The sequence below is a fragment of the Planococcus sp. VCh962 genome (assembly GCF_057748275.1).
This window is the reverse complement of sequence record NZ_JBYLHS010000002.1, coordinates 730,513-787,864: the sequence shown is the minus strand read 5'-3', so window position 1 is coordinate 787,864 and position 57,352 is coordinate 730,513. Positions and strand designations below refer to the sequence as shown.

General features: G+C 47.2%; 54 protein-coding genes (2 of these 54 running past the window's edge). 31 read left to right on the top strand and 23 right to left on the bottom strand.

The window, feature by feature from the left end; all coding sequences use genetic code 11:
- Both AC3AQ9_RS11175 and fba read left to right on the top strand, forming a co-directional pair.
- Nucleotides 1-388 carry the 3' portion of a type 1 glutamine amidotransferase domain-containing protein gene (locus tag AC3AQ9_RS11175; RefSeq protein ID WP_488307545.1) on the top strand. 122 nt of this gene lie to the left of the window's left edge, so only the last 388 of its 510 coding nucleotides appear in the window; its start codon lies off the left edge, out of view; its stop codon occupies nt 386-388.
- 44 nt (nt 389-432) lie between these two features.
- Nucleotides 433-1,317, top strand: coding sequence for a class II fructose-1,6-bisphosphate aldolase (gene fba, locus AC3AQ9_RS11170; protein WP_488307544.1), 885 nt, complete (start codon nt 433-435; stop codon nt 1,315-1,317).
- 234 nt (nt 1,318-1,551) lie between these two features.
- On the opposite strand, the gene AC3AQ9_RS11165 is transcribed toward fba, so the two are convergent.
- The gene (locus AC3AQ9_RS11165) at nt 1,552-1,713 is read right to left on the bottom strand and encodes a hypothetical protein (protein ID WP_488307543.1); all 162 of its coding nucleotides are present in this window, start codon (nt 1,711-1,713) and stop codon (nt 1,552-1,554) included.
- The gene (locus AC3AQ9_RS11160) at nt 1,710-2,459 is read right to left on the bottom strand and encodes a hypothetical protein (RefSeq protein WP_488307542.1); all 750 of its coding nucleotides are present in this window, start codon (nt 2,457-2,459) and stop codon (nt 1,710-1,712) included. Before AC3AQ9_RS11160 ends, AC3AQ9_RS11165 begins: the two co-directional genes overlap by 4 nt.
- Before the next feature lie 288 nt (nt 2,460-2,747).
- Here AC3AQ9_RS11160 and AC3AQ9_RS11155 point away from each other — a divergent pair, with 288 nt between their 5' ends.
- A complete protein-coding gene (locus AC3AQ9_RS11155; protein ID WP_488307541.1) occupies nt 2,748-3,230 on the top strand; it encodes a DUF2975 domain-containing protein in 483 nt (160 codons plus the stop codon).
- 15 nt (nt 3,231-3,245) lie between these two features.
- The gene (locus AC3AQ9_RS11150) at nt 3,246-3,470 is read left to right on the top strand and encodes a helix-turn-helix domain-containing protein (protein WP_488307540.1); all 225 of its coding nucleotides are present in this window, start codon (nt 3,246-3,248) and stop codon (nt 3,468-3,470) included.
- Between the two features lie 264 nt (nt 3,471-3,734).
- Here the strand turns inward: AC3AQ9_RS11150 and AC3AQ9_RS11145 are convergent, their stop codons facing one another.
- The 4 genes from AC3AQ9_RS11145 to AC3AQ9_RS11130 form a co-directional block, all read right to left on the bottom strand.
- Nucleotides 3,735-5,006, bottom strand: a complete 1,272-nt coding sequence (locus AC3AQ9_RS11145) for a diguanylate cyclase domain-containing protein (protein ID WP_488307539.1) — start codon at nt 5,004-5,006, stop codon at nt 3,735-3,737.
- A gap of 425 nt (nt 5,007-5,431) precedes the next feature.
- Nucleotides 5,432-6,400, bottom strand: a complete 969-nt coding sequence (locus AC3AQ9_RS11140; RefSeq protein WP_488307538.1) for a class F sortase — start codon at nt 6,398-6,400, stop codon at nt 5,432-5,434.
- Nucleotides 6,401-6,453: 53 nt separating this feature from the next.
- Nucleotides 6,454-7,785 carry a hypothetical protein gene (locus AC3AQ9_RS11135; RefSeq protein WP_488307537.1) on the bottom strand — a complete coding sequence of 444 codons (1,332 nt, stop codon included), beginning with the start codon at nt 7,783-7,785 and terminating at the stop codon, nt 6,454-6,456.
- Nucleotides 7,786-7,945: 160 nt separating this feature from the next.
- Nucleotides 7,946-8,773 (bottom strand): alpha/beta fold hydrolase, encoded by an 828-nt coding sequence (locus AC3AQ9_RS11130; protein ID WP_488307536.1) that lies wholly within the window; start codon nt 8,771-8,773, stop codon nt 7,946-7,948.
- Nucleotides 8,774-9,084: 311 nt separating this feature from the next.
- On the opposite strand from AC3AQ9_RS11130, the gene AC3AQ9_RS11125 reads away from it, so the two are divergent.
- The 3 genes from AC3AQ9_RS11125 to AC3AQ9_RS11115 all read left to right on the top strand — a co-directional run bounded on the left by AC3AQ9_RS11125 (nt 9,085) and on the right by AC3AQ9_RS11115 (nt 11,773).
- The gene (locus AC3AQ9_RS11125) at nt 9,085-9,663 is read left to right on the top strand and encodes an RNA polymerase sigma factor (RefSeq protein WP_488307535.1); all 579 of its coding nucleotides are present in this window, start codon (nt 9,085-9,087) and stop codon (nt 9,661-9,663) included.
- Nucleotides 9,644-10,345, top strand: a complete 702-nt coding sequence (locus tag AC3AQ9_RS11120) for an anti-sigma factor (protein ID WP_488307534.1) — start codon at nt 9,644-9,646, stop codon at nt 10,343-10,345. Before AC3AQ9_RS11125 ends, AC3AQ9_RS11120 begins: the two co-directional genes overlap by 20 nt.
- 174 nt (nt 10,346-10,519) lie before the next feature.
- A complete protein-coding gene (locus AC3AQ9_RS11115; RefSeq protein ID WP_488307533.1) occupies nt 10,520-11,773 on the top strand; it encodes an MFS transporter in 1,254 nt (417 codons plus the stop codon).
- Nucleotides 11,774-11,863: 90 nt separating this feature from the next.
- Here AC3AQ9_RS11115 and AC3AQ9_RS11110 read toward each other — a convergent pair whose 3' ends face one another.
- Nucleotides 11,864-12,625, bottom strand: coding sequence for an IclR family transcriptional regulator (locus AC3AQ9_RS11110; RefSeq protein WP_488307532.1), 762 nt, complete (start codon nt 12,623-12,625; stop codon nt 11,864-11,866).
- 145 nt (nt 12,626-12,770) lie between these two features.
- Between AC3AQ9_RS11110 and AC3AQ9_RS11105 the strand changes: the two genes are divergently transcribed.
- The 6 genes from AC3AQ9_RS11105 to AC3AQ9_RS11080 are packed head-to-tail and all read left to right on the top strand — an operon-like array spanning nt 12,771 to nt 20,232.
- Complete coding sequence (locus tag AC3AQ9_RS11105) at nt 12,771-13,676, top strand: dimethylarginine dimethylaminohydrolase family protein (RefSeq protein WP_488307531.1); 906 nt, start codon at nt 12,771-12,773, stop codon at nt 13,674-13,676.
- Nucleotides 13,669-14,430: a dimethylarginine dimethylaminohydrolase family protein gene (locus tag AC3AQ9_RS11100; protein ID WP_488307530.1), complete on the top strand. Its 762-nt coding sequence runs from the start codon at nt 13,669-13,671 to the stop codon at nt 14,428-14,430. The genes AC3AQ9_RS11105 and AC3AQ9_RS11100 overlap by 8 nt, the downstream gene beginning before the upstream one ends.
- A 48-nt stretch (nt 14,431-14,478) precedes the next feature.
- Complete coding sequence (locus AC3AQ9_RS11095) at nt 14,479-15,897, top strand: amino acid permease (RefSeq protein WP_437148891.1); 1,419 nt, start codon at nt 14,479-14,481, stop codon at nt 15,895-15,897.
- A 13-nt stretch (nt 15,898-15,910) separates the two neighbouring features.
- A complete protein-coding gene (locus AC3AQ9_RS11090) occupies nt 15,911-17,530 on the top strand; it encodes a M20/M25/M40 family metallo-hydrolase (RefSeq protein WP_488307529.1) in 1,620 nt (539 codons plus the stop codon).
- Between the two features lie 54 nt (nt 17,531-17,584).
- Nucleotides 17,585-19,012, top strand: a complete 1,428-nt coding sequence (locus tag AC3AQ9_RS11085; RefSeq protein WP_488307528.1) for a YfcC family protein — start codon at nt 17,585-17,587, stop codon at nt 19,010-19,012.
- 26 nt (nt 19,013-19,038) lie between these two features.
- Entirely contained in the window at nt 19,039-20,232 is a 1,194-nt protein-coding gene (locus AC3AQ9_RS11080; protein WP_488307527.1) for an amidohydrolase, read from the top strand.
- A gap of 19 nt (nt 20,233-20,251) precedes the next feature.
- On the opposite strand, the gene AC3AQ9_RS11075 is transcribed toward AC3AQ9_RS11080, so the two are convergent.
- The 4 genes from AC3AQ9_RS11075 to AC3AQ9_RS11060 form a co-directional block, all read right to left on the bottom strand.
- Nucleotides 20,252-20,470 carry a hypothetical protein gene (locus tag AC3AQ9_RS11075; RefSeq protein WP_488307526.1) on the bottom strand — a complete coding sequence of 73 codons (219 nt, stop codon included), beginning with the start codon at nt 20,468-20,470 and terminating at the stop codon, nt 20,252-20,254.
- A gap of 209 nt (nt 20,471-20,679) precedes the next feature.
- On the bottom strand, nt 20,680-21,423 hold the full coding sequence (locus tag AC3AQ9_RS11070) for an ABC transporter ATP-binding protein (protein WP_488307525.1): 744 nt from the start codon (nt 21,421-21,423) through the stop codon (nt 20,680-20,682).
- A 1-nt stretch (nt 21,424) separates the two neighbouring features.
- A complete protein-coding gene (locus tag AC3AQ9_RS11065) occupies nt 21,425-23,056 on the bottom strand; it encodes an ABC transporter permease (protein WP_488307524.1) in 1,632 nt (543 codons plus the stop codon).
- A 73-nt stretch (nt 23,057-23,129) separates the two neighbouring features.
- On the bottom strand, nt 23,130-24,197 hold the full coding sequence (locus AC3AQ9_RS11060) for a Fe(3+) ABC transporter substrate-binding protein (protein ID WP_488307523.1): 1,068 nt from the start codon (nt 24,195-24,197) through the stop codon (nt 23,130-23,132).
- A gap of 755 nt (nt 24,198-24,952) precedes the next feature.
- On the opposite strand from AC3AQ9_RS11060, the gene AC3AQ9_RS11055 reads away from it, so the two are divergent.
- The 5 genes from AC3AQ9_RS11055 (at nt 24,953) to AC3AQ9_RS11035 (ending at nt 29,019) form a co-directional block, all read left to right on the top strand.
- Nucleotides 24,953-26,155 (top strand): CaiB/BaiF CoA transferase family protein, encoded by a 1,203-nt coding sequence (locus AC3AQ9_RS11055; protein ID WP_488307522.1) that lies wholly within the window; start codon nt 24,953-24,955, stop codon nt 26,153-26,155.
- A 16-nt stretch (nt 26,156-26,171) separates the two neighbouring features.
- A complete protein-coding gene (locus tag AC3AQ9_RS11050; protein WP_488307521.1) occupies nt 26,172-27,020 on the top strand; it encodes an HpcH/HpaI aldolase/citrate lyase family protein in 849 nt (282 codons plus the stop codon).
- 28 nt (nt 27,021-27,048) lie between these two features.
- On the top strand, nt 27,049-28,098 hold the full coding sequence (locus AC3AQ9_RS11045; protein ID WP_488307520.1) for a LacI family DNA-binding transcriptional regulator: 1,050 nt from the start codon (nt 27,049-27,051) through the stop codon (nt 28,096-28,098).
- Between the two features lie 218 nt (nt 28,099-28,316).
- Nucleotides 28,317-28,796 carry a DUF2975 domain-containing protein gene (locus AC3AQ9_RS11040; protein WP_488307519.1) on the top strand — a complete coding sequence of 160 codons (480 nt, stop codon included), beginning with the start codon at nt 28,317-28,319 and terminating at the stop codon, nt 28,794-28,796.
- Between the two features lie 10 nt (nt 28,797-28,806).
- Nucleotides 28,807-29,019: a helix-turn-helix domain-containing protein gene (locus AC3AQ9_RS11035; protein ID WP_300990585.1), complete on the top strand. Its 213-nt coding sequence runs from the start codon at nt 28,807-28,809 to the stop codon at nt 29,017-29,019.
- A gap of 119 nt (nt 29,020-29,138) precedes the next feature.
- On the opposite strand, the gene helD is transcribed toward AC3AQ9_RS11035, so the two are convergent.
- Nucleotides 29,139-31,475 (bottom strand): RNA polymerase recycling motor HelD, encoded by a 2,337-nt coding sequence (gene helD / locus AC3AQ9_RS11030; protein ID WP_488307518.1) that lies wholly within the window; start codon nt 31,473-31,475, stop codon nt 29,139-29,141.
- A gap of 402 nt (nt 31,476-31,877) precedes the next feature.
- Here helD and AC3AQ9_RS11025 point away from each other — a divergent pair, with 402 nt between their 5' ends.
- Nucleotides 31,878-32,174: an antibiotic biosynthesis monooxygenase family protein gene (locus AC3AQ9_RS11025; RefSeq protein ID WP_488307517.1), complete on the top strand. Its 297-nt coding sequence runs from the start codon at nt 31,878-31,880 to the stop codon at nt 32,172-32,174.
- Between the two features lie 198 nt (nt 32,175-32,372).
- Nucleotides 32,373-32,828 (top strand): YndM family protein, encoded by a 456-nt coding sequence (locus AC3AQ9_RS11020; protein ID WP_488307516.1) that lies wholly within the window; start codon nt 32,373-32,375, stop codon nt 32,826-32,828.
- A 270-nt stretch (nt 32,829-33,098) separates the two neighbouring features.
- On the opposite strand, the gene AC3AQ9_RS11015 is transcribed toward AC3AQ9_RS11020, so the two are convergent.
- The 3 genes from AC3AQ9_RS11015 to AC3AQ9_RS11005 all read right to left on the bottom strand — a co-directional run bounded on the left by AC3AQ9_RS11015 (nt 33,099) and on the right by AC3AQ9_RS11005 (nt 36,580).
- Nucleotides 33,099-33,899 (bottom strand): alpha/beta fold hydrolase, encoded by an 801-nt coding sequence (locus AC3AQ9_RS11015; RefSeq protein WP_488307515.1) that lies wholly within the window; start codon nt 33,897-33,899, stop codon nt 33,099-33,101.
- A gap of 106 nt (nt 33,900-34,005) precedes the next feature.
- On the bottom strand, nt 34,006-34,422 hold the full coding sequence (locus AC3AQ9_RS11010; RefSeq protein WP_488307514.1) for a hypothetical protein: 417 nt from the start codon (nt 34,420-34,422) through the stop codon (nt 34,006-34,008).
- A 112-nt stretch (nt 34,423-34,534) separates the two neighbouring features.
- Nucleotides 34,535-36,580, bottom strand: coding sequence for an EAL domain-containing protein (locus tag AC3AQ9_RS11005; RefSeq protein ID WP_488307513.1), 2,046 nt, complete (start codon nt 36,578-36,580; stop codon nt 34,535-34,537).
- 367 nt (nt 36,581-36,947) lie between these two features.
- Here AC3AQ9_RS11005 and ggt point away from each other — a divergent pair, with 367 nt between their 5' ends.
- Both ggt and AC3AQ9_RS10995 read left to right on the top strand, forming a co-directional pair.
- Nucleotides 36,948-38,606, top strand: a complete 1,659-nt coding sequence (gene ggt / locus AC3AQ9_RS11000) for a gamma-glutamyltransferase (protein ID WP_488307512.1) — start codon at nt 36,948-36,950, stop codon at nt 38,604-38,606.
- 23 nt (nt 38,607-38,629) lie between these two features.
- Complete coding sequence (locus tag AC3AQ9_RS10995) at nt 38,630-40,243, top strand: L-lactate permease (RefSeq protein ID WP_488307511.1); 1,614 nt, start codon at nt 38,630-38,632, stop codon at nt 40,241-40,243.
- Between the two features lie 214 nt (nt 40,244-40,457).
- Here the strand turns inward: AC3AQ9_RS10995 and AC3AQ9_RS10990 are convergent, their stop codons facing one another.
- From AC3AQ9_RS10990 to AC3AQ9_RS10970, 5 genes are read right to left on the bottom strand one after another with little or no spacing between them, the layout of a single operon-like run.
- Nucleotides 40,458-41,240 carry an adenylyltransferase/cytidyltransferase family protein gene (locus AC3AQ9_RS10990; RefSeq protein ID WP_488307510.1) on the bottom strand — a complete coding sequence of 261 codons (783 nt, stop codon included), beginning with the start codon at nt 41,238-41,240 and terminating at the stop codon, nt 40,458-40,460.
- Nucleotides 41,241-41,261: 21 nt separating this feature from the next.
- Entirely contained in the window at nt 41,262-42,269 is a 1,008-nt protein-coding gene (gene dmpG, locus AC3AQ9_RS10985; protein WP_488307509.1) for a 4-hydroxy-2-oxovalerate aldolase, read from the bottom strand.
- A 12-nt stretch (nt 42,270-42,281) separates the two neighbouring features.
- The gene (locus AC3AQ9_RS10980; RefSeq protein WP_488307508.1) at nt 42,282-43,163 is read right to left on the bottom strand and encodes an acetaldehyde dehydrogenase (acetylating); all 882 of its coding nucleotides are present in this window, start codon (nt 43,161-43,163) and stop codon (nt 42,282-42,284) included.
- Complete coding sequence (locus AC3AQ9_RS10975; RefSeq protein ID WP_488307507.1) at nt 43,160-43,951, bottom strand: 2-keto-4-pentenoate hydratase; 792 nt, start codon at nt 43,949-43,951, stop codon at nt 43,160-43,162. Before AC3AQ9_RS10975 ends, AC3AQ9_RS10980 begins: the two co-directional genes overlap by 4 nt.
- 12 nt (nt 43,952-43,963) lie before the next feature.
- Nucleotides 43,964-44,437 (bottom strand): flavin reductase family protein, encoded by a 474-nt coding sequence (locus AC3AQ9_RS10970; RefSeq protein WP_488307506.1) that lies wholly within the window; start codon nt 44,435-44,437, stop codon nt 43,964-43,966.
- A 398-nt stretch (nt 44,438-44,835) separates the two neighbouring features.
- Here AC3AQ9_RS10970 and AC3AQ9_RS10965 point away from each other — a divergent pair, with 398 nt between their 5' ends.
- From AC3AQ9_RS10965 to AC3AQ9_RS10945, 5 genes are all read left to right on the top strand, one after another.
- Nucleotides 44,836-46,662 carry a helix-turn-helix domain-containing protein gene (locus tag AC3AQ9_RS10965; protein WP_488307505.1) on the top strand — a complete coding sequence of 609 codons (1,827 nt, stop codon included), beginning with the start codon at nt 44,836-44,838 and terminating at the stop codon, nt 46,660-46,662.
- A 329-nt stretch (nt 46,663-46,991) separates the two neighbouring features.
- The gene (locus AC3AQ9_RS10960; protein ID WP_488307504.1) at nt 46,992-48,197 is read left to right on the top strand and encodes an acyl-CoA dehydrogenase family protein; all 1,206 of its coding nucleotides are present in this window, start codon (nt 46,992-46,994) and stop codon (nt 48,195-48,197) included.
- 23 nt (nt 48,198-48,220) lie between these two features.
- Nucleotides 48,221-49,201, top strand: a complete 981-nt coding sequence (locus AC3AQ9_RS10955) for a catechol 2,3-dioxygenase (RefSeq protein WP_488307503.1) — start codon at nt 48,221-48,223, stop codon at nt 49,199-49,201.
- A gap of 95 nt (nt 49,202-49,296) precedes the next feature.
- Nucleotides 49,297-50,127: an alpha/beta fold hydrolase gene (locus tag AC3AQ9_RS10950; protein WP_488307502.1), complete on the top strand. Its 831-nt coding sequence runs from the start codon at nt 49,297-49,299 to the stop codon at nt 50,125-50,127.
- 216 nt (nt 50,128-50,343) lie between these two features.
- A complete protein-coding gene (locus AC3AQ9_RS10945) occupies nt 50,344-51,843 on the top strand; it encodes a BCCT family transporter (protein ID WP_488307501.1) in 1,500 nt (499 codons plus the stop codon).
- Between the two features lie 124 nt (nt 51,844-51,967).
- On the opposite strand, the gene AC3AQ9_RS10940 is transcribed toward AC3AQ9_RS10945, so the two are convergent.
- The 3 genes from AC3AQ9_RS10940 to AC3AQ9_RS10930 all read right to left on the bottom strand — a co-directional run bounded on the left by AC3AQ9_RS10940 (nt 51,968) and on the right by AC3AQ9_RS10930 (nt 53,238).
- Entirely contained in the window at nt 51,968-52,354 is a 387-nt protein-coding gene (locus tag AC3AQ9_RS10940; protein ID WP_488307500.1) for a hypothetical protein, read from the bottom strand.
- Between the two features lie 67 nt (nt 52,355-52,421).
- A complete protein-coding gene (locus AC3AQ9_RS10935) occupies nt 52,422-52,928 on the bottom strand; it encodes a DUF6241 domain-containing protein (RefSeq protein WP_488307499.1) in 507 nt (168 codons plus the stop codon).
- An 85-nt stretch (nt 52,929-53,013) separates the two neighbouring features.
- Entirely contained in the window at nt 53,014-53,238 is a 225-nt protein-coding gene (locus AC3AQ9_RS10930; RefSeq protein ID WP_488307498.1) for a hypothetical protein, read from the bottom strand.
- A gap of 86 nt (nt 53,239-53,324) precedes the next feature.
- On the opposite strand from AC3AQ9_RS10930, the gene AC3AQ9_RS10925 reads away from it, so the two are divergent.
- From AC3AQ9_RS10925 to AC3AQ9_RS10910, 4 genes are all read left to right on the top strand, one after another.
- Nucleotides 53,325-54,011 (top strand): FusB/FusC family EF-G-binding protein, encoded by a 687-nt coding sequence (locus AC3AQ9_RS10925; RefSeq protein WP_488307497.1) that lies wholly within the window; start codon nt 53,325-53,327, stop codon nt 54,009-54,011.
- Between the two features lie 243 nt (nt 54,012-54,254).
- Nucleotides 54,255-55,445, top strand: a complete 1,191-nt coding sequence (locus AC3AQ9_RS10920) for a CaiB/BaiF CoA transferase family protein (protein WP_488307496.1) — start codon at nt 54,255-54,257, stop codon at nt 55,443-55,445.
- Nucleotides 55,446-55,807: 362 nt separating this feature from the next.
- Nucleotides 55,808-56,584, top strand: a complete 777-nt coding sequence (locus tag AC3AQ9_RS10915) for a putative protein N(5)-glutamine methyltransferase (protein WP_488307585.1) — start codon at nt 55,808-55,810, stop codon at nt 56,582-56,584.
- A gap of 208 nt (nt 56,585-56,792) precedes the next feature.
- A protein-coding gene (locus AC3AQ9_RS10910) for an HU family DNA-binding protein (RefSeq protein ID WP_488307495.1) crosses the window boundary here: on the top strand, nt 56,793-57,352 show its 5' portion. Its footprint extends 1 nt past the window's final position; the window shows 560 of its 561 coding nt (coding positions 1-560); it begins with the start codon at nt 56,793-56,795; its stop codon straddles the right edge of the window (only 2 of its three bases are visible, at nt 57,351-57,352).

Sequence of the window (57,352 nt, the reverse complement as noted above, 5' to 3'; positions counted from 1 at the left end):
ATGTAAAGGCAAAAAAAATATCGTGTCATACCATACAGATATATCAAGCTCCGAAGCAATAGGAGAGGACTTTGATGCGGTAATTATCCCAGGTGGCAGCGCTCCTGAGGCTTTGCGCATTAATGAAGATACGCTAAATTTCATCAAAGAGTTAGACAGTAAATCAAAACTGATAGCAGGGATTTGCCATGGGCCTCAAGTGATGATAAGTGCAAATATTATTCAAGACAAAACATTAACTTGTTATAAAGGTATTCGTGATGATGTTATTAACGGAGGCGCAAAGTACGTTGACGAAGAAGTCGTTGTTAGCAGAAATATTATAACTTCGAGAACTCCGGATGATGAACCTGCTTTTATTAAAGAAATCTTGTCTTATATTAAATAAAAATGAAATCAGATTTGTCATTGAGTTAATATGAGGAGGATTTTATGGGATTAACTCCAGTAAAAGATATGTTAGACAAGGCTTTAAAGGGAAACTACGCTGTAGGCCATTTTGATGTTCATAATTTAGAGTGGATACAGGCTGTTTTATCAGCTGCTCAAGAGACGTTTTCCCCCGTTATTTTAGGAGTCACTGAAGAAGCTGTCGATTATTTTGGCGGTTTCAAAGTAGTAAAAGATCTTACACTTTCACTTATTCAAGAAATGAATATAACTGTTCCGGTCGCCTTACACCTAGATCACGGTTCTAATGTAGAAAACTGTATCTTTGCTATTGATGCTGGATTTACCTCTGTGATGATTGATGGTTCAAGCTTTTCATTTGAACAGAATGTCAGGATGACAAAGGAAGTCATTGACTATGCACATCCAAGAGGAGTTACAGTCGAAGCGGAATTAGGAAGTATTGGCGGTGAAAAAGGGAAGGTAATATCAAATAATCCAATTTATGCGGATTTAGCTGAATGTGAAAAATTAGTGGAACTAAGCAGTTTAGATAGTTTGGCTCCATCACTTGGATCTGCCCATGGCCCATATAAAGGCGACCCTAAAATAGATTTTGAGAAGATGGGGCAAATTAGCAGATCCATCAAGATACCATTAGTATTACATGGAGCCTCTGGCCTTCATCCTGCGCAAATTAAAAAAGCAATTTCATTAGGAACAGCAAAAATTAATGTAAACGCAGACAATCACCTTGCCTTTACCAAAACAATACGTCAGATTTTGAATCAAGATGAAAAAATTTATGATGCAGCTGATTACATTGGAGAAGGGCGTAAAGCGGTAAAAGCGATGGTGATTGAAAAAATTAACTTATTCGGATCATCTGGAAAAGCGGAAAATTTTGAAACCATTAAAGTTATATAAGCAAGAAAGTCTAGAGGAAGTTAAGGCCGGCACTTCAATAAACTGTACTTTACAATGTTGGCTTATTTTATAATATTTCAATGCTACAAAAATAATCCCTACTAAAATTTTAGTAAATCAAAAGGGCAGACAGCTTTTTAAGCTGTTTGTCCTTTTACATATCTAAAATTATTTTTCAATTTCGCAGCTTTGATCGATTTCTTCTTTACGAAATAATTTTACATTATTGCCTTCTCACCCTTCGACATAATATTCAACACCATTTTCGGTATAGGATTCCAATATCAAATGAGCTGGTACAGCGTTCTCCATCACCTGCATCTTGTATTGAAACATACCAAAAGCACTTGCGGCAACGATCAATAATGTAATCAAGAAAACGCCTGCTTTTTTCATTTCTTAATTCCTCCGGCATGTTGTACCGTGGAGCGGCGGACCTTGATAAATGAAACCAGCTGATAAAAAAGAATTGCCAGGCCTAATAGGAATGTAAAGAAAGGAAAGAGGAACGGAAAAAAGAATATCGGATACGAATGCCAGGCGTCTGTGTAATAGCCGATTTCTAGCGGATACATCGAGCTGTAGTTGATCAGCTCTGTCTGATAGCTATCACGTTCTGTAAACAGGAAATCTTCTTTTTCGATGGAGCCATCCTTGGTCACCGTATAGCTGCGAAACGCCAATTCGTCATCGGCTGCGTAGCCGATGTGGTCTCCGTGTTTATTTCCAGTGATATGCTGCTTTGACATATTCACGAGAATGACCAGTTTTTCATCATCCTTTTCCTTAACGATCAAAGGCAAAATGTGGCTGCTGTACTGCTCCATTCCTGCTGCACCTTCTTTAACGGCATAGCCGGCCAGCTCTACAGCAATTTCCTCGTTTATTTTCAGCTGGATATCCGCAACCACAAATGGCTGTTCCCAAGGATCCTCGTATGCATCGGTAACATTTACATGGGATACGGAGACATCTGTACCGTACCAGGAATAACTGCTTGGCATAGAACCTGCGCTCTCGATTTGAATTTGTTTGCTCATGGAAGTTTCATGCATTTTTTCGAGTATCATTTTAACGGTAAGCGGAGCAGAAAGAATCAGCAAGATAATGGCAAGAAGCATCAATAGATATTTTTTTCTCAATAGAATTCTCTCCAGTCAGGAAATGCATATTTGCATATTAACATAAATTCCCTGCTAGCTGAGCATCGCTGAAACGAAATAATACAGTGAAAAACTTCGTAAGGTGAACGTTTTTATTGAAGTTAAGATGGCGTTTTCCGCAGTCAGAAGGGCTTTAGTTGTCATTCAGTGCAAACAGGCAATAGAGAATCAACAATAACAATATAGCAATAAGCAATAAAAGTTTATTGTAAAACGATAAAAATGATGGTAGAATCAAAGTGACAATAAATAAGTGAGGTGCTTTTTATGAAACGCGGTTCAACCATCTTTTTAAAAATAGCCATTTTTCTTCTCGGACTGCCCATTCTTGCCATCTGCATATACGGATTATCCAGATTTGATCCCAATTCCCCGTATTGGCAAGGGCCGGAACTGGCTAGTTTGCAATATCCTTTATTGATCGGCATGTATGCTGCCATGATTCCATTTTTCTTTGCTTTGTATCAAACACTGAAACTTTTGAGTTATATTGATAAGAACGAGGCATTCTCGGAAGCTTCGGTAAAGGCTTTGAAGAGGATCAAATACAGTGCCATTGCCATCGTTGTGATCTTTGTATTGGAGCTGCCTTTCTTGTATATCCTTACAAAAGTGGACGATGCGCCGGGTGTGCTGATGGGATTATTCGTTATCTTTGCTTCAACGGTGATTGCGGTTTTTGCCGCTGTTCTCCAGAGACTTTTACAGGATGCCATCGATATAAAAGCGGAAAATGATTTAATAGTCTGAGCTGAGGTGAATGATATGGCAATAATCATCAATATAGACGTGATGCTGGCTAAACGGAAGATGAGCGTCACCGAACTTTCGGAGCGGGTGGGCATCACGATGGCGAACCTTTCCATATTGAAGAATGGAAAAGCAAAAGCGGTTCGATTGACCACGTTAGAGGCGATCTGCAAAGCGCTGGAATGCCAGCCTGGAGATATCCTGGAGTACAAAAGAGAAGAAGAAATCCAGGGACAATAAGAAAAAGAATTAATTTAAAGAAGACCATCAAAGTTGATGGTCTTCTTTATGTTTCTGCACATAAATATGGCGGCCAGCCTTTCGCGGCCGAACTGGAAGATTGCTGTACTTTTTCAGAACAAAAGCCCGTTATTAACTTATTGGTCAACGGGCTTGTTGAATAGCGGTAAAGAAGATGCCTTTCAACACTCCATGCTGGCCAGTGGCTTTTCTTTTTTGTCGGATATAAAAGGAAGCTGGAAAAGCCGTGTAGATCGGCAATCATCAGATGTAAGAAATTCTATAGCGGTTTTTTCCAGATTTTTTTGCAGTATACATGGCATGATCAGCGGTTTTTAAAATATCCGAAACCTGGAGACCAGCGGATTCCTGAATATAGGCAATCCCGATGCTCGTCGTTACTTCCAATTGCGAGCCTTCGATTTTCCAGGGCTTTTTTATTGCCTGCTGAATGTTCTCGATGATATGGATAAAGTGTTCTTCGGTCTCTGCATTGGTGAGCAAAAGAACGAATTCGTCGCCTCCCAGCCGAGCCGCCAGGCCATCTGTCCCGACACTCATTTTTAGCCGCTTGCTGAATTCTTCAATAACCGCATCGCCCGTCTCATGTCCGAATTGGTCATTGATATCTTTAAAATAATCGATATCCAGCAAAGCTACTGCAAACCGGGCTTTTTCATCAGTTGTATTATTCAGTTTTTTAGATAGCGCTTTCTTGAAAAAACGCCGGTTCGGCAGCCCCGATAAAGAGTCGTGAAATGCAAAATGCTCAAGTTTTGCTTCATATTCTTTATGGAGGGTAATATCTCTGGAAATGGTCATGATGGCAGTAATATGATTTTTTTCCCCGAAAACAGGCGTGCCATTCAATGCAATCCAGATCCAGCGATTTTCCTTATGCCGAAGCCGGAACTGAAGCGTGATTTCTGATTTGTTTGCAATCGATTCTGTAAATACGCTTACTATATTTGGAATGTCTTCTGGATGGAGATGGCTGAAAAGAGGCTTCTCCAAATATTCTTCTGGTGTATATCCATAGACGCTTTTAATGGAAGGCGATATATAGGAAACGGATCCATCTACACTTACAAAAGCAATCACTTCATGGGCATTTTCCGTTATAATACGGAATTTTTCCTCGCTTTCAAGTTGAGAGGCCATTTGTTTGGAAAAGTCTTTTGTGATTCCGACAATGTATGTGCAACTGTCGGAAGAATCGAACAAGGGAATCAGTTTCGTTTCTGTGTAAACCCGTTTTCCCTCTGGGTTGATATGATTGTCTTCAAAAAAGGCCGGTTTCCCAGTCAGCAGCACCTTGCTGTACTGCTCGTTCAGTAAAGCAGCGGCTTTGTCATCGTGTACTTCACTGAACGTTCGGCCTATTGCCTCACGTGTGACACCGCTATTTTTCTGGACAGCCTGATTGATGAATGCATAAACAAATGAGTTATCTTCTGTTACCCGCACCAGAAATACCATGTCTTCAATTGCTTCCATCAAAACCTGATCAAATGGCAGCGTTGATAAATTAATCATTTCGCGTTCTTCCTTCCACTTGCAACTTCATTGGGCTATAAGCGAGCCGTAATAAAATCAAAAATCAAAATGGTATTTTAGACCTACTATAATATACCCTGTTTTGCAGTGGAAAATACATGAAATTTTCGTTTTTATTTATTTATTTTTCAAAGCTGCAATTAAGTGATGGCCGCTTAAAGATTTTCCCAGAAAAACCGCAGACGTCCAATAAATGGAATCCAGCCTTCATCTCCTTCAGCCAACAAGCTGCATGCGAATTCCTGCCTATATAGCTTCTAGCCGTCTGTCAAATTCACCAAGATGCCTAAGGGCTGTAATCCGCTTCATCAATTGCTTTAGGTTCCTTTATTCTTCTGAAAAAAGCTGGACGGGATCTATCTATTTGCAAAGTATGGATGCTGCCATTTTTCCCTTTTCAAATTTTACTGCACCGCTTCCGCTTTCTCCGACTCTTTGAGGTCGACATCTACTGAAGTGACGAAATAGCGCTTGCCGCTGTTGTTTTGGATCTTCACTTTTTTACGGTCAAACAGGGAAACCGTCTCGATTTTCTTTATTTCCCCAGTTTCAGGATTTTCTTCGTATACCCGGTAGCCGATAATCGCATCATCACGGACGGCGTGCCAGGACAAGCTGGACGGAGCAGCAGTGACATGAGTGGGCGGGGCGGGAAGTTTCTCGATTATGGCGGAATCGGAAATCAATTCCGCTGAAACGACCAGGCGTTCTTCATGTGAACCGATTGACCGGTTAAAATCACCGGTGCACGTAATCAGGTTGATCATGCGTTTATCGGACTTTCCGAAAATCTGGTCAATCGGGGCTTTATCGGTTGAATAATTGGCAATGGCAGACACTTTAAAAACCATTTTCCGGCCACTGGCATCTGTTAACTTCACTTGTTCGCCAGCCTTCATTTTCTTCAGCTCATAGAAAACGGCAGGTCCAGTCATGCTGTCGACATGCCCGGCCAGTACCGCATGCCCTTTGGAGCCAGCTTTATAGCCAGGTTCAAACCAGCCGACTTGGCCGACGTCCTCAGGAACTCCCATCTCACCATTCTCCAAAATGCCAGTCGGTTCTATTGCAGCCTGCACGCCGATGGACGGAATCTCAATCTTCGCCGGTTCCATCCCTTTTATGCTTTCCTGCCGTTTCCGCTGAAGCGTTTCAAGTTTTTCCCGCTGTTCAGGAAAGATAGGGAACTCAGCAATTTTGTCGGCATGCGTCCCGAGCGCGTTGGCTGCTTGCTGCGCATTGACGGCATGCGTCTGGTGCTGCAGCTGCCCATCCTTTTCTTCAGGCGGTGAATCAGCCGCTAATGGCTTTAAGATAAAAAACAATGCTCCGCACAGGAAAAGTGCGATTGCCATCGTCAGGAATTGCTTCATTTTCATCCCTCCTTTCACAACGGAATAGAAAGAGCGGGGACTCTTTCTTCGCATTATGAATTTTTGCTTTGACGATACGTGATAGTTCCGGCTGCTGCTAAAATCAGTGTACTCACTGCAATCCACAGCCATAAAGTATCCGGCTGTTCCGCCATACCGCCAAAACCGGTTTTCGGCATTTTTTCAGGTGCTGCCTGCTGAAAATTTCCCGGGAAATGATCAGTGATTGCTGCGCTCAGGCCTTTGCCGATATTGAACATAATGGCATACCCACTGCGATAGGAATCATAAGATGCCGTGTAGTCACCTGAAACGTATTGGGTAAAAGCATCAATTACTGAAGCCTCGTGAGCGGTGATTTCGGCAATGGTTTCAGCTTTCGGCAGTCGGTTTTCCGTAGCGGTGCTTAAAAAAGTTCCAAAAGTTTCTGGGAAACGGCCGGTCAATGCCGCCGCCGCTTCTTCAACGGCTGGCTGGTCTTCAGAAGCCGCAGCTCCAGCTAATTCGCTTTGCCATGAAATATGTTCATTGTTCCAGAGCTGAACGAATTGCTCACCTGCATCTTCTCCGTAAAGAGAAGCGATAACAGCGCGGAATTCTTCAGTGTTCTGATCTTGTGCCCAATCCGCAAAATCAAAGTCTTCTGAACCGTTAAAGCCTTTTGCCATGCTAAGTTCTGCCAGGGCAAAATGTTCTGCAGCGATGCGGTTGATGGTTGCCCGGAAATCGCCGGCTGGTGTATTCGGGTCGGTGAATTTATCCGGATACTGTTCAGCAATGGCGGCGCTGATGGCGCTTCCGGCTCCGAATATTTGCTTAAATCCTGCTAAGTAGGATGTATAAGCCGCTTCATATTCCCCGGAAACGTAAAGGTCGAAAGTGTCCTGGACAAAGTTTTCGTGTTCCTGGAGAGCATCCTTGGCTGCTTGTTCCGACAGCTTGCCTTCAGTGGCTGTTGCCAGGAAGGCTGCCATATCTTCAGTAAAGGCCTGGATTTCTTCAAGGGACTGCTGCTTGGCTTTTTCGTCGCTGCCTTTAACTGCTGCGGCGTAGTCACCGGTTCCGAGATTGTGGCGGCTGAAAATCTCTTCGAATGCGGCTCCGCCTTTTTCGCCGTATACAGAAGCAATCACCGGTTCCATATCTTTGGCGTTGGCTTCAAGTGCTGCGGAGGCGGCGTCTGCCGCTGGGTCGCCGTCGTAGATCTTCATCATCGAATCAATTGCCAGCGCATAATGTTCGGATAATAACGAATCGAGCGCCGTGCGAAGTTCCACGCCTGTTGTATCGGTCTTCGGCAGCTCATCCGCAAAAGCGGCTGTTGCCATAGCGGGAATCAGCAATGCTGTACCAAGAACGGATGCTAAGATCTTTTTCCACTCCATTTAGAACCACTCCTCATTTTTCTTATTCTTGATGACCTAACGCAAAGGGCTTCCGTTTGGATCACTATTGGAGGAGGAAAGTAAAAAAAAAAAAGAACAGCTTAATTGCGCTGTCCTTTTTTTATGGAACTGAATTGACTATGTTTTGTCGTCGCTGCTCTTATTCCGCTTTTTTAACACCGCTGCTCTTCAAAAAATTAATCATTTCTTCGTTGAATCTGTCGGGTTCGTCGCCATTGATGCCATGTCCGCTGTATTTGAACGGCACAAGGACAGAATTCGGGATTTGCTTTTCCAATTCTTCCCCGAGTTCATAAGGGCAGATCTGGTCTTTTTGGCCATGGAAGATCGCTGTCGGAAGAGAGATGCCTGCCAGTTCATCCCGCAGATCTTCATCGCGTAGAGCGATAGCGGAATTGATGGTCGAATGCGCAGCCGCTTCAAGCCCGAGTGACTGGAACCAGTCCAAAAATTCATCCGATTTTTTCTGCTCGAAGAACATATTGGCGAATTGGTCCAAAAAGGCAGGACGGTCTTTTTTAATCTGTGTGATAATATCATCCACTTCTGCCGCTTTCATACCGATCTTGAAGTCATCCCGCTGTGTAAACAGAGGAGCAGCAGCGCCCATTAGCAGCAGTTTATCTACGCCTTGTTCGCCATACTTGGTCAAATACCGGATGGCAATCGGACCGCCCATCGAAAAGCCGGCGAGCACGATGTTTTGGAGCCCGAGATGATCGATCACTGCCTTGACATCGCTTGCTTGTGTATTATAGTCATAGCCCGACCACGGTTTATCCGATTTTCCGTAACCCCGCAGATCGATGCCGATAAACCGGAATCCCTGCTGCGCCAGTTCGCTGATCTGCATTTCAAACGCTTTGCTGTTCAATGGCCAGCCGTGGATAAAAACAATCGGCTGTCCGATGCCCACATCTTCCACGTATACTTTGACGCCAGCTTCCACTTCCACATAATGTCCCAAACCTTTTCCTCCTTTGATTTAATACTGATTAGTTCTAATCATTAAGATTCCCTCCCTTTTGTTTGTTAAACAATTCTAAAAATAATAGCAGATATTTTTCAGAGGACAACGAGCAGACACATAAAGGCGGTTTAATTCTCCGGAGAGTGAACTAAAAACGGCGAGGCTGCGTTTTGTCAGTAGATCCAGCAATAAAGAAAGTCCCGATGCAAATCTTTCAATCGTGCAGAATTTTTAGGCCCGCAGGCATTCTCCTGTGGTTTCCTTTGTAGTAAGCTTGAGGGACGACAGCGGAAAAAAGGAGAACCTCCATGGAGAAAAGTTCCGACTTTATGCTTTACACGCGCATTCGGCAAAAAGATAAAGCAGCACTTGAACAATTGTATGACCGCTATGAAAAAATCCTGTTTTCATTCCTCTATAAAATGACGGAAGACAGGGATCTGGCAGAAGAGGCTCTGCAGGAAGTGTTCATCAAATTGTGGCGGGGCATAGGGGAGTATGATGACAGCAAAGGCAAATTCACTTCCTGGCTGTTCACAATGTCCCGCAACTCCGCCATCGATTTGATCCGCAAACGGAAACAGCCTGCTGTGCCGCTTGAGGAAATCGGCGAACTGGTCAGCAAAGAATCGACCGTCGAAGAGTCGGCGGAATGGCAGGAACAGAAAGAGCAGATCGAAGCAGCCGTATCGGAACTTTCCGATGAACAGCAAAAAATGATCCAGTTGTTTTATTTCAAAGGCTTGACCCATGAAACAATTTCTTCTCTATGTGATATTCCGCTCGGTACGGTCAAAAGCCGGATCAGGCTGGCATTGAACAAAATGAAAAAAACACTGCACGGCGTGCAAGAAAGGGGGGCTATCGATGACGAATACAAATTGTGATCATCTAGTGGATTACCTGAACGGTTCACTGACTGCAAAAGAGCAGCGGGAGTTTGAAGAACATTTGAAAACATGTGCGGACTGCCGCGAGATCGTGGAAGCAACAGGCGAGCTCCCTTATCTTGCTGAACCGGTAGAGCCTCCTGCAGCGATGAAATCACGGATTCTCGCGAACGTTTTTGCAGAAGAGACAGCAGAAGCCGTACCGGACAAGCCGGTGCCGATGATCAAACCGGCAGCGAAACGCAGCTGGTGGACTCCGCTGATCGCTGCTGTATTGTTATTGTCATTGCTCGGCAATGCCTATGCATTCTTTAAATTATCCGGTGAACCGGAACCGGCGGCTGAAACGGCGTTCCAGTCAGTGGAGCTTCAGCCGGGCGGCGCATTCGAAGGTTCGGCGAAAGCCGCCATCATCAAAGAAGGCGATTCGCTTGATGTGGTGGTGCAGGCGGAACAGCTCGAACAGCTCCAAGGCAGTGAAGTATACCAGGTCTGGCTTTTGAAAGAAGGGCAGCCGGTTCCGGCGGGGGCATTCAGGCCTGCTGAAGACAGGTCCGGTTCCGCCTATTACAGCCTGAAAGAAGATACGGAAGGCTGGGACACGATTGCCATCACGCGGGAACCGGAAGCGGGCAATGAAACCCCGGAAGGCGAGATTGTCCTGAGTTCAGAAATTTGATGAAAAGCAAAACCCGAAACAAGCTGACTGCAAAAACAAGGAACTTCATGGCCTGTATAGAATTCATTCTATACAGGCTTTTTGTATTGTCCGGTTTGCCCGGTGGAAAAGAAAAATCACTTTGCTTAAATGGAAGGCAGCTTGCCGCTTAAGCTTGAAAAAGAGATGAATCAGATGAATAAAACAATCATTCATAATGGTGCAGTAATGTCGATCAACCCTTGGCACATGCTGGTATGGCTGCTCATCGCCCAGATCATGGTGGCTTTTGTCGGCAGAAGTTTGGCACCTCTTGGCGTGCTGATCGGAGATGACTTGTCTTTGACGAAAGCGCAGATCGGTATGCTGCCGGCGGCGCTTTTCCTCGGGCAGTCGCTCGTGGCGATTCCAGCGGGTTTTCTCGTTGACCGGGTCGGATCGAAAAAACTGCTTTTCCTGCTGTCGCTGTGTCTCGGCCTGTCTTTTATCTTGATGGCCGTAACTTCTTTTTATTGGCTCATCTTGCTCATGGTGGTGCTAGGCGGTGCCGGTTACGGTGCGATGCACCCGACTTCCAATAAAGGCATCATCTACTGGTTTTCCGAAAAGCGCGGGACCGCTATGGGAATCAAGCAGATGGGTGTCACGCTCGGTTCGGCATTGGCAGCGCTGCTGTTGCTGCCGGCCGCTGCTGCCTGGGGATGGCGGCCGGTAATGATTGGTGCCTGTCTGCTTTTGATCCTGACCGGCATCTTTGCCTATAAATTCTATTTCGACCCGCCGGATGAAGCTGAAAGAGGCCTGGGTGATGAGAAACCGGCCCGCTTGGTCGCTTCGATTTTGCAGCTATTCAAGGAAAAGCCTCTCGTTCTGGTCAGTTTCGGCGCAATGGGCTTGAGCGGCAGCCAGCTGATTTTGAATACCTATATTGTGTTATACGCCTACGAATATCTCGGCATCAGCCTCGTGCTGGCCGGAATGCTGCTCGTCATTTCCGAAGTCAGCGGCTCGTTCGGCCGGGTGGCATGGGGAATGATCAGTGACAATATATTTCAAGGGAAACGGATCATTGTACTCGTGATAGTCGCGGCTTTTTCCATCGCGGCGTCAATCACCATTGCGCTGCTGCCTCCGGGCACTCCATTTTGGGTGCTCGTCCCGATTACGGTGCTGTTCGGCTTCTGCATTTCCGGCTATAACGGAATCTGGATGAACGCCGCGACTGAACTGGTGCCGATTGAACAGGCAGGGATTGCCAGCGGCTTCAGTTTGATGCTTGGTTCATGGGGTGTCATCATCGGTCCGCCGCTGTTTGGCTATATCGTCGATTCGACGGGCGCTTTTACATATGGCTGGCTGTTCATGGCTGGAATATTGATTGCCGTCATCTTCCTGCTGCTCGTTGCCATGGGCATTGTGAAGAAAGAATCCCAGGAAGCTGGAGAATAAATTGCAAGAAACATCGAGGCAGCCCATATACTGGCTAATGAAAAGACTGGAGAGTTCTAGGTTAATAGAACTCTCCAGTCTTCTTTGTATTCAGTTTCTGTAACGCCGTTCCTGGTTCTCGCTGTATCCCAGTTTCGAGGAGATCCGCGTACCGGTTTCACGGACATGGCCGATCAGGAAGTTGAGCCGCTCTTCTGTCAGGTTATAGCTGACAACCCCCACACTGACAGCCCCTTGCACCTGGCCGAAATGGTTCAGGATGGGGGCGCCGACGCCGATGGTGCCTTCAGTCCGTTCTCCGTGGCTGATGGCGTAGCCTTGTTTTTTGATGTTTTCGAGCAACTCCCAGAACGCCGGCTGCTGTTCTTTAGGCACGTATTGATTGAGGATTTTTTTCACTTCTGCGGTGGGCATATGGGCAAGCATCGATTTATTGGCTGCACCGATATGCATGGGAATGCGGGAGCCAAGCTTGTCGTAGACGCGGATGGCATGTTTTTCATTGTCGATGCGCTCGATGATCAAAGCTTCAAGGCCCATCGGCTGGCTCAAGTAAACGCTTTCTTCTGTTTCGTCGGTCAAGCGCACGAGTTCCGGCCGGATCTTGCTGGTGTAATCCATCGTGTCGTACATATGCAGGCCATATTCAAGCCAAATATTCCCGAGATTATAGCGCTTCGTCTTCGGGTCCTGCTGGATCATGCCGTGCTGCGACATGGATTTCAATACGCGGTGCATCGAACTCACTGGCAGGCCGCATTCATTGGACAGTTCGGTAATGGACATGCCCTCTTCGGCTGCCTTATCAACCAGAATCTTTATAACTCCCATCGCACGGTCGATTGATTGCATAAACTCTCCACCTATCTGCATAAAAATTTATATTGTCAAAAGACTTTAAAGATATTGACATTATAACATGATTATCTTATATTACTAAAAATAACTTTTCACATAACGGAAATGATTTCCGTAATGCGGAAAAAGGAGGATGGCAATGAAGTACAGTTCCTCGATGTATCAGCCGCTGGAGCGGGTGATCGTCAAGCATCCGGCTGACGCTTTTATCAGCCAGGAGCATATTGAAAAAGAGTGGCGGAAAGTCAATTATCTGTCAGAACCTGATTTTGAAGAAGCCCAAAAAGAATACGCAGAATTTATTGCGCTGCTGGAGCAGCATGTGCCGGTTATCGACTACCTGCCGAAGTCCGATGAGGTCAGCATGGATTCGATTTACGCGCACGATCCGGTGAAATTCACGCCGGAAGGAGCGATCATCTTGAAATCCGGGAAAACGCTGCGGCAGCCGGAAGCGGAAGTATATAAAAAGTTTCTTGCGGAAAAAGGGATCCCGGTCATCGGGGAACTGACGGGAGAAGCGACTTCGGACGGCGGCGATATCGTCTGGCTCGACGACCGGGTGCTGGCAGTTGGAAACGGTTACAGAACCAATGCGGAAGCCATCCGCCAGATAAAGGAAATGACAGCGCATATGGTCGATGAATTTATTGAAGTCCAGCTGCCGCACGCCGACGGGGAAGAGGAATGCCTCCATTTGATGTCGTTCATCAGCATGGTCGATCAGGACCTTGCCGTCGTTTACTCGCCGCTGATGCCGGTCGCTTTCCGGAAACTGCTGCTTTCCCGCGGCATCCAGCTTATTGAAGTACCGAAAGCGGAATACGATCTGCTCGGCTGCAATGTGCTGGCGGTTGCGCCGCGCGTCTGCATCATGGTGGCCGGCAATGAGTCGACCAAGCAGCAGTTGGAGCAGGCAGGGGCAACGGTATACGAATACAAAGGTGAAGAAATCAGCGTTAAAGGAACAGGAGGGCCAACGTGCCTGACAAGCCCGGCAGTACGGGTACCAATTTCAGAAAAGAGGAGCTTATCACATGTTTAAAAATGTCATCGTAAAAACACCTGGAAAAAGCTATGTTAACGGATTAACCACTTCAGATCTTGGCACACCGGATTATGAGCGCCTGCTTGAGCAGCATGCCGCTTATGTTGAAGCATTGAAAGCGTGCGGCGTTGAAGTGACGCATTTGCCGGAAAGCGAGGAATACCCCGATTCGACATTCGTCGAAGACGCGGCAGTCTTAACGCCGGAATTTGCTATTATCGCCAATCCGGGCGCAGACAGCCGGAACGGCGAAAAAGAAGAAATCGAAGCGGTCCTGAAAAAGTTCTATTCGAAATTCCACTACATTACCTCACCCGGCACGCTTGACGGAGGAGATGTTCTGCAAGTGGACAAGCATTTTTATGTCGGCATTTCAGAACGCACCAACCGTGAAGGGGCAGAGCAATTCAAGAACATTGTCGAAACGGAAGGGTACACGGCAACGATTGTGGAATTGCAGGAGTTTTTCCATCTGAAAACAGGAATCGCTTATCTTGGAGACAACACGATTGCAGCAGCCGGAGAATTTTTAGGGCATCCGGATTTTGAGCAGTATGAAAAAGTGGAAATTCCCGCTGCAGACGAGTATTCGGCGAACTGCATCAAAGTCAACGACTACGTCATCATTCCAAAAGGCTTTGATGACACGAAACGCAAACTCGCAGAACGCGGGCTGGAAACCATTGAACTTGAAATGTCGGAATTCCAGAAACATGACGGAGGACTCAGCTGCCTGTCGCTGCGCTTTTAAAAGGAATATGGGGTGTTCAAAAAATAACAACGGGGAAGGGGAACTTTTATGATTAAAACACCGGAAGTGCCAGCTGCGAACCAGTTGAACCGTTCCATGAAAAGCCGCCATCTGTTTATGCTTTCGCTTGGAGGCGTCATCGGCACCGGCCTGTTTCTAAATGTAGGGTATACGATTAACCAATCCGGTGCGGGAGGGGCATTGATCGGTTACCTGATCGGCGGCCTCATTTTATACATGGTCATGGTCTGTCTGGGTGAACTTGCCGTCCATATGCCGGTCACCGGTTCTTTCCAGACATATGCATCGAAATACATCAGCCCGTCAGCCGGCTTTTCGCTGGGATGGATGTATTTTGTAGGATCAGCTGCCACAGCGGGAGTCGAATTCACCGCTGCCGGCATTCTGATGAAGTACTGGTTCCCGGAAACACCGGTCTGGATCTGGTGTGCTATCTTCGTGGTTCTCTTGTTCGCGCTGAACGCATTGACGACAAGAGGTTTCGCGGAAGCGGAGTTCTGGTTTGCGGGCATTAAAGTGGTGGCACTTCTGCTGTTTATCGTCATTGGAGCCGCTGCTATTTTCGGCCTGATTCCGCTTGCGGACCGTCCGGCGCCGTTTATGGAAAACCTGGCCCCAGCAGGTTTGTTCCCGGCAGGCATCGCCATTATATTCGTCACGATGATGAACGTCATTTTCTCGTATCAGGGATCTGAGTTGGTGGGGATTGCCGCCGGAGAAACAGAAAATCCGGAAAAGAATATCCCGAAAGCCATCCGCAATATTTTGTTCCGCATTATTGTCTTTTATATCGCATCCATCATTATCCTGTCGGCCATTTTCCCTGCTTCTGAACTTGGGCTATTGGCCAGCCCGTTCGTAACCCTGATGGATGTAGCCGGGATTCCTTACGCAGCAGGCATCATGAACTTTGTCATTCTGACGGCCATCCTGTCAGTGGGCAACTCGTGCCTGTACGCTTCAACCCGGCTTCTATGGGCGATGGCCAATGAGGGCATGGCACCACGGGTGTTCAGTACACTGACGAAACGTAAGGTGCCGCTCGCGGCATTGATCTTTACCATGATGTTTTCATTGCTGTCGCTGTTGACCAGCGTCATGGAAGCGGACACGGTCTTCATCTTGCTGATGTCAATCGCCGGCATTTCAGTGACAATTTCGTGGATGGGAATTGCGGCTTCCCAATTGATGTTCCGCTACCGCTATGTAAAAGCGGGAGGAAATACAGCGGATCTGAAATTCAAAGTGCCTTTCTATCCATTCGTCCCGATCTTCTGCATCGCATTTTGCCTGCTCATTCTCGGGTTCTTGGCATTTGACCCGACACAGAGAATCGGGCTGTTATACGGCATTGGATTTTTCATCGCCTGCATGGTCTTCTATAAAGTAAAACTTGAAAAAAGAAACTCTGCCCCGGCAGAAGTGGAAGTGGAACCGGTCAAATAAGGAGGAATATTAAGTGGAAAAATTGTTATGGGGAACGCCTGCCAGTCTTCGGTCGCTGTTATGTGAATTGGTCAGCTGGGAAAGTCGGACGTTGACTGAAGGAGAAAAGGACTTTCCTTTCAAAGTAAGGGAAAAACTGCGGAAACTGGATTATTTTCAGCAGCATCCCGACTTTTTGGCCCTTCACGAAGCGGATCCCGGACGGAATCTGCTGATGGCGCTTTATGAACATCCCGAAGCGATGGACACCGTTGTGCTCATCAGCCATTTCGACACCGTCCAGACGGAGGAATACGGCGATTTGGAAGTGCTCGCATGCCGTCCGGAAGAACTGACGCAAAAGCTTGCCGAACGGAAACACGAGCTGCCTGAAGAAGCGCGCCTTGATCTCGAATCAGGCAAGTATTTGTTCGGCCGCGGCACGATGGACATGAAAATGGGTCTGGCTCTCCATATGGCGCTTATTGAAAAAGCAAGCACCGAACAATGGCCGCTCAATCTGGTGCTTTTGACGGTGCCGGATGAAGAAGTCAATTCGACTGGCATGCGGGCAGCAGTGGAGGAACTGGTGAAACTGCGTGACCGGCGCGGCTTGTCCTACAAAATGTTCTTTAACAGCGAACCGGCGTTTTCTCAAAAGCCGGGTGATGAGAAGCATTACATCTATTCCGGAACGCTCGGGAAAATCATGCCGGCTGCTTTGTTTTACGGCAAGGAAACACATGTCGGCGAACCGCTGAAAGGCATGACCGCCAACTTCATCGCTTCATTTTTGACACAGGCGATGGAGTGGAACTCCTTATTCCATGAAAATGACTTGGGGGAAAGTACGCCGCTGCCGGTGTCGCTCCAGCAGAAAGACCTGAAAATGCAATACTCGACCCAAACACCTTACCGGGCAACTGCCTTGTACAATATCTTCCTGATGAAACGCAATGCGGCGGAAGTGATGGAGCTGTTTGAGCAAACAGCGAAGCAGGCGGCTGCGATGTGCAACACAGCGTATGCGGAACTCTGCAAACGCGAAGAGATTGAAGGGATCGGCGAAGTGCGGGTGCTGCGCTATGAGCAATTGCTTGCTTACGCGGAAGTCAAACGGGGGAGCGACTTCGTAGCGCATCTGAAAGCGGAAATCCTGGACCATCCGGAATGGGATGAACGCGAGAAATCGCTGCGGATTGCCGATAAACTGATGATTCAGTGCCATGAGCTGGCACCTGCCATCGTCCTGCTGTTCGCACCGCCTTATTACCCGGCCGTCAACTCGTCTGAAGATCCGCTGATTGTGGAATGCGTTGCTACTGTTCAGGAAGCTGCTGCTGAGTTCGGCATCGAAGTCGACCAGATCCATTATTTTAATGGCTTATGCGATTTGAGCTATGTGAATTACAGCGACAGCGGAAACGGCTGGAGCTCTTATGAACGCAATACGCCGGTCTGGGGGAAAACATACAGCATTCCGTTTTCTGGCATGCTGGAGCTGCAGGCACCTGTATTGAACGTCGGACCGTTCGGGAAAGACGCCCATCAGTATACCGAGCGGCTCCATATCGACAGTGCCTTCGTCCAGACGCCTTATATGCTCGAAAGTTTGATGAAGAGCTTATGCAAGCAAGTGGTTGAAACGGTTTAACCGCAAAATCAGATAAACTTATGCAAAACCAAAACGGATACAAGGGGGATTTTTATGAAAGATTTACCCATGGAGAAGCCGAGTAATTTAGAAGAATCGGAGAAAAAGCCGAAGCGGGAATTAAATGCTTTTGTATTGATGTTTATCGTTATTATTGCGGTTACCGTTTTAACTTATATTTTGCCAGCAGGACAATACGAACGCACCGAAGTGGATGGGCGGACTATTGTAAACCCGGAATCCTTTGCTTTTACTGAGTCGTCGCCGGTCGGCCTGCTTGAAATGTTCTCGAGCATCCATTTAGGGATGGTGGAAGGTGCCTCAATTATTTTGTTTGTCTTCATGTTCGGGGGAGCTCTCGGCATCATGCAGAAAACGGGTGCACTGAATTCCTTCATCTTATTTATATCGGCGCGCTTTGCATCGAAGGAAAAAATATTGATTCCGCTGATGATCCTGATTTTCATGTCGCTTGGAACATTGATCGGTTCTGCCGAAGATGCGCTTGTCTATATCGCAATCATCGTTCCGATGATGATTGCGCTGGGCTTTGACGCATTGACCGGAGTTGCCATCGTTATCCTTGGAACGCTCGCTGCCGGTTTTACATCCGGCATCACCAATCCGTTCAACGTTGGAGTCGCTCAGACGATTGCGGAATTGCCCATTTATTCAGGCATGGGCTTGCGGCTGGCTCTTATGGCCGCCTTCTTTATCTTAACCGTCTCTTATATCTACCGGTACGCCATGAAAATCAAAAAAAATCCTGAGCTCGGGGAGTACGGAAAGTTCAGCCGCAATGAAACAGCTGGTTTTGAAAAAACGTTCACGATGAGCAAAAGGCATCTGATTGCGCTTTTAGTGCTGTTGGCCAATTTTATTTTGCTCATTTATGGAGTCATCAAATTAGGCTGGTATATCAGTGAAATCGGCGGTTTGTTCCTGCTCAGTGCCATTATTATGGGCATCATCAACAAACTTAGTTCAAGCGACATGGCCAACGGTTTTATTGCAGGTGCCGTTGATATGGTGCCTGGAGCGCTGATTATTGGAGTCGCGCAGGCTATACTTGTCATCATTACGAGCGGCGGGCTTCTTGATACAATTTTGTATTATGCAGTGGGTGTTCTGGAACATCTTCCGGCAGCACTCAATGCAGTAGGGATGTTTTTCGTCCAAATGGGCATGAATTTTATCGTACCTTCAGGAAGTGGACAAGCGGCATTGACTATGCCCATCATGGCCCCGCTTTCCGACTTGCTGGGCGTTACCCGCCAAACTGCCGTCCTGGCGTTCCAACTCGGTGATGGTTTATCGAATATGATTTTTCCGACATCCGGGGTCTTATTGGCAGGGCTTGCTGTAGCGGGCATTCCATTCACTAAGTGGATCAAGTGGGTATTTCCTTTCTTCTTGATGCAAGTAGCAATTTCAATTGTCTTCTTGCTCATTGCGCAAGCGATCAACTATGGACCTTTTTAACCGAATTAAAGTTAGGAGAGGGCTTTATGAATAAACTGCAGGATACAGCGGAAGTAGTGATGAAAGAAGTGATTTCATGGAGACATCATTTTCATGAAAATCCGGAACTCTCCTACGAGGAATTCAAAACTTCCGATACGATCGAACAATTGCTTAAGAGCTTTCCGGGATTAGAAGTAAGCAGACCCTCACATACTGGGGTTCTCGCCGTGTTAAAAGGAGGCCGTGGGTCAGCCGAAAAAGCGAATACACTATTATTTCGTGCGGATATTGATGCTTTGCCGCTTCAAGAAGAAACCGGCTTGCCATTTCAGTCGAAAAACGATGGGGTGATGCATGCCTGTGGACATGATGCCCATGCTGCAATGTTGCTTGGCGCAGCCAAACTGCTGGCAGGCCGTAGAGACGAACTGGCCGGTGAAATACGATTCGTCTTCCAGCATGCGGAAGAAGTTCTTCCGGGAGGCGCGCAGGAATTAGTGGAAAAAGGAGTTGCAGAAGGTGTCGATTATGCCTTTGCCCTTCATGTATCTCCCGCTTACCGTACAGGTGAAATCGCTTTGAGGGATGGTGTGTTTTGCGCTGCAGCAGATGACTTTGAAATAAGGATCACCGGTGAAGGAGGCCATGCATCCACTCCTGAGCTGACTATTGATCCGCTGATAGTAGGGGCGGAAATCACTACCAATATCCAGCATATTGTTTCACGCAAAATTTCAGCGCTCAAAGCGCCAGTCATTTCAGTTACAAAATTCCAGAGCGGCGATGCTTTGAACGTCATTCCTCAATATGCAGATCTTGGAGGCACTATTCGTTCCTTGGATGGCGATAGCCGTGTCAAAGCGAGAGAAGCACTCGAGCAAATCGTAAAAGGAATAGCTGTAGCGCACGGTGCTCAGTATGAACTCAGGTGGGATCTCGGTTATCCTGCGGTCGTCAACAACAGCAAGGCCGTGATGGTATCAAAAGAGGCCATCGAAAGGATTTGCGGAAAAGAAGGGCTAATAGAGGTAGAACATCCAATGTTCGGAACCGAAGACTTTTCATCCTTCTCCGAAATCGTGCCATCCTCCATGCAGTTTATCGGGGTACACACTGAAGAGTTTGGGAAGGCTTATCCGCTTCATCATCCGAAATTCCGTGTGGACGACAAAGCACTTAAGATAGGTGTGGAATATTTTGTCGCCGTCGCTGAAAAGCTATGTGGAAATGCCGTATAAAAAGATTTTGGATGAATAATCAGCAAAAACACCGTTCCCAATGGAACGGTGTCAGACTGTAGACAAAGTTGCTTGAAATGAATAAGACGGTATAAACCCCAACCGGTCCGGCCACTTCGCTTTCCGTGGGCACGGCCTCAGCCGCTTCACTCACTGCGTTCGCTCCAGGGTCTTCGGTTCGCGCTGGTCCCACAGGAGTCTCGTGGCCGGACCGGTTGGGGGTGTCGCTTGAATTCACGGAATCCCTTCCATCCAGGATGTCGCTTTTCAGATAAGTGAGGAGAAGCGGCACATGGTGTTCACTTCACGCCAGCCCGCGGAAAGCGTCTAATTGAAGCGCGGGAACCGAGAGGAGAACCTTGTTTTTGTTAGTTACTCACTTGATTGAAAGTAGATTCATTTGTCTATAAGCTCCACCGTTCCCAATGGAACGGTGTTTTTGCTTTTTTAGATGCGCAGCAATTCCGGTTTTTCCGTAATTTTTGCCGCTGCTTTCGCTTCTTGGCGGTACGTATCAAGCATGTCGCAGGGGCGGCCGATAAAGTCGATGCAGCCGTCCCGAATTTTGACAATGCGGTCGGCTAGGATATGGGCGTCTTTTTCATCATGCGTCACAAAGACGGAAGTGATGTCTGCTTTTTTCAACAGGTCCCGCAGATCTTTGCGGATTTTTTCCTGCAGCTCCGCATCCAGATTGCTGAAAGGCTCGTCCAGCAGCAGCAAGTGGGGGTTGGGCGCAAGGGCTCTGGCAATTGCTACTCGCTGCTGCTGCCCGCCGCTCAATTGATGCGGATAGCGTTTTTCATAACCCTCCAATTCTACCAGTTCCAAAACTTCCTGAAGGCGTTTCTTTTTTTCGGTCCTCTTCAGGCGGAACAATCCGAAAAGGATATTTTCCGCAACAGTCAAATGAGGGAATAAGGCGTAATCCTGAAAAACCATGCCGATGCCGCGCTTTTCAGGCTGCAGGAAAGTTTGGTCGTCCACCAGGATCTGGCCCTTGATTGCCACTTTTCCGGCGGTCGGCTTTTCCAGTCCGGCAAGCAGGCGCAGGATGGTGCTTTTGCCGCTTCCGCTCCGGCCGAGGATCGAGATCACTTCACCTTTTTCAATATGGAGAGAAAATTTATCGAGTGCCGCTGTTTTTGTATTTGAATAGGAAAAACAAAGGTTTTCGATCGATACAAACATATTAATCCAACTCCTTTTCCAGAAACTTATAAAAGATCACAATGGCCAGGGCACTGATGCCGACGATCAATAAAGAAGCTTGCGAAGCCTCCATGATCTTTTCATCACTGGCATATTGGAAAGCTTTGGTGGAAAGTGTATCAAAATTAAAAGGGCGCAAAATCAAGGTCAACGGAATTTCTTTCAACACGTCGATAAAGACCAGGATAAAGCCGCTGATGATCGCGCCTTTCATCATCGGAAGATCCACCTTGAAGAAAGTTTTCGTCAGCCCGACACCCAGCAGCCGGGAAGCATCCCGGAAATCAGTTCCGATTTTATCGTAGCCTGTCTCGATGGAGCTGTAGCCGATGGCAAAAAAACGGATGATATAAGCCGTCAGGAGCAGCACGATGCTGACACTGAGGACCAGTGTTGTGTCGAGGCCCGCCATTGCATAAAGCGGTGCCAGGAACTCATCCAAGGCGATAAAGGCGGTGACAACTGCAACCGCAATAACTGCACCGGGGATCGAATAGCCGAGAACCGTCAGCTTTGGCAGCAGCTTGGCCATCCTGCCGCGGACAAGGCGGGTGAAATTGCCGACAATCAAGGCAAAAACAATAATGGCGGAAGCGCTGATTGCCGCCACGGAGATGGAATTTTTGATATAAGACATAAATTCATCCATCGGAATGGTTCCGAAAGTTAAAATCGTCCAGTCCATCAACTGGGCGACAGGAATGAAAAATCCAAGGGAAAGAATGGCAAAACCATAAGCTGCCGCCGCAAAAGCTTTCCAGCCGGTCAGCTGGATAAGGGGCAATGGGCGGACTTTTGTTGAAGAATAACTGTATTGGCGCCTGCCCCGCAGAATTTTTTCAATCAGCAGGATCAGAATGACAAAGCCCATCAAAGAAGCAGCCAGCTTGATGGAAGATTCGATATCGCCTAAGCCGAACCAGGTCTGGAAAATCGCCGTAGTGAATGTCTGGATGCCGTAATATTTTACAACGCCATAGTCATTCAGCACTTCAAGGACGACTAAGCTGGCGCCGGCAATAATGGAAATCCGGGATATTGGCACAACGACCTGGAAGAACGTGCGCCAAGGCCCTTTCCCGAGCAGCCGTGTGCTCTCGATCAATGAAGCGGATTGCCGGGACAGGAATACCCGGGTAATCGTGTAGACATAAGGGTACAGGAACATCGTGTAGATAAATATGGCACCCGGCAAGTTCATGATATCGAAATGAGCCGGATTCAGTTCCATGCCGAAACGCTCGCGAAGCGTGACTTGGATTACGCCGGTGTAATTGACGATTCCATGGTACGTATAGGCCCCGATAAAAGGGGGGATGGAAAGCGGGAGAATCAATGCCCATTTCAAAAAACGCCTGAAAGGGAACTGGTACTGGGCAATCAGCCAAGCCAGGCTTAAGCCGATAAAAATAGTTAAAACGGCAGTAGCTGCAATCAAGATCAGCGAAGTCCTGACAAACGACCACAGCACAAACTCTTTCATATGTTCCCAGTTTTCATTTGAAGGGGAGAACAGGCCTGCCACAATCGTTAAGTTCGGCAAAAACAAAGCGGCGATGATGACGATGGCGGCAATCGTCCATGGATTGATATTTGCCAATCTTCTTTGCATGTTTCAGGCAGCTCCTTCCTATAGCAAGAAATCCCTTGCTGCAAAAGTGCACAGCAAGGGTTGCTCTGATAGATTATTTCCAGCCTACTTCGTTAAAGATCAAAATCGACTTGGCATTGTTTTCGCCAAGGACAGACAACGGAATGTCCTGTTCTTTAAAGTCTCCCCACGATTTCAATAATTCAGTCGGTTCGACTTCTTCGTTTACAGGGTATTCGTAGTTCGCTTCCGCAAATGTTCCTTGCGCTTCAGGAGCGGACAGGAATTCGAGCAGCTTGATGGCATTCTCTTTATTCTTCGATGTTTTGACAACGCCGGCACCGCTTACGTTCACATGGGTTCCAGTCGTTTCCTGGTTAGGGAAGAAAACGCCGAGGCCTTTTGCCACTTCCACTTCAGCCGGGTCTTCAGAATTCAGCAATTGCCCGAAGTAATAAGTATTCATGATCGCGACATCGCCGACTCCGGCCATGATGGCTTTGGCCTGGTCGCGGTCTCCGCCTTCAGGGTCGCGGGCGAAATTGTTCACTAGCCCTGCTGCCCATTCTTTCGCTTGTTCTTCACCGTTGATTTCGATGAAGGAAGCCAGCAAAGACTGGTTATAGACGTTTTCTGAACTGCGGATTAAGACGTGGCCTTTCCACTGGTCTTCAGTCAGTGCTTCGTAAGTCGATAATTCCTCAGGTTTTACCGTTTCTTTATTGTAAACAATGACGCGTGCACGTTTGGTCAAGCCATACCACATTTGATCCGTGTCACGGAAGTTTTCGGGAATTTGCTTGTCCAGCAAGTCACTTGAAACAGCCTGCAGCAATCCTTCTTCTTTCGCTCGGAACAGGCGTCCGGCATCTGCCGTCAAGAACAGATCCGCTTCGGTTCCATCCCCTTCGCGTTTGATGCGTTCAAGCAATTCATCCGCTTCCCCTTTGATGACGTTCACTTTCACGCCGGTTTGTTCTTCGAACTTCTTGTATAATTCATCGTCCACATCATAATGGCGCGCTGTATATAAATTGACTTCTGTGCTTTCCGGTGTTTCCTCAGGTGCCTCACTAGTAGCGGGCTGGGATGCGTTGCTGCTTCCGCAAGCCGATAGGACAAGAAGTACAAAAGCTAAAACGAGATAAAAAAGTTTGTTCATCGATGTCTCTCCTTTTGGTATGTAGTTGAGAATCTAATTGAAAACAATTCTCAATCTCAATTATAGGGAGGCAAGTGAGAAAGTCAATCCAATTTCGTTAAGTTTATTAAAAATTTTTTATATTTAGGAAACAATAACGATAGGTTATAGGAAAATAGACTTGTTCGTGAAAAGAAGTTATTAAAGAAAAAACGTCAAGGTAATAAAATTCTTAAAAAGAATGCCGAGTTCAATAAAAAACCTTTTATTTCAAGAATTTTCTGTGTTTATTGATGCGAAATAGGGTATATTGGATTCATGCAGTAGTTACAGAAACGTGGCAGTGCCGGATACGCGAGCTGCTACACGATATGGCTGCTGCATGCCAATGATAATCAGTTGAATGAACAGATAAAAGAAAAGGCCTTCGATGTGAAGGCCTTTTTGTCTGCTCTATAACGAAACATCAAGTATGACGCAACGTTGTTTAAGATGGGTAACATGTCACAATCGGATGTCATGGAACGATCATTGGTACCCGCAACCTTACATAGCTAGGGAAAGTATGGAGTTGGACGGATGGTGAAATCATCGCTCCGCATCGAAGGCGCTTTTGCCAACCTTTGATGCGGGGAATTTCGGTTGTTGTGTGTAAAAGAATCTGCAATATTCCGCTAAATAGTCTATGTATTTACATTATTCAGAATTAATTATAAGATGGATGAAACATCTGAAAACGTTTTCAGAAGCGATATCATTGAAAGGAGCTGACAGCGATGGAACAAAAGAAGAAACTGCCGCTCGAAGGGCTTCGGGTCATTGACGCCTCAACAGTGCTGGCAGGGCCGATGCTTGCTACATACCTGGGTGATTTCGGAGCGGAAGTGATCAAAGTGGAGCATCCTTCGGGAGATCCGCTGCGCAACGCCGGCCGGCATAAGGACGGGGAATCGCTTGAATGGAAGCTGGTGTCCCGCAACAAGAAACCGATCACCCTCAATTTCAGCACGCCGAAAGGGCAGGAGCTGTTCCATCAGCTTGCGGAAACGGCGGATGTGGTGATCACGAATTTCCGTCCGAAAACGCTGGAGAAATGGAACATCACCTATGAATCACTGTCCAAAAACAATCCAGGTTTGATTGTCGTGAAGGTATCTGGCTTCGGGGAAGAAGGGCCTTACAAAGAGCGGCCGGGCTTCGGCACGCTTGCTGAAGCGATGTCGGGCTTTGCGCAAGTCAACGGGTTCCCGGACCGGGGACCGGTGCTGCCAAGTTTCGCGCTCGCCGATTACGCGACGGCGCTTATGGGAGCCTATGCGACGATGGTGGCGATTTACGAGCGGGACCATTCGGAGGACAAGGAGGGGCAGTATATCGATTTGCCGATTTACGAAGCTTTGATGGGAATGCTCGGAAACCAAGTGATGGAATACGATCAGCTCGGCGTCGTCCCGGGCAGGAAAGGGAACCGCACCGGCTGGACAGTGCCGCGGAATCTGTACGAGACGAAAGACCGCAAGTGGCTGGCCATTTCCGGAACATCGCAGCCGATCGTGGAGCGGATTTTCAAAGCCATCGGCCGGGAGGACTTGATCGCAAATCCCAAATTCGCCACTAACCAAAAGCGCCTTGAGAACGTCGATGAACTGGAAGCGATTATCGCCGACTGGATGAAGCAGTATACGCAGGATGAAATCCTAGAGCGCTTTATCCGGTTTGAAGCGACGATTGCGCCGGTCTATACAGTCGAGGACATTGTCAAAGACCCGCATTTCAATCATCGGGAAAATATCGCGGAAGTGCCGGATGGACATTTCGGTACCGTGAAGATGCTTAATGTGGCGCCGAAACTGTCCCGCACACCGGGAGAAATCCGCCATACCGGGCCGGAATTGGGTTCTTTCAATGAAAGCCTGTACGGAGAACTCGGGCTGAGCAAAGATGACATCGAACAGCTGAAACAAGAAGGAATCATTTAAACGGGGAGGCAAAAAAATGATTTATCGAAGTCTGATGTTTACACCGGGAACGAAAAAAGAGCGTTTATTGAAATCGGTCAGCAGCGAGGCGGATGCGCTGCTCTGGGATTTGGAAGATGCTGTCCATCCCAGTGACAAAGAAGGAGCCCGTGCCGCCATCAAAGAAGCGCTGGATGGACTGGAAGACAAGCCCGCCAAACCCATTTTCCTGAGGGTCAACCAGTATGGCAGCGAATGGTACGAAGAAGATGTCAAGCTGGCGCTTCATGAAAACGTCACCGGCATCATGCTGCCGAAAGCGGAAAGCAGTGAACAGGCCGCGGAAACCTGGGAAGGGATGGGGAGTGAAGGGGAACTCATTGTGCTGATCGAGACAGCAGTCGGGATAACCCGCCTGGAGGATATCTTCAGCAATCCGAACATCACCGGAGTAGCTTTTGGCGCCATCGACTATGCGGTGGACTTGGATCTGACCTTGACGGAAGCGGGCCTCGAGGCGCTTTATGCACGGTCCCGGATTGTCACTTATGCCAAGGCGGCAGGCATCAGCGGAATCTTCGATACGGTGTTCCCGGATGTCCACAACGAGGAAAGCCTGCAGAAACGGGCTTTGTCGGCCCGGGCACTCGGCTTCAACGGCCAGATGGTGATTCACCCGAAACAGCTGGATACGGTTCATGAGGTTTACAGTCCGTCCCGTGAAGAAATCGATTGGGCGGTGAAGGTGCTGCTGTATGCTGAAAACGAAGCAAAAGGCCAAGGTGTTTTCATGTTCGACGGCAAAATGGTCGACCGTCCGGTTATTGAAAAAGCTCGGCAAATCTACAGCGCGGCCGAGCGTTACCAGCTCGTCATCGGCGGCTGACGGCACATCCGAGATGGGGGACTGTGTAATGACTGGAAAGAAACACAAAGCTGCACCGAAGCGCAGACTGACCATTGAAGACGTGGCAAAAAAAGCCGGAGTATCGATATCCACCGTTTCCCGCGTGATGAACGAGAACCCGTATATAGCCGAAGAGACCAAGCAAAAAGTGCTGGATACCATTGCTGTGCTCGACTACCGGCCGAATGCCCTGGCAAAAGGCTTGAAGCAGATGAAGAGCAATGCAATCGGCTTGATTTTATCCGACCTGCAAAATCCTTTTTGGCTGATGGTACTGGAAGGCATTGAAGACGCCTGCCAGGAAGCCGGGTCCAGCCTGCTGATTCTGAATTCGCGGGATGATGTCGAAAAAGAAAGCCGTAACGTGAAGGAGTTCCGGATGAGGCAACTGGACGGCATCATCGTCAACCCTGCCTCTCAGGAAAATCCGTTGTTTCATGCCTTAGCCGAAGAACGCTTCCCGCTCATTTTTCTGAACCGGAAAGTGGCTGGAGCTCCGGCGGATAGCGTCGTGGCCGATAATATCAAAGGCGGCATGCTGGCAGTGGATCACTTGATCGGCTTGGACAGGAAGAGAATCGCCATCTTCCTGTATCCGGCAGCCGGCATCAGCCCTCGGCTGGAAAGGCTGGAAGGCTATAAAAAAGCATTGGGCGCCCATGGCCTTCCAATAGAAGAGCATCTCATCCGGGTGGTTGAAAACAATAACGACTGCCTGCAGCAGATGAAGCAATTGTTTGAAGGGGAAGGCAGGCCGGATGCCATCTTTTCCACCAATAATATGCTGACGCTGATGATTTTGGACGTTCTCGGTGAATTGAGGATCAAGGTGCCGGAAGATGCCGGCTTGCTCGGCTACGACGAAACGGAATGGTCGAAACATTTGAATCCGCCATTGACCACCATCAAGCAGCCGGCGTATGAAATGGGGCGAAAGGCGGCTGAGCAGCTTTTTCTTGCCATCCATGCAAAGCGGCAGGATGAAGAGCGGCAACCGGAAATTATCCAACTGGAGCCTTCTTTGGTCGTCCGCCGTTCCTGCGGAGAAGCACAGTAAAAGGCTGGCCGGCAACTCAAATACGGAAGGCGCCAGTTTAAATCGAAAGCTTAATGCCAAGAGCATTCCTGCGGAACCGGGAATGCTTTTTTGCTTGCTAAAATGAAAGAGATTTCAAAATAAGAATAATAATTTAACAAAAATCAATAATTGTTTATTGATAAACGATAAATAACATGATAGAATCAAAATGAAAATAAATAAGCGAGGTGCTTTAGATGAAACGTGAAACACTCTTTTTAAAGGCAGTTATTATTCTTATGGCAATTCCGGTTTTGGCTATATGCATATTCGTAGTGCCTCCGCTGTCTTCATTTGTAGCAGAGGTCATTCCGCAATGGGCTTTTTTGCAATATTTCTTTTTGATCGCCATGTATCTTACCGCGATTGCCTATTTTGTGGCCCTTTATCAGGCGCTGAAGCTGCTGGGCTATATTGATAAAAACATCGCTTTCTCGGAATTATCGGTCAAGGCGCTGAAGAACATCAAATACTGCGCCATCACCATCACCGTCCTGTATATCCTGTGCCTGCCGATCATTCTGCACATGGCGCAGGTGGATGATGCACCGGGACTAGGCGGAATCGGGATGATCATCACATTCGGTTCCTTTGTGATTGCCGTCTTCGCGGCAGTCCTGCAAAAACTGCTGCAGAATGCCATCGATATAAAATCTGAAAACGATTTAACGGTCTGAGGTGAATAATATGGCGATTATAATCAACATTGACGTAATGCTGGCAAAACGGAAAATGAGCGTCACCGAACTTTCGGAACGGGTGGGCATCACGATGGCAAACCTGTCCATCCTGAAAAATGGCAAGGCGAAAGCGGTCCGTTTATCTACGCTGGAAGCAATCTGCAAAGCGCTGGACTGCCAGCCTGGAGATATCCTGGAATACAGAAGCGAAGAATCCTGAACAGCAGATAAATTCACTTTGAATAAAACCGAAGGCAGCAGGGATCTATTTATCTGAAAACAACAGAAAGACCGTAAAGCGGCTGCCGCTTTACGGTCTTTCTGATTGTCATTATCCTGTCAGTCCAGAACCAGGCTTTCCTGCAGGACATTTCGCAGCAGCGGGGTCGGTTCACCGACACTGTATAGCTGCAGCTCATGCATCGCTCGGGTGCAAGCGGTATAGAACACCCTGCGGAGGCTGTCATCGCCGTACACCTTTCGGGAGGCGTCATAAATAATGACAGCATCAAATTCGATGCCTTTTGCCAAATACGACGGAATGACCACGATCCCTTGTTCGTATTCAGCCGTACCGCTTTTCAGAAGCTTGATATCCGCGATATCGGACAAGGCTTCATAGGCGCGTTTGCTTTCCTCGGCCGATTTGCAGATGATGGCAATGCTGTTGTAACGGAGGTTCCGCAGAGCTGCAACTTTGGCGGTGATGGAGCGGTGCAGTTCGGCGTGGTCGGCGACTTGTGTCAGCACAGGCCGCTCGCCGGCACGCTCAAAAGGAATGATCCGGTCACCGCCCGGTATGAGCCGGCGTGTAAATTCAATGATCGGCTTGGTGGAGCGGTAGCTGCGTGCCATGTTGATCACTTCCGTTTCCTCCGGTCCGTATAAGTTCATCAATGTGTGAAAATCATCTGTTTCGCTTGCATGGGCGAAGACCGCCTGATTAAAGTCGCCGAGCACCGTCATTCTTGCCGAAGGAAATAAACGCTTCAGAAACTCGAATTGAAACGGCGAATAATCCTGTGCTTCGTCAACGACCACATGCTTGATGGAGCTGTTGGCATGAAAACCTTGAATCAGTTCCTTCATCAGCAAGAACGGCGTCGCATCTTCGTAAGACAATCTGCCTTCATCGAACATCTCCAGTGTTGCTTGGCAAATTTCCGGCCATTCTGCGGGTATTTCGCCTTCTGTCCATCTGCTGATCTGCTCGGGATCAGCAAAAAGCTGCCGGTACAGCCCTTTAATGTCAATAAAGCCAAACGTCCGGATTTGCTTGCGCAGCGGTTTCAATTTCTGCTGGACAATCATTTGGGCAAGAGCTTCCGGCTCGACTTCGTAATCGGCCATCGCTTCTCCTGTCAGTCCGTGTTTTTTTGCTAAATAGGCATGGGCTTTATGGAGATCATCATTGCTGAGCAGCTCGATTCTGTTCTGTACCCAGGACTTATTAAGTTCCGCCTTTTGCTTGTCCTGTATTTTCTTCAACAGCCACTCCTTTAATTTTTCAAGCCGATTATGGAATCGGAGGGAAGTGCCGCTGCTGTAAAAATGGTCTGCTATTTGCTGGGCAGTCACAATCGGCTTCCCTCTGAAGAGGAGGTCCTTGAACAGCATGCCGGATCCTTCCAGCGATTTCCTGTAGGATTCGAGCGCTTCGAAAAAAAGATGGGAGGCTTTAAAACGAATGCCGGCAACCCTGGCTTGGTAGTCCGGGGTATGTGCTGCCGTGAAGACATATTCCAATTGCGTGTAGGGATTTTCAAGTTGAAACTCCTCGCTGAGGCGATGAGTCAGATATTCCTGGAACGTAACTTGCTGCATATTCTCTTCACCGAGTTCGGGCAGTACGTTGGATACGTAACTATTGAACATTGAATTCGGCGAGAACAAGATGATCTGATCCGGATTCAAATGGCTCCGGTATTTATACAGTAAATAAGCGATCCGCTGCAAGGCGGCCGAAGTCTTGCCGCTGCCTGCTGCGCCTTGGACAATGAGCAGCTTCCCGCGGTCATGCCGGATGATGCGGTTTTGTTCCTGCTGGATGGTAGCTACGATACTGTGCATATGCTTGTCAGTGCCTTTGCCCAGCACCTGCTGCAGAATCTCGTCTCCAATGGTAAGGCTTGTGTCAAACATCGATTGGAGAACGCCGCCGCGGATCAGGTATTGGACCTTTTTCTCCAATGTCCCTTTCACTTCACCGCCAGGGGTTGTATAACTGGCTGGTCCTGTCTGATATTCATAGTAGATGCTTGAGACAGGGGCTCTCCAGTCGTAGATCAGAAAGTTTTCCCCGCTTGCATCCATCAGCGTGGAAATGCCAATGTAAATCTGTTCCGCAGCCGCTTCTCCTTCTTCAAGAAAATCAATGCGGCCGAAGTAGGGAATCTCACGCATACGCCGGAGCTTGGCCAGTTTCTGGGAGGCCAGCCTTTCGGTGCTTTGGTTTGTCGACAGGATTTGAGCTTCTTGCCTCAAGCCGATGATGGTCTCAAGATAATCGTCGAAGCTGTCAACATTCACTTTGATTTCATCCCAGAAATGCCGGCGGATATTCACCAATTCGCTTCGGCGCTGAGACGTTTCTTTCTCTAACCTGCTAATCTGCTCCGCTATTGTCTCAAGGACATTGTCCAGTCGTTTTTGCTCCCGCTGAAACTCTGACACCATAGCAACCACTCCTTGAAAATGGATTTGACAAACCAAAAATTATAGGATATGATATAAAATAGAGGTAGTCTATACACTATAATTTTTAAGCGTACATCTACATAAATATACCATATATTCTCGGTTGCTTCAATGCATTTTGAACCGGGTTTTTGAGTTCGCAGATTCTTCTAGCTAAATGCCAAGACTATACACCGCTCAATAAGAGGGTGTTTTTTTGATTCCAATTTTACGCTGGACTATAGCCAGGAAATGGTTTCTGGTTTTTTGCAGGAACTTTTATGCCTTAATTCAACGGACGCATGCCTGCATTGAAAATTTTGTGCATTTCCGTGTTGCACTGCCGAAGCCGCTATGGAATCATATGACTATAAGGATACAAAGATACACAGGAGGGGTCGTATGATATTAGAGGCTGCAGCGCTTTACGTGAAACCGGGCTTGGAGAAAGAGTACGAAGATGCTTTTCGGCAGGCATCCGGAATTATTTCCTCGATGGAAGGTTACTTGTCCCACGAATTGCAGCGGTGTATGGAAGTGGAAGGAAAGTATTTGCTGCTGGTGGAATGGGAAAACTTAGAAGACCATACCGTAGGATTCAGGCAATCAGCTGAATACCTGGAATGGAAACGGTTATTACATCATTTTTACGATCCTTTTCCAATTGTGGAGCATTTCGAAAAAGTTGAGCTTGCCTGATACATAAGCACAGCATATCAGTCTTTATGCGGCTGAACAGGTTGAGTAGAAAGCCGAATGTCACGCCTTTGCTTTTACAAAGCTGTAAAAACAATGTGACATTTGGATTAATTATACATTTATTAATGGAAATATGATTAATCCTTTGAGTGCTGGGTATATCTTTACTAAACCTACACATCAAAAGGAGGAAAAGCAATGAATCATTTAAAAGCACTTATTGTAAAGTTTCTGATGATTGCTGTCGTGCTTTCCATTATTTTGACTGGAATTTACGATGTCGAGTTCGGGAACACCTTATTAATCAGCCTGGTGCTGACCGTAATCGCTTACGCATTGGGAGATCTGATGGTTTTCCGGAGATCCAAGAACCAAACGGTACATGACCATGCAGGCAGCGCACATGCCAATAACCATGGACATGAAACCGACCATAAAAAGAGAAATACGATGGCGACAATTGCAGACATCGTCCTTTCATTCCTTGTGATTTGGCTGGTGGGAGATGCGTTGATCAACAACAGTCAAGACATTGTGCAAGCTGCTCTCATTTCTGCCATTGTCATCGGCGGTGGAGAATGGTTCTTCCATAAATACCTGGACCGCAATGTTTTCCCGGAAAAAGACGCACATGCTACAACTTCGTCACATTAAGCAATAATAAAATGGAGAAAAGGCTTCGAATTCAACAATGAATTCGAAGCCTTTTTGTCTATTATTTAGAAAGAACTTTTGTATGAAATTGCACGCGGTTTCTTCCCGATTCTTTTGCGCCCGCAGGCTTTCTTTAAGGGAACTGCGCAGATCTTCTGCAAAAAACGCAGCTTGGAAAGCATCGGCGCCAGGAAAAATCATCACAAACTCTTCTCCTCCAGGCGCCGACATTTTATCTTGCAGTTTCCATGCTAATTCCTACATCCCTTTCTAACTCTTTAAAAACGCATGGATATGCCGGATTGTTTCTTCAGCATCGCTTATATGCGGATTATGACCGGCTGCATCCATGACGACCAACTGGCTGTCTGCAATTTCCTTGTGGATATAATCACCGATTTCCAACGGGACGAGCGCATCGAATTGCGGCTGCAAAATCAATGTGGAAGCCCCGATTTCAGGCAAGATGCTCCGCAAATCGGAAGTGAAGGTAACTTCAGCGAATTGCCGGATGATCATCGGATCGTTTGCGCCCAGAATCGCTTCGAATTCCGAGGTGAGTTCTGGCCGCTCCGAGTTTTGCATCGCTAATGGCGCCAAGTACTTGGCCCATTCTTTGTAATTGATTTCCATCATATTCAACAATTCTTCAATGTCTTCTTCTTCGAAACCGCCATGGTAGCCCGGTTTATTCAGGAAGTGGGGTGAAGGGCCGATCATGATCAGCTTTTCGATCAATCCGGGCCGCTCGATGGATGCCAGCCCGCCAATCATGCTGCTGACGGAGTGGCCGATGAAAATAACGCTTTCAAGATCAAGGGCATCACACACTTCCAGCAGATCCTGCTGATAGCCATACAGCGAATTATAGCGCTCATAGGAGTATTGCTCTTTGTCGCTTTGGCCAGACCCCACGTAATCGAATAAAACCAATCGGTACTCATCTTCAAATGCCGGGCTGATCTTTTTCCAGACCAGCTGGTCACACCCGAGCCCATGTCCGAAAACGATGGTTTTTTCTCCTTGCCCAATGATGGATACATTATTGCGTTTCAACACGTGGCTAGTCATTCTCCAAACACCTGCTTCTGAAAATTTTGGTTATTGTCTTTCGTGCTTTATTCAACGACAGCTTTGATCATCAATGTCAGCTCCGTGGTTGAACTTCTTCTATAATTTACCATACACATTTGTATTCATGCACAGAATTGACTTCAATATCAAAATTCCTGGCCAGTTCGCACGTATAATAAAAGGCTTCTAAATTTCTTGCAGTGAAATACTTCAGCTGGTCCTTATCCAAATAGAGAAGGGTATCGTTCTTTTTATGGAAGTATCTTTTTTCGGTGAAAATGGGTTCTTCCTGAAAGCCGATTTTCCCGCTTTTGAATACATTGATGGAGGAGCGGTGATAAAGGGAGCAGTCAATGTATTCTCCTTCCCAAGAGCAGATAAAAACCAATTCGTATTTTTCCATTATATAAAGAGTCTCTTCTCTGGAGAGCAGCATGGCTTCCACTGTTTTTCCAACTAAATGTTTTAAATGGAGCTTATCTTTATCGGTCAACAAAGGTGTTCTTTTAAATAGAATCATAAGTTTTCCTCATTCTTGGTGTGATATGGGTAGTGTTTATCAGCCTTAATTCATCTATAAAAAATACTGCCGGTTTTCCTTAAACCGGCAATACCAATAGAGAGCATGACCTTTAAGAAATAACTTTCTTATTTAGGTTCGAATAATTTTCTTTCCGAAGATACTTGTCTTCAAAATCATTTGGCTTTAAGGGTTTGTCGTAAAGGTAACCTTGGAATATCGTACAACCGTTGTTTTTTAGAAACTCTGCTTCTTCCTGCTGTTCGACGCCTTCTGCCAGCACTTCACAGCCAATGCTTCCGGCTAAATGGATCAGGGATTTGATGATGGCTTCAGATTTGAAATCCTTCCCGATGCCTTGGACGAACATTTTATCTATCTTGATTTTGTCGATAGGAAATTGCGTCAAGTAAGCAATCATCGAATAGCCGGTGCCAAAATCGTCAATGGCTATGGAGATTCCCCGTTCTCTGCAGAGCAGCAGGTTTTTAAGGATTTGTTTGGAAGAAGTCAATTCTTTTTGTTCAGTTATTTCAATTTCGATCCATTTGGATTCAATGGCGTAAAGATTCATCATCTCTATCAAATCATCGAAAAAAGTCGGACTGGAAAGCAGGGAAGGGGTGATGTTGATCGCTGTTTTCAGTTCCCAGCCGTATTGAAGTTTCCAAACCTTCATCTGCGAAAAAACGTTTTTAAGCAAATGGTAGGTTAAAGGCTCAATCGTTCCTGTGCGTTCTGCTATCCCGATGAATTCCAAAGGGGAAAGTTCCCCGTACCGCGGATGGTTCCATCTTGACAACACTTCCATTCCAACGATTTCTCCGGAAAGGCCGTCAATTTGGGGCTGCAACGTGAAATAGAAATCGGATTTATATCTTTCATTTATAAGGGCTTCTTGTATTTTAAGCTCCCGCTTATGATTTAAATCCATTTGAGAATGAAAGAACTTAAAGGAGGTTTCCTGATTTTTTTTGGCCTCCGACATAGCGGTTTCCGCAAACAGAATAAGATCTCCGATGCTTCTGGAGTCAAAAGGAAACTGGGAAATTCCGATGCTGGCAGTTATATTAACGGATTGAAAATCTTCCAGCAGGAATGTTCTGGTGAATTTCGCTGCAATCTGATTTGAAAATTGTATTAATGATTCATCAAGCGTGTTCTCGCGAATAATGATGAAATTGTCACTATCCTGCCGGCCGACAACAATCGATGAACTGGCTAGTTCATTTAGCCTTTTCGCTACATTTTTTATTAAGCAATCCCCATTTTTATAATTGTACAGGGCGTTAATTGCTTTAAAATTATTCAGGTTAACAAAAAATAAGGCGAACTCTTTGTTTTGCTTTTGAAGAGAAGCCGCAAATTTCCACAGCTCTTCCTGATGCGGCAATCCGGTTAAGATATCGACTGGTGCCAGTGCCGCCTCAACATCCAGATTTAGAGTATGTTCATTGACTTCCGAAATGTATATCTCAATATTTCCGTTGATTTGTGGAGAAACTTTTATACTTAGCTTTTGTGCCAGCGGTTCGTAGAAAAAGTCGATCACCCGGTCTATGGGCTCAAGAATTCTTTTGGCATAGTTTTTAGACAGATGCTTCAATCTTTCTGCTTCAGGAAAAGCTTCCCATAAGGTTTTTCCGAGAACGTGCTCGCGTTTGCAGTTAAACAGTGTTTCGATTTTTTTGTTTGCATAAGTAATCTTAAAATGAGAATCCACCAAAAAGAAACCTTCGGATATATTCTCTAAAACACCTTCAATTGCCACATGCTGTAAAGCCTTGTTGTTTAAAGGGGTAAAAGTAAGAATTACTTCCTTGAATGGAGTAGCCGATGAGTAAGAAGGATGAATATAAACGGAAAATTCTTCAACTTGGCCATTTTCCAAGGGCAAGTGGATGAGTTGCTTTCCATCTTTTAGTTTGTTTTCTAAAACATTTTTAACCATGGCCAATTCCTCATGTTTATGAGATTCCAGCAAGTATGAAAAATAGTTTTCCCCAATTTTCCACAAGTTCTCTGGCAGCTGGCAATGGATGCATAGATTGATCCAAGCCTGATTCATCTGTGTAACCAACCCCTCTTCATTGACAACCAGAACAGGTTCTTTGCAAGTTGGTATAGCTTCTTGAAGCAGTTGAATAGTTGGTTCCACTTTCTTCCCTCCTCATTTTTTATTGAAAAATTTTTTGTAGAAGACAATCGGATGTTTAGACCTAATATTTGAATTTAGGATAAGAGGATTATAGGACAAATTACCGTTTAATTAAATAGGCTATTAGTACTATATATTAAAAAGTTGTTTTGTTTGTATTTTTATGCTTTTTGACGAATATTATGCAAGTATAAGGATTTTTTCATTTTCTAAATCTTTATTTTCCATTGCCCAAAAAATAGAAAGCTTTTCTCTGTATGTACCTTCCGCTGTAACAAAAAGTTAACATTTTTAATAAAAATAACAGTTTTGTAGATTTTGCTCGGGGAAACACAGTACTGCAAGACTTTTGAAAGGAGTGGTGTAAATGCAAAAATACCAACGGGCCGGAGCCAGCGCTGAATTTTTATCGATTGGGCGTTCTCCTGCTTTTGGTACTGAGGGAGCTGTTTCTTCCCCGCATTATTTGGCTACGCAAGCAGGACAGGACATTTTGAAATCGGGCGGCCATGCAGTAGATGCCGCCATCGCGATGAACACGGTGTTAAGTGTAGTTTATCCGCATATGTCTGGGCCGGGAGGAGATTTGTTTTCGCTGATTTGGGACAAAAACGAGAAAAAAGTGACGGCGCTCAACGGCAGTGGAAGTGCCGGCAGAGAAGCGACGATCGATTATTATAAAAATAAGGGGCACGATGAGATTCCTTCGCGCGGCCCATTGGCGGCAAGCACCGTGCCTGGAACGGTTGAAGCATGGTGGCAAATGCATCAGCGATATGGAAAAGTTGAATGGAAAGCGCTGTTTGCACAAGCAATCCAGTACGCTTCTGAAGGGTTCCCCATTTCGAAGAAATTCACTGAATTTATCGAGGATAAACAAGAGTTGTTGAAGCAATGCGATGAAGCCCAAGGAATTTTTTTGAGCGGAAATGGCCTTCCGCAAGAAGGTGACCTTTTCCGGCAAGCGGATTTGGCAAATTCATTAAAGCTGATTTCAGAACAAGGCCCTTCTGTTTTCTATGAGGGAAAACTTGCAGATAAAATCATTTCCAGTCTGCAAAATAATGGCGGACTGCTGACAAAAGAGGATTTGCGGAATCATGCATCTGAATGGCAGGAGCCGCTTAGCACGACTTACCGCGGATACGAAGTATATCAAGTACGGCCAAATACACAGGGCTTGGCTTCGTTGATCATTTTGAATATTCTTGAACAGTTTGATTTGAATGAAATTGGCGATAACACGGCGGACTACTACCATCTGATGGCTGAAGCGACCAAACTGGCATTCCTGTACCGGGACGAATGGTTGACGGACGAAGCCTCTATGGAAAAGAAGCCGGAAGAATTGATTGCAAAAGACATTGGCGAAGAACTGGCGCGCCACATTCATTTTGATAAAGTTTCACCTGCGTTAAAGCGACAGGAAGAATTGCCTTTGTTCAAAGAAAGCCGTGACACTGCTTATATGTGTGTAGTGGATCAGGAAGGCAATGCGTGTTCGCTTATTCAAAGCATTTATCATGAGTTTGGCTCAGGGTTTGTACCTGAAGGCTGCGGGTTTTTCCTCCAAAACAGGGGCTCTTTCTTCTCATTGGATCCGGAACATCCGAATTGCCTGGCACCGGAAAAGAAGACTTTCCATACCATCATTCCGGCCATGATGCTGAAGGATGGAAAGCCGTTTATGGTCTACGGAACAATGGGGGGAGAAGGCCAGCCTCAGACACAGTCTGCTCTTGTCACAAGAGTCGTGGATTTTGGCTATAACATTCAGCAAGCTATCGAAGCGCCTCGCTGGCTCCATGGGAAAACATGGGGAGACGATAGCAAAACCCTCAAACTGGAAAGCCGCATTTCAACTGGCATTATCGATGAATTGGAAAAACGCGGGCAGTTAGTCGAAAAAGTGGAAGATTGGACCGGCACTATGGGACATGCCCAAGGAATTATTATCGATGAGGAAAGAGGTGTGAAGAGCGCGGGCGCAGATCCTCGAGGAGATGGAATTGGCCTGAGCTGGTAAATATTTAAAAAAGGAGAATTTGAATGGATCATAATTTACCTATTACGATCGGTTACTGGCTGATCGCTTTGCTGCCGATGGCGGCATTATTGATAATGCTTGTATTATTAAAATGGTCTGCACCTGTCTCGGGAGGCATTGCGTTGGCCCTCGCCTTGGCCACGTCGCTGCTGTTTTATGAAACCCCTTTTAATGCCACTTTGGTTGGAATGGGGAAAGGGGCATGGGATGCCTTCTTTATCCTATTGGTCGTCTGGCCAGCCTTGCTTTTGTATCAAGTAACCGACAAAGCAGGGGCCTTCGACACCATTCGGCAAGAAATCCAAGAATACAGTAAAAATTATTTGTTTCTTGTCTTGGCATTCGGCTGGGTATTTGCATCTTTCCTTCAAGGAGTTGCCGGGTTTGGTGCTCCCATCGCCGTTGTCGCGCCTCTTTTGATCGGAATTGGTGTGAAGCCGGTGGCAGCCGTTGTCATTGCGCTGATCGGCCATTCCTGGGCAAACATGTTCGGGACGCTGGGTGTGAGCTGGACGGCCACCACCAATATCGTCAATTTTGAAGATCCCGCTTTAGCAGCTCTTTATACGGGGGTTCTCTTATGGATTCCGAATATAATCGCGGGCATCATGATTTGCTGGATTTTCGCTAAATGGAAAGGCGTAAAAGAAGGAATTTGGGCCGTGCTGATCATTTCAGCCATTCACGGCGGCGGCCAGTTAATATTTACTCAAATCAACCCGGCGCTGAGTGCCTTCTTGCCGGCCGTTGTAGCTCTCGGTGCGCTGTTCCTTCTTGCGAAATGGGACCGCTACAGTGAAAAATCCGAGCTGGAGAACGAAACCGATATTATTGAAGAGGCGGATTCAGAAGACGAGAAAGAAACGGATCTGTCTCTCAACCAGGCGTTTATGCCGTATTATGTCTTAACAGGCTTGTCTGTTCTGATACTCGGGATACCGTATGTTGAAAAATTCTTAAGTCAATTGTCGTGGGGCATACCATTCCCGGCAATTGAAACGGGATATGATTTTGCCATTGGAAGCGAAGAGGCTTATTCACCCATCGAGCCTTTAACACATCCAGGATTTTTTCTGGCCATAGCTTCTATCTTCGGCTATTTCTGGTTTAAATCCAAAGATAAATACCAGGACAATGCTTTGAAGGAAATTGGCAAAGGAGTAAAGGATAACGGTCTTGGTTCTTCTGTTGCCATTCTCGCTTTCTTGGCAATGACCCAAGTTCTAGAACATTCAGGGCAAACGATCGTGTTGGCTCTTGGAATCGGGGAAATTTCTCCGCCGATTGTCTATGTCGCGTTGGCTAATATCATCGGCATAATCGGAGCCTTCATGACTTCTTCCAATACGTCTTCCAATATCTTGTTCTCTCCTTTGCATGAGAACGTGGTCAACAATATGAAAGGGCTTAGTCTGGCGCATGTCATAGCTGCGCAATCAGCCGGCGGCGCAATCGGTAATGCAATTGCTCCTGCAAATGTTGTGCTGGGCACAAGTACAGCAGGGATAAAAGGGAAAGAGTCAGAAGTCTTTAAGCCGACGATCATCTTCTGTGTCATCAGCGGTGTGCTGGTTTCCGCAGTTTCTATCGCTTTGCATCTCTTCTTCCCAGGCTGATTCTAAAGGAGAATGACTGCTGGATAATTGCTTTATTGCCGCTGTAAGCCTTATTGATTAGACGGGCCGCACGAAAAAAGCCGGCATCAGTTTCCAGCTAAATTTCAACGGAAAACAGGAAAAAAAGAGCTTGGCGACTGGACCAAGCTCTTTCTGTATAATCATATTCTTAATTCTCCCAAGCGCTCAACCACACAAAAACCGAAATCATCTGTTATAGAATCTCCACCGCCCGGATCCACTCGATTTTGACGCCTTGGTTCCAGCGGCTCAAATCATACGTGAAATTCGCTTCTTTGTCATTCAGCACCTGCGCCTTGCACACAACGGTTTCATCGTTATGGTGCAGTTTCACTTCGTATTTTCCGGGTGCCGGAAGGGAGTAGTAGGGAAGCAAGCCGTTTTTAGGGCACCAGTTCACCGAATAGAATTTCCCCAACAGCTTGCGCACGATGGAAATGTTCCCTTGGGCCAAGGCTTGTCGGATACGGGTGGAGCTGATTTTTTCACCGCCGTATTCGACCAGCTCGACCACGGATACTTTGAATTGCCCTTCGCCTTGTTCGGCAAGTGCCTGCGTATTTCCGCTGCCCCGTGAGCCGTAGTGGAAATCACCGCCGCATACCACATGGATGGCATTCAGCCCGGTCAAAAAAGTTTCGACAAAATCAGCAGGCGGGATGCCGGCGATGTCACGGTCAAAATGGACCAGAAACAAAGTATCAATGCCAAGCTCCTCAAGCACCGCCTGTTTTTCTTCAAGCGGCATCAAGTATTGAAACGATGCCGGCCCTTTGGACAATACCGTTTTCGGATGGGGGAAAAAGCTCATGACCGCAGCTGATACCCCGTAATCATCCGCTAAACGTTTCGCTTCTTGAATGACGGACAAGTGGCCTTTATGCAAACCATCAAAAAAACCGATCGCAACTGTCTGCTGTTGAAAGTGATTTTGCCATTGCTGCATGTTTTGGCTTGTTAAATGAATTGTTTGCATAAAAAGCCCTCCCGAACCGTACTATTTTTGAACTGCTATTCCTTGGGCAACGTCATAAATCAAATCTTCCTGGCCGCCAACCGCTTTCATGCGGCCCAGTTCCAGCAAAATGTCGCGTTCGTCAACGCCGAAGCGTTTCGCGGCCACTTGTGTGTGCAATAGGAAGCTGGAATAGACACCCGAATAGCCCATCACCAGACTGGAACCGGTGATTTCCTGAGGCCGCGGCATGAAAGGGGTTACAACGTCATTAGCGGCATCCATGATCTTATAAAGATCGATGCCGGTCTGATAGCCGAGGCGCTCCAGCACTGCGACCATCACTTCAGTCTGCGTATTGCCGCTGCCGGCACCCAGGGCGCGCAGGCTGCCGTCGATATAGGTGGCACCCGCTTCAACGGCCGCAATCGTATTGGCCATCGCCATCGACAGGTTATTATGTCCGTGGAAGCCGATTTCACAGCCGACGGATTGCTTCAAAGCGGAAATGCGCTCGGTGACATCCTGCGGCAGCATATAACCTGCAGAATCCGTGACATAAATGACTTCCGCACCGTAGCTTTCAAACAGCTTGGCCTGTTCGACGATTTTCTGGACGTCAGCCATATGGGACATCATCAGAAAACCGACTGTTTTCAAGCCCAGTTCGCGTCCAAGCGCAATATGCTGCGCCGCGACGTCCGCTTCTGTGACATGCGTCGCAACGCGCACCATTTTCGCTCCGGCTTTTACGGCATTCTGCAAATCGCCTTTGACGCCGATGCCCGGAATCAGCAGGACCGAAACTTCCGCCTGCTTGCATTCATCCGCCGCAATTTCGATCAGCTCGAGCTCATCATGGGCCGATAAGCCGTATTGCAAAGACGATCCGCCAAGGCCGTCCCCGTGGGAAACCTCGAAATAGCGGACGCCTGCCGCGTCCAGCCCCCTTGCCGTATCACGCACTTGCTGCGGCGTGAACGCATGGGACATCGCATGGCTTCCGTCACGGAGTGTTACATCTAAAATTTCAAACGATTTCTTTTCCATTAGTCCCTCTCCTTACGCGTCTGCCGCGATTAGCTCTTTTGCCATTTCGTTGGCCACTTTTGCAGCGGCAGCGGTCATGATATCCAAGTTGCCGGAATAGGCAGGGAAGAAATCGCCCGCGCCTTCCACTTCCAAAAACACCGATACACGCTGGCCATCAAATTGCGGCGCTCCGCGCAGGCGGTAGCCCGGAACATATTCCTGGACGCTTGCCACCATTTTTTCAATCGAAGCGGCCACTTCCTTTTCATCGAAATCCGCGTCTTTGATCAATGCATTGACCGTATCCCGCATAATGACCGGCGGTTCTGCCGGATTCAAGATAATGATCGCTTTTCCTTTTTCGGCTCCGCCGACTTTTTCGATGGCCCGCGCAGTGGTGTGGGTGAATTCATCAATATTGGCGCGGGTTCCCGGGCCGGCGCTTTTGCTGGCAACCGTTGCCACGATTTCCGCATACTCGACCGGCACAACCCGGCTGATGGCATGGACAATCGGAATTGTCGCCTGTCCGCCGCACGTCACCATATTGACATTCTGTGATTCGAAATTCGCCTTCAAGTTGACAGGAGGGACAGTGAAGGGCCCGATTGCGGCCGGCGTCAAATCAATGACTTTCTTTCCGGCAGCCGTCAATAGATCGCTATGCGCTTTATGGGCATAGGCACTCGTCGCATCGAACACGATGTCGACCAGATCGAGCTGTTCCATTAACCCGTCGATGCCGTTGGAAATGGCGGTATAGCCCGCATCCTTTGCACGTTTCAACCCTTCGGAATCAGGGTCGATGCCGACCATGACACTCATTTCCAAGGAATCGCAGCGCTCAATTTTATACATCAGATCCGTTCCGATATTTCCGGAACCGATGATTCCTACTTTTAATTTGCTCATTTTGTCACCTCTGCCGGTTGGAATGAAATGCTGACATCGCCGAGTTCCCCGAAATCCGCCGTAAAGCGGTCGCCGGCTGAAAACGGCAGGGCTTTGGATAAGGCGCCGGATAATACGAACATGCCCGGTTCGATCGAGATATCATAGCGGCCCACTTCATTGGCCAGCCAGGCAACGGCATTCAGCGGATTGCCGAGCACCGCGCTGCTGGACGCTTGATCGATCGCTTCCTCGTTTTTATAGACCGTCATGCCGATATTGGCGATATCAATATCCGCTAAGGCCGTTTGTTTGGAACCCAAAAGCGCACCGGCCGAGGAGCCGTTGTCGGCAACCGTGTCTTCAAACTTGATGCGCCAGTCTTCAATCCGGCTGTCGATGATTTCGATGGACGGAACGACGTAATCCGTCGCGCGGACCACGTCGTCTAATGTCACATCCGGTCCTTTCAGCGCTCTCTTGAAGACAAAGGCGATTTCAAATTCCACTTTCGGCTGGATAAAGCGTTCCGCATCGATGGCACGTGCTTCTTCAAATACCATCGAATCGAGGACGAAGCCGTAATCCGGTGTATGGACATTCAGCATTTCCTGCATCACTTTGCTGGTCAAGCCGATTTTCAAGCCTTTGACTTTGGCACCTTCGCTCTTTTTCTGCTCGATCTGGTGCAATTGGATTCGGTAGGCATCGTCAGCAGTAAGCCCTGTTTCCGTTTCCGTCAAAGGGGCGATGGGGCGTTTAGTTGTTTCCGCGTCTCGTAATTTCTGTGCGATTGCTTCGAGTTCCATTGTCTCACCTGCTTATAATTTATTGGCTTCAAGTGTTTTTACTTCATGGTATTTTCCGGAATAGAAGAGCAGCGGATTTTTTTCTTCCAGCTGAATGGCGGTCACTTTCCCGATAAATAAGGTATGGTCGCCTTCCACGTAAGTCGAGGCAACGTCGCATGTGACCTGGGCAACGGCTCCGTTCAGCACCGGCAGTCCGTCCAGATCAGCAAACTCGACTTCGCCTTGCGGCTTTCCGGCGAAGTGTTTGGACAGCTGCTCCTGGTCTTCAGCCAGGATATTGACGGCGAAACGTTGCGATTGGGTGACCTTTTCCAAAAAACGTGCCTTGTGGCCAATCGAAATCACGACCAGCTTCGGATCCAATGATACGGACATAAAGGCGTTCGCGGTCATGCCGTGGATGTCCCCTTCGTGAGCCGTCGTTAATACCGTGACACCCGTTGCGAATTTGCCCATTGCTTGTCTGAATAACAAATCATCCATTTTACATTCTCCTCTGCATTATGATATGTTGTCTGAAATACAAACTTGTAACCGCTTACTTTTGTTTTCTCAGCGGCTTCTTGCTGGCTGGATGCAATTGGATAAGTGAACGATGAAAATCTTACACCTTGAGAATAACAGCTCCATAACGCTAAAAATACAAACGTAGCGTAGCAATTTGATGTGGATTTTAGTGCAAAACAGCTAAAAGGTTTCCTAGTATAATAATTTGTCTGAAAATTTCGAGTTGTTAAAATTGCGTTTCTGTATTTTAATGATATAAATGCGCACTTGATGAATTATTTCAAGTACATACGACTTGCCATACTCCGAGAGATTATGGAACGAGGATAAGACCAGGCGTTGTATTGACGGTTAAAACATTTGGATGAGGGGGAATGGGATTGAAATCTAAACAGCAGAAATTGAGTGATGTGTTTAACTCCGAGAAAGAAATCGCTGCAACTGAACTGTATGACCGGGTGATCACAATTCCAATCGAAGCAAGGACTGAATTGAAAAAAGAACTCTACAACGTCATCGGCAGAGATCGGACGAAAGGGGTCTTCACCCGCTACGGCTGGCATTGCGGCGTGAATGATGGGGAAAAAGCGAAGCTCTTTGAATGGGAAGACGTTTGGGAAGCCGTATATGCCGGACCTAAATTTCATCGGCTGCACGGCTATCTGGACAAAGTGGAAATTCTGGAACTCCGCAAGGACGGTGAAGAGCTGGAGTTTATCGATGTGCTGTGGGTCAACACATTCGAGGCAGAGCAATATTTAAAAGCGAATGACTTGAGCACTGAACCGGTTTGTCATACTTTATGCGGCTATGTCAGCGGCTACTTGTCGACCGTGCTTGGACAGCCGATCATGGTGAAAGAAGTGGAATGCCGTGCGATGGGCCACGCCGAGTGCAAATGCATCTGCATGCCCATTGAAAAATGGGGCGATGAAATTGCCAGTGAACAGGGCTATTACCAGGCCACCAGCATCATCAAGGAACTCGATGAAGTCACCGAGAAACTGAAGACCGAGCGCGACCATCTGGCGAAAGCCAACGATATCCACCAGCGCCTCATCGAGGAATTGCTGTCGAAACAGGGAGTCCAGAAGATTGTCGACATCCTGTATGAAACTACGGGCTTGACGGCTTTTATAGAAGATGAGAATCACCAGATTCTGGTGCAGGCCGGCCATTTGGACGAGCCGCTGGATCTGCAGAAATTCCGGTCCAAACACACCGTGTTTACGCGCTATTCGGATGACTTTTCCTTGCTGCGGGCGCCGATCTTCTATGAACAGCAAGTAAAAGGGTATTGCTCATTCGTCTACAGCGGGGAAGAAGAGCCGAACGAACTCGACTATATGATCATCGAAAAAGCGGGCTTAACGTCCGCCATTATCCTGCTGAACGAGAACATCAAAATCAACACCGAGCAGAACATCAAACGCAGTTTTTTGAATGACATCCTGGAGAGCCGGCTGACGGAAGAAGAAATCTACAAAGTGTCCTACTATTTGAATTTCGATTCCTCTTCCTCATACTGGATGCTGACCATCGACCGGAACCGGAAGGAAATCGAAAACGAAATCGCCTTTAATGAGGAATTGATCCGCTCCATCAACTTGTTTTTAAAGGAACGCAATATCAACGCCATCGTTTCGCAAAAGCTTGATAAAATAATTGTCCTGATCGAATACCCTTCTTTTGAAAAGCTGAATATGGCCGAATCGAAATTCATCGACCATTTATTCAAATATTGCCTGCAGCGGTTCTCGAAATACAATTTCTGCATCGGCGTCAGTACGGTAATCCAGAAGTTTATGGACATCACACTGCTATATAAGGAAACATTGGCGGCCTTGCGCGCCAAGAAAGAAGGAATACATGTTTCTTATTTCAAAGAGCTCGGAATCGAAAGTGTGCTGTTCCAAATACAGGATGAAGTGCTAATTGAGCGCTTTGTCGATCAACATATCGGCAAATTGCTGGCAATCGACAGAGAATTCGATTTGATCAAGACGCTCTATGCGTATATCAGCAATGGCAACAGCATCAACAATACGTCGAAGGCCTTGTCGATGTCGATCAGCGGTTTGCGCTACCGGCTCGCTAAAATCAGTGAGATCCTGAACCAGGACCTGGCGGATACACAAGCCGTGTTCTCGATTTATCTGGCTATCAACATCCTGAAATCCAAAGGGACAATCCGCATTTAACCCAAAAAGCCTTGCCTCTCTCCGAAGCGGCAAGGCTTTTTTGTGCTGGAATCCAGAAATTTTCATCTTGCAAGCGCCTTTTCATTTAAATTAAATCAAGTGTGGAATAACAGTTGCAAATTATAAAGTATTGGCAAGTCTAGGTTTACTGGTTTCTAAATCTTTGAAAACTGTATAGCGGAAAAGTATTTAAAAGCTAAGGTTTTAAAGTCGGCAAATTTTCCATAGATTTCGTATCTATTTTCTGATTTTTACGACAGTTATGATGTTAGTAATTCTTACCGCTGCATTAGGGGTTTGAAAGCGCTTACCAAAAGGAGGAATTTTTCATGTTAATCAATCAAGTAGAAACCCGAAAGACGGCAGTCAACCGAGATGAGCTGATTGAAAAAGCAAGGCAGGTTGGGTTAATTGCCGAAAAGTATGCATCAGAAGCGGAACAGAACGCCAAACTTTCCGATGTGGTGATTGAAAAAATCAAGGAAGCGGAATTCCATAAGCTGCTGCGCCCCAAAGCATACGGCGGGCAGGATCTGGATTACTTCACATTCGGTGAAATGATCCGGACAATCGCCTACCATAGTGTACCGGCTGCCTGGTTAAGCTACTTCTTCGTGATACATGAAACATGGCCAGCGTTTTTGCCGAAAGAAAGCCGTGACGCCTTATTCAACAGCGGCGAATTGATGGCGGATGTGTTCGCTCCTGTCGGAAAAGTCACGGATGACGGTGAAGGCTACCGCTTGTCCGGCCAGTGGAACTTCTGCAGCGGGGTGTTATGGAGCGACTGGATCGCACTCGGTGCCATTGCGAAGATGAAAGACGGAACAGAACCGGAGTACGGGCTGTTCATCGTGCACAAAGATGACATTGAGCTCGTTGACAACTGGGATACATTAGGGCTGCGCGGTACAGGCAGCAACGGCGTCCGGCTAGACAACGTCTACATCGCACCGGACCGCGTCTTCAAAATTGGACGCGTGATGGGCGGCGCAGGGCTCGGTGAAGACAATTACGAACCGGATTACCAGATCGCCAATGTGCCATATATGCAATTCTTCTTAATGGGCTTCCAGTTTATCCAAATCGGCGGCGTCGAACGGCTTCTGGATATTTTCCAGAACAAAACAGAAAACCGCATCCGGATTTTCAACAATGGCCAAAACGAAAAAGAGGCGGCGAGCAGCCAGCGTGTGTTGGCGGAATTGAAAATCCAGCTCAGCGCATTGAAAGGCTTGTCGAATGAATATGTGGAAAAACTAACTCACTACCAGGAAAACAGTATTGTCACGCTGGATGAAGAAGAACGCGAAAAACTATTCGCCATCCGCGGCTACGTTGCGAAAAATGCAGCAGAAATGGCGCTGCGTGTGATACTGACGCTTGGCGGAAATTCGGTGTTCAAGACCGATCCGACGGAAATGTTCGTCCGCGATATCATCACCGTCGCAACGCATCCGACGCATCTTTATGAAGATTCCTTGGCTGCTTACGGAAAATCGATTTTCGGCTTTAAAGGAAACCCTACGTGGTAAAAAAATCTGAGGAGGAACATACGATGACAAAAGAACCGATTTTAGATGTGGCACAACTGGCGCACGTGGAAATTTACAGCCCCGATGTGGAAGGCTCGGTCAAGTTCTTTAAAGAAATTCTGGGGATGGAAGAAGCGCACCGCGAAGGCAATTCCGTTTATATGCGCGCTTACGAAGACTTCTATCATAATACCTTGATCATCACGGCGAATGACGAAGCAGGCCTTGGCCATATCGCTTGGCGCGCCCATTCGCCGCAGGCGCTGGAACGCCGCGTGCAGGCTATCGAAGCAACAGGCTATGGCCTTGGCTGGATCGACGGCGATGTCGGCCACGGACGTGCGTACCAGTTCACCTTGCCGGACGGCCATAAGATGGAAATCCTGTGGGACGTGGAATACTACCAGGCGCCGGAAGACCAGAAAACACCGCTGCTGAACCGTCCGCAGAAGCGTCCGGCGAGAGGTGTGCCGGTCCGCCGCATTGACCATGTAAACTTATCAGCGAGCGAAACCAACAAAAACGTGGAGTTCCTGGAAGAAGCGCTTGGCTTCAAAGTGCGCGAGCGTATCCTGGACGGGGACGATAAAGACGTCGCAGCTTGGCTGAGTGTCACGAACTTAGTGCACGACATCGCCATCATGGGCGATGCTCTCGGTGAAAAAGGCCGTCTGCACCACATCTGCTACTGGTACGGCTATCCGCAGCACTTAGCAGATGTTGCCGATCTATTAATCGAAGCTGGATTTAAGATTGAATCCGGTCCAGGAAAGCATGGCGTAACACAAGCCAATTTCCTCTATGTAATCGAACCGGGCGGCAACCGCGTGGAATTATTTGGGGATTCCGGCTACCAGATCTTTGACCCGGCTTGGAAGACAATCGAGTGGAAAGGCGCGGCCATTGAGCACTCGGTCGTCTGGCACGGTTCGAGCCTGCCTGCGGAATTCTTCGAATACGCGACACCGGTCAGAACAAAGGCACCAGTGGAAAATACGCAATAAATAAAATGAATTTCCCGGCATCGACTAATAAGGGGCTGGAGGAAACTAGCAATAGTTTCTTCTGGCCTATTTACTAGAATGGAAGGAGAATGATGATGACAACAACTGCAAACATCGCTTCAAAATTCATCAACATCAACGGCATCAACACGCATTACCACGAGGAAGGCACTGGGGAAGAAACGATCATCCTCATCCACGGCTCCGGCCCCGGCGTCTCTGCTTTTGCGAACTGGCGCCTCGTCATCCCGACGCTGAGCGAGAAGTACCATGTGTTCGCTCCGGACATCATCGGCTTCGGTGAAACGGATAAACGGGAAAGCAACGACTATCCCGTGGATTTATGGGTCGAGCATTTGATCGGCTTTATCGAAGCGGTATCGGATGGCCCGGTCTACCTGGTGGGCAATTCGATGGGCGGCGCGCTGTCGCTGCATGTCGCTTTACAAAGGCCAGAATTAGTGAAAAAACTCATACTGATGGGAAGTGCAGGTATCCAATTCCCTATTTCAGAAGGATTAGAACGGGTATGGGGCTATAAAGCAAGCCTGGAGTCTATGCGCGAACTGATCAAAATATTTTCTTATAATCAGGAAGCCGCGAACAACGAAGAACTTGTCCGCCTGCGCTACGAAGCGAGCATACGCCCGGACGTCAAGCAGTCATTCGAAGCGATGTTCCCGGAACCGCGCCAGAACAAGCTCGATGAACTGGCCTTGTCGGACGACGAACTCCGCCAGATCCAGATCCCGGCGCTGCTGTTCCACGGCCTGAATGACCAAGTTATTCCAATCGAAAAAACAAGTTACAAACTTATCGAACTGCTGCCGCATGCCGAGCTGCATGTCTTCAACGAATGCGGCCACTGGACGCAGATCGAGAAGACCGAACCGTTTGTGGAGCATATTTTGACGTTCATTAAATAAACAGTCTGAAGGGAAGAAGATGCCGGTTACCGGCGTCTTCTTTTTTATTCGCAGCAGCTGTTATAGTTTCATATTAATTGTTATTTAGAAATAATAACTAATTTATTGGGAAATTAAAATACAAACCCCAATACAGCTTCCGACCTTGATTTGACGCATCTTTCTCTTTGCGTTATGGTTAAACCTGCGCAAAATTTTGATATAAAAGGAGACTACATGAAGAAAGTTACTAAAGTATTCTATATCACCATATCACTTGTCATTATCGCAGTGCTGACCGCAGCACTTATGCCGGAAGCCTATGAACGGGTAACAGGCAACGTAACCGCATTACTCAGTACGGTATTCGGCTGGTATTATATGCTGGCCATGACGATTGTGCTGTTCGTCGCATTTTTCCTGGTCATCAGCCCTTATGGGAAAATCCGGCTTGGCAAAACCGAAGATAAGCCTGAATTCAGCACACCTACCTGGGTGGCCATGCTCTTTTCAGCAGGACTTGGAATCGGCCTCGTGTTTTACGGCTCCTATGAACCACTCTCCCATTTTGCCATCCAAACGGCATCTACGGAACCTGGAACGGAAGCGGCATTCCAGGAATCCATGCAGCGCACTTTCCTGCATTATGGCTTCAACGCTTGGGCCATGTACGGGATGGTCGCTTTGGCGCTCGCCTATTTCCAGTTCCGTAAAGGGGAACGCGGCTTGATCTCCAGCACATTAAAGCCGATTTTCGGAAACAAAATGAACGGCGGCTGGGGAACGCTGATCGATGTCATCGCTGTTTTTGCGACGGTGTTCGGCGTGGCCAGTTCACTCGGTTTCGGCGCTGCCCAGATCAACGGCGGGCTCAGCTATCTGTTCGGCATCCCCAACAATAACTTGAGCCAGCTGATCATCATTGCCGTCATTACCGTCCTGTTCATCATGTCGGCATGGTCCGGACTGTCAAAAGGCATCAAGTATCTGTCCAATATCAACATGGTGCTGGCTGTGGTCCTGCTCGTGCTGGTGCTCATTTTAGGCCCGACGATCCTTATTTTGAATGTCTTCACCCAGTCGTTCGGTGAATACATCCAAAATCTGATAAGCCTGAGCATGAACACCGAAGCCTTCAATGCAGGCAACCGGGAATGGCTGGATACCTGGACGATCTTTTACTGGGCTTGGTGGATTTCCTGGTCGCCATTCGTCAGTATGTTCATCGCGCGGGTTTCCAGAGGAAGAACGATCCGCGAATTTCTCATCTATGTCGTCATCGTGCCGACTGTGCTGTGTGCGATCTGGTTTTCCGCTTTCGGGGCAACCGCGATCAATATCCAGCAAGGCGGAATTGTCGACTTGACGGCCGGAGCAGTGGAAACCACACTGTTCATGATGTTCAATGAAATGCCGTTCGGTTTCGGACTGTCCATCATCGCCATCTTGCTTTTGCTGACGTTCTTTATTTCGTCTGCAGACTCGGCGACATTCGTTCTCGGCATGCAGTCAACAAACGGCTCATTAATGCCAGCCAACAGCGTCAAAGTTGTCTGGGGCATTCTGCAGTCGGCTATTGCTGCCATCCTGCTGTCTGTCGGCGGATTAGCCGCAATCCAGAACACCATCATCATTGCAGCGTTGCCGTTTTCCATCGTCATGCTGCTGATGGTCGGATCGCTGCTGAAAGCATTGAAAGCAGATGCGAAGCACCCTATAGTGAAAAAGAAAGCATAAGATCTCCGGTTGCGCAGCCGGAAAGAAGTATAGAAAATGAACAAAGCCTCCGGCGATTCCCTTGATGGAATGCCGGAGGCTTTGTTGTTTTATGTATAGCGGCCTGTTTAAGACAGGGCTTTTTTTAGGATTGCGCTTCTACCGGCTTCATCATTTTTTGGTATTTGAGAATTTCCTCATCCGTAAAGGCATTGGACGCCAGGCGCTTCACTTTGTCCCAGTATTCTTTTTTAAATCCGCTGTATTCCAGCCCTTGCTGCTCAATAAATCCAACCAGGCTTCCACCGGTGGAGAATAGATGGGTTTTCGGGTATTTGGCATCCCAGTAGATGTTTGCCCGGAGGTTCAATTCGTTTCCGGTTCCTTTGGCCTGAAGCTTGATGGCAACCGCACAGCGGAGCCTTGGCTGTCCGCCATCATGCCCTTGCCCTTTGCCGGTGATGGTCATCTCGGTCACATAATCCTTGTTTTCAAAAATCATTTCATTGTCATCAAGTTTAAACTGCATCATTTTAAATTCCTCCGGTTTTTGGTTAGTGTGGTTAAGTTTTGGCTGACAAGAAGCAGCGGAGCGGCAATCAGAAGTTCGTCCGGATATAAGCCTGCTCTTCTTCTTCCGTCATCAGCCGGGTCGCTTTGCCGATGGATCCGTTATGCCAATGCCAAATGGTATTGTGGACATCGACGGCACCGGAAAAGTCGCCTTTCTGCCAATCCTGCAGCGTATTGCGGTAAAAGGCTTTTTCAGCGAAATCACTGGCTTCGACAATGGTGAGCAGCTCTTCGATATCGGGCTGAGTGATCGGCCTTGCAGCTCCCCATTTATCTTCCGCGTAGACTTTGCTGTGGGTCATTTCGTGGAGATAAAACTGCAGCCGTGCTTCGTTCATCTCCTCGGGGATAGCGGTGCCGGCCGTCTCCAAGTCATCCATGGTTTTCTGTGCCTCCGGGTTTTGGATGGCAGCAGCTGCAGCTTCAGGTTCTTCGCCTTTTGCAGCTTCGTGCTGGATAAACCAAAAGCTGCCTGCAGCTAGCATGGCGATGAGCGCAAAACTGATGAAAATGGTGGCCGCAATCTGTTTCACTTGAAAACCCCTTTTCAGTAATTCATTTACAATTGGCTCTTCTTTACCATTATCGCCTACCATATATTGGATAACAACGATGTTTTTAGAAAAAGTCTTTCATTGAATCCAGAGCAGCTTGGCAGAAACGGTTTTCAGAAATCTTCAAATGGAAAATGACAGTCAATTCGAGTATGATAAACCCATGAGGGAGAAATCCCTGTTTCTGAAGGGAAGTGATATCAGATGGCAATGAAACTCCGATTGTCAGCGTCAGTAAAAACTCATGCAAAGCCTGGTATTCCGAATGGCGATACTTTGCGTGGGGCAAGAAAGATTTAAATCGCCCGTAAATGTGTCATTCCCCTTACACGGCTTCCTTATAATCATTCAATTCAACCATAAGGAGTGACTCTGATGATACATGTAAAAGAAACATCCGATCGAACAGGAAACACTGGCGAGCGTCCGGAAGCATTTATCCGGAACGACCAGTTTAACTTTATCAAGGACCAGACGCGGATCCTGATCACCGGACAGGCGACCAGCAGCGACGCCGAAGTGCTGAATGTCCTCCGGCATCTAGCGCACGAAAAAGTCTTCAAGCTCTTCCCGTCGCTGAACGACGAACAGAAAGCCGTCCTGAATCCGCTGACCAGCGTCAAGGAAACGGCCGATGCCGAAGCGTTTCTCGAAGGGCTTGAGCCGTACATCATTCCATTCAAGGCCGTCACCGATGCAGCCCTGAAAAAACTGTTCCCGAAAGCCAAAAAGCTGAAAGGGCCGAAACTGGAGTCGGTCGACTTCAAGAAACTGTCGTACCTCGCCTGGACCGAGAGTTCGAACCTAATGTACCTCGTCTACGAAAAAGACGGGCGTCTGGAAGGCATCCACGGCTCCCTGGGGCGCAGCCATAAAAAAGGCATCTGCTCAATCTGCAACCGCCACAGCGACGTCGGCATGTTCACTGCCAAGACGAAAGGCTCCGGACAGGACAATTACATCAAGCGCGGCAACTATATCTGCCAGGATGCGGATGTCTGCAACAGCAATTTGAATTCCTTGGAGCGGCTTGAGGAATTTACGGAACTGATTCAGAAATAATAAGCTATAAGTTTTTTGACACGACATTAATTGAAATCCGTAGTTTAGAATCTGCCAGAATCTAAACTGTGGATTTTTTATTTGTCTATTAGAAAAGGTTATTACTAAAGCATTGATTTTTTCAAAAGGCTAAGATAAAGTCGTGGATATCGGAATAAATAAAAAATTCAGAATATAATGCTGGACGCTGTCAATCAAGCCTTTAATGATATTTATTTTTAATAGGGAAAGAGGGGAGATTATATGACTAAACCACTTGAGGGAGTGAAAGTTCTTGAGTTGGGCAGTTTAATCGCTGGTCCATTCGCGGCAAGAATTATGGGTGAATTTGGTGCGGAAGTTATTAAAGTAGAGCCTCCTGGCAAAGGAGATCCGATTAGAAATTGGAGGATTGTACACGAAGGAACTTCTTTATGGTGGTATGTACAATCGAGAAATAAAAAGTGTATTACGCTGGATTTAAAATCCTTAGAAGGAAAAGAGATAATAAAAAAGCTTGCTGAGGAAGTAGATATTGTAGTGGAAAATTTCAGGCCGGGAACCTTGGAAAAATGGGGGATTGGCTATGAAGATTTGAAGAAGGTTAACCCGAAAATTATTTTCGTTAGAATTTCAGGCTACGGACAAGACGGCCCTTATAAAGACAAGCTGGGTTTTGGCAGTATCGGCGAAGCCGTCGGAGGCATCCGCCATCTTACTGGATATCCGGAGCTACCGCCTACCCGTGTTGGAATAAGCCTTGGTGACTCTGTTGCTTCTTTGTATGGAGTGATTGGCGCTTTGATGGCTTTAAGGCATCGGGACATAAGCGGAGAAGGGCAAATAGTTGATGTGGCTTTATATGAAGCTGTTTTTAGTTTAATGGAAAGCATGGTGCCGGAATACGATCATTCAAAAATAATCAGGGAGCGGACCGGGAGTACACTGCCAGGCATAACGCCTTCCAATATCTATCTTTGCAAAGACGGAAAATATGTGGTGATCGGAGCAAATGGAGACAGTATATTCAAGCGGTTATGCAAATGTATGGACCGCGAAGATTTATCTGCTGACGAAAGATTTCAAACAAATGAAGGGCGTTCCAACGATGCAGAATACCTGGATGGAGAAATTACGAAATGGACAAGCCAACATAATTTAAAAGAAATTCTAATAAAACTGGATGAGTACAGTATTCCTTCCGGCCCGATATATAACGTAGCGGATATGATGGCAGATCCTCATTTTTTAGCAAGAAAGATGATTGAAGAAGTGGAGGTGGAAGGGGTAGGGAAATTAAAATTTCCAGGAATCATCCCCAAATTAAGCCTCACTCCGGGAGCGACAGAATGGTCCGGTCCGGCTCTAGGGAAGCATAACATGGAAATTTATAAAGATTTAGTGGGTTTAAGCGAAGAAAGAATCAAAGCTCTGAAAGAGCAAGGAAAGATTTGATTTTTAATGGAGAGACTCGTATTTGCATCATCAATCTTCCTTCTATTTTAAAACATCAATTTAAGCTGATTGCGGCAATTACATCTGCCAGGACGCGGATGTCTGCAATAGCAACTTGAATTCGCTGGAGCGACTGGAGGAATTTACGGACATGATTCAGAAATAAAGATAGAAAAGGGCTTTCCAGGAGACTGGAGAGCCCTTTTTAAGGTTCTCATTTCACCTCCAGCTATTCCATTACCGCTTTTAGCTCGGGTTGTTGAAGAAGGAGATTTATATTGTTTCGAGAATAAAAAATGATAAATAACGGTGATCAAGGGAGAGGTGAAATTATCGGCGAGAAAAACAAGGTCTATTTAGATGTGGAAACGGAAAAAAGGATCACCGGTAGATTACGGAGCGCGGGATGTGTGTTTGCTGAAGACGAAACGCGCTTGCTTGCTTCCGAAGCTGGAAGCATAGAAGAATTGATGGAGTGGGCGGAACAGCGGGCAAGCGGCTTGCCGCTTGAATACGTGCTTGGGTTTACCGATTTTTGCGGCTTGCGGATCGAACTCGACAAAGGCGTGTTTATCCCGCGCCCGCGTTCGGAGTTTCTGGTCCGGCAAGCAAAAGGGTTGATCGGCCGACCTGGTGGTATTGTGCTGGACTTGTGCTGCGGGTCCGGGGCCATCGGTGCGGCAATAGCGGCCGGCGCTGAAGATATTCTATTGCATGCCGCTGATATCGACCCCGCGGCGGTGAGGTGCGCTTCCCGCAACTTAACGAAGATTGGCGGCCGCGTTTACCAAGGGGATTTATACGATGCATTGCCTGGATCATTGAAAGGCCGAGTGGACATCATCGTGGCGAACGCACCGTATGTTCCGACCGCCTCCGTAAAATTCCTTCCGCGGGAAGCCCGCTTGTATGAACCGGAATGGGCACTTGACGGAGGAAAGGACGGACTGGACCTACATCGCAGGCTGGCGGAAAAAGCATCCGGCTGGCTAGTTGCCGACGGCCGTCTATTGATGGAGACGAGCGAAAGGCAGAGTGCAAAAGCTGCTGAAATCTTTGGTGAAGCGGGACTGAGCAGCAAAATAGCCAGAGATAAAGAATTGGACGCCACCGTGGTTATTGGAACCAACACCGGCTAAGCGCAGCGCTGAAATAATGAGCTGGGAGATGCATTCTCCAGCTCATTTTTAGTTTCCGGGAAGCCGCCTGGACCGTCTTCGACTGCTTTATCTGAGGCATTCGCTTTTTCACAAAGAGTTTTCAGTCAGCAGCCTCTGAAAACTGTATAATATAGGATAATAGATAGAAAATAAAAAATGCAAACCTTTTCGAATAGGAGGAAAAACGATGAACAAAAAAGAGCTGATCCAAGCCGTTTCACATAAAAGCAAGATCTCAAAAGACCAGGCCGCAAAAGTGGTCAACGAAATCACCAGCAGCATCACCGAAGCCTTAACAAATGGCCAGGAAGTGAAAATCAACGACTTCGGCGTCTTCCAAGTAACCGAGAAAAAAGAGCGCAAAGGCCGCAATCCGCAGACAGGGGAAGAAATCACCATCGCCGCTTCAAAAGCGCCTCAGTTTAAAGCGACGAAAGTCCTGAAAGACATCATCAACCAAAAGAGTTTTATCAAGAACTTCGTCGCAACGGGCAAGCTCAATGAAGAAGAAGCAAGCGTCCTGACTTATGTGTTTGAGGAAAGCAAAAAGGCAAAGGAAGCAGGGGAAACTTCAGAAGAGGCAACGATTGTAGAAGTGAAGAAAATTGCGGAAGAACTGGACATGGATTTCAAGGAAGCCGAGATGATTGTCAACCGGCTGATCGGGAAAAAGATCTTGAATACGAAGGTCTTTACGAGCCAGATTGAAGAAGTGTTTTTGAGAGGGAATTACCGGAAATATCTTTA

What these genes read in the sequence shown, in the direction of transcription:
- fba (WP_488307544.1), top strand. Translation starts at nt 433, where the DNA reads ATGGGATTAACTCCAGTAAAAGATATGTTAGACAAGGCTTTAAAGGGA.
- AC3AQ9_RS11165 (WP_488307543.1), bottom strand. Translation starts at nt 1,713, where the DNA reads ATGAAAAAAGCAGGCGTTTTCTTGATTACATTATTGATCGTTGCCGCA.
- AC3AQ9_RS11155 (WP_488307541.1), top strand. Translation starts at nt 2,748, where the DNA reads ATGAAACGCGGTTCAACCATCTTTTTAAAAATAGCCATTTTTCTTCTC.
- AC3AQ9_RS11150 (WP_488307540.1), top strand. Translation starts at nt 3,246, where the DNA reads ATGGCAATAATCATCAATATAGACGTGATGCTGGCTAAACGGAAGATG.
- AC3AQ9_RS11145 (WP_488307539.1), bottom strand. Translation starts at nt 5,006, where the DNA reads ATGATTAATTTATCAACGCTGCCATTTGATCAGGTTTTGATGGAAGCA.
- AC3AQ9_RS11140 (WP_488307538.1), bottom strand. Translation starts at nt 6,400, where the DNA reads ATGAAGCAATTCCTGACGATGGCAATCGCACTTTTCCTGTGCGGAGCA.
- AC3AQ9_RS11135 (WP_488307537.1), bottom strand. Translation starts at nt 7,785, where the DNA reads ATGGAGTGGAAAAAGATCTTAGCATCCGTTCTTGGTACAGCATTGCTG.
- AC3AQ9_RS11125 (WP_488307535.1), top strand. Translation starts at nt 9,085, where the DNA reads ATGGAGAAAAGTTCCGACTTTATGCTTTACACGCGCATTCGGCAAAAA.
- AC3AQ9_RS11120 (WP_488307534.1), top strand. Translation starts at nt 9,644, where the DNA reads ATGACGAATACAAATTGTGATCATCTAGTGGATTACCTGAACGGTTCA.
- AC3AQ9_RS11115 (WP_488307533.1), top strand. Translation starts at nt 10,520, where the DNA reads ATGAATAAAACAATCATTCATAATGGTGCAGTAATGTCGATCAACCCT.
- AC3AQ9_RS11110 (WP_488307532.1), bottom strand. Translation starts at nt 12,625, where the DNA reads ATGCAATCAATCGACCGTGCGATGGGAGTTATAAAGATTCTGGTTGAT.
- AC3AQ9_RS11105 (WP_488307531.1), top strand. Translation starts at nt 12,771, where the DNA reads ATGAAGTACAGTTCCTCGATGTATCAGCCGCTGGAGCGGGTGATCGTC.
- AC3AQ9_RS11100 (WP_488307530.1), top strand. Translation starts at nt 13,669, where the DNA reads ATGTTTAAAAATGTCATCGTAAAAACACCTGGAAAAAGCTATGTTAAC.
- AC3AQ9_RS11095 (WP_437148891.1), top strand. Translation starts at nt 14,479, where the DNA reads ATGATTAAAACACCGGAAGTGCCAGCTGCGAACCAGTTGAACCGTTCC.
- AC3AQ9_RS11085 (WP_488307528.1), top strand. Translation starts at nt 17,585, where the DNA reads ATGAAAGATTTACCCATGGAGAAGCCGAGTAATTTAGAAGAATCGGAG.
- AC3AQ9_RS11080 (WP_488307527.1), top strand. Translation starts at nt 19,039, where the DNA reads ATGAATAAACTGCAGGATACAGCGGAAGTAGTGATGAAAGAAGTGATT.
- AC3AQ9_RS11070 (WP_488307525.1), bottom strand. Translation starts at nt 21,423, where the DNA reads ATGTTTGTATCGATCGAAAACCTTTGTTTTTCCTATTCAAATACAAAA.
- AC3AQ9_RS11065 (WP_488307524.1), bottom strand. Translation starts at nt 23,056, where the DNA reads ATGCAAAGAAGATTGGCAAATATCAATCCATGGACGATTGCCGCCATC.
- AC3AQ9_RS11060 (WP_488307523.1), bottom strand. Translation starts at nt 24,197, where the DNA reads ATGAACAAACTTTTTTATCTCGTTTTAGCTTTTGTACTTCTTGTCCTA.
- AC3AQ9_RS11055 (WP_488307522.1), top strand. Translation starts at nt 24,953, where the DNA reads ATGGAACAAAAGAAGAAACTGCCGCTCGAAGGGCTTCGGGTCATTGAC.
- AC3AQ9_RS11050 (WP_488307521.1), top strand. Translation starts at nt 26,172, where the DNA reads ATGATTTATCGAAGTCTGATGTTTACACCGGGAACGAAAAAAGAGCGT.
- AC3AQ9_RS11045 (WP_488307520.1), top strand. Translation starts at nt 27,049, where the DNA reads ATGACTGGAAAGAAACACAAAGCTGCACCGAAGCGCAGACTGACCATT.
- AC3AQ9_RS11040 (WP_488307519.1), top strand. Translation starts at nt 28,317, where the DNA reads ATGAAACGTGAAACACTCTTTTTAAAGGCAGTTATTATTCTTATGGCA.
- AC3AQ9_RS11035 (WP_300990585.1), top strand. Translation starts at nt 28,807, where the DNA reads ATGGCGATTATAATCAACATTGACGTAATGCTGGCAAAACGGAAAATG.
- helD (WP_488307518.1), bottom strand. Translation starts at nt 31,475, where the DNA reads ATGGTGTCAGAGTTTCAGCGGGAGCAAAAACGACTGGACAATGTCCTT.
- AC3AQ9_RS11025 (WP_488307517.1), top strand. Translation starts at nt 31,878, where the DNA reads ATGATATTAGAGGCTGCAGCGCTTTACGTGAAACCGGGCTTGGAGAAA.
- AC3AQ9_RS11020 (WP_488307516.1), top strand. Translation starts at nt 32,373, where the DNA reads ATGAATCATTTAAAAGCACTTATTGTAAAGTTTCTGATGATTGCTGTC.
- AC3AQ9_RS11015 (WP_488307515.1), bottom strand. Translation starts at nt 33,899, where the DNA reads ATGACTAGCCACGTGTTGAAACGCAATAATGTATCCATCATTGGGCAA.
- AC3AQ9_RS11010 (WP_488307514.1), bottom strand. Translation starts at nt 34,422, where the DNA reads ATGATTCTATTTAAAAGAACACCTTTGTTGACCGATAAAGATAAGCTC.
- ggt (WP_488307512.1), top strand. Translation starts at nt 36,948, where the DNA reads ATGCAAAAATACCAACGGGCCGGAGCCAGCGCTGAATTTTTATCGATT.
- AC3AQ9_RS10995 (WP_488307511.1), top strand. Translation starts at nt 38,630, where the DNA reads ATGGATCATAATTTACCTATTACGATCGGTTACTGGCTGATCGCTTTG.
- AC3AQ9_RS10990 (WP_488307510.1), bottom strand. Translation starts at nt 41,240, where the DNA reads ATGCAAACAATTCATTTAACAAGCCAAAACATGCAGCAATGGCAAAAT.
- dmpG (WP_488307509.1), bottom strand. Translation starts at nt 42,269, where the DNA reads ATGGAAAAGAAATCGTTTGAAATTTTAGATGTAACACTCCGTGACGGA.
- AC3AQ9_RS10980 (WP_488307508.1), bottom strand. Translation starts at nt 43,163, where the DNA reads ATGAGCAAATTAAAAGTAGGAATCATCGGTTCCGGAAATATCGGAACG.
- AC3AQ9_RS10975 (WP_488307507.1), bottom strand. Translation starts at nt 43,951, where the DNA reads ATGGAACTCGAAGCAATCGCACAGAAATTACGAGACGCGGAAACAACT.
- AC3AQ9_RS10970 (WP_488307506.1), bottom strand. Translation starts at nt 44,437, where the DNA reads ATGGATGATTTGTTATTCAGACAAGCAATGGGCAAATTCGCAACGGGT.
- AC3AQ9_RS10965 (WP_488307505.1), top strand. Translation starts at nt 44,836, where the DNA reads ATGGGATTGAAATCTAAACAGCAGAAATTGAGTGATGTGTTTAACTCC.
- AC3AQ9_RS10960 (WP_488307504.1), top strand. Translation starts at nt 46,992, where the DNA reads ATGTTAATCAATCAAGTAGAAACCCGAAAGACGGCAGTCAACCGAGAT.
- AC3AQ9_RS10955 (WP_488307503.1), top strand. Translation starts at nt 48,221, where the DNA reads ATGACAAAAGAACCGATTTTAGATGTGGCACAACTGGCGCACGTGGAA.
- AC3AQ9_RS10950 (WP_488307502.1), top strand. Translation starts at nt 49,297, where the DNA reads ATGACAACAACTGCAAACATCGCTTCAAAATTCATCAACATCAACGGC.
- AC3AQ9_RS10945 (WP_488307501.1), top strand. Translation starts at nt 50,344, where the DNA reads ATGAAGAAAGTTACTAAAGTATTCTATATCACCATATCACTTGTCATT.
- AC3AQ9_RS10940 (WP_488307500.1), bottom strand. Translation starts at nt 52,354, where the DNA reads ATGATGCAGTTTAAACTTGATGACAATGAAATGATTTTTGAAAACAAG.
- AC3AQ9_RS10925 (WP_488307497.1), top strand. Translation starts at nt 53,325, where the DNA reads ATGATACATGTAAAAGAAACATCCGATCGAACAGGAAACACTGGCGAG.
- AC3AQ9_RS10920 (WP_488307496.1), top strand. Translation starts at nt 54,255, where the DNA reads ATGACTAAACCACTTGAGGGAGTGAAAGTTCTTGAGTTGGGCAGTTTA.